Annotated in this window: 60 protein-coding genes (1 of these 60 running past the window's edge); 27 read left to right on the top strand and 33 right to left on the bottom strand. The window is 58.7% G+C overall.

Going from position 1 to position 55481, the window contains the following annotated elements; genetic code table 11:
• The 3 genes from ACZRMH_RS12900 to ACZRMH_RS12910 all read left to right on the top strand — a co-directional run.
• Positions 1–595 (top strand): fimbrial biogenesis chaperone (locus tag ACZRMH_RS12900; protein ID WP_464013731.1); only part of this gene is annotated, 595 nt, incomplete at its 5' end.
• Positions 596–635: 40 nt separating this feature from the next.
• Positions 636–3188 (top strand): fimbria/pilus outer membrane usher protein, encoded by a 2553-nt coding sequence (locus ACZRMH_RS12905; RefSeq protein ID WP_464013732.1) that lies wholly within the window; start codon positions 636–638, stop codon positions 3186–3188.
• 20 nt (positions 3189–3208) lie between these two features.
• Entirely contained in the window at positions 3209–4246 is a 1038-nt protein-coding gene (locus ACZRMH_RS12910) for a fimbrial protein (protein WP_464013733.1), read from the top strand.
• A 28-nt stretch (positions 4247–4274) separates the two neighbouring features.
• Here the strand turns inward: ACZRMH_RS12910 and ACZRMH_RS12915 are convergent, their stop codons facing one another.
• The 4 genes from ACZRMH_RS12915 to ACZRMH_RS12930 all read right to left on the bottom strand — a co-directional run bounded on the left by ACZRMH_RS12915 (position 4275) and on the right by ACZRMH_RS12930 (position 8602).
• Complete coding sequence (locus ACZRMH_RS12915; RefSeq protein WP_464013734.1) at positions 4275–4562, bottom strand: YceK/YidQ family lipoprotein; 288 nt, start codon at positions 4560–4562, stop codon at positions 4275–4277.
• Positions 4555–5184 carry a flavin prenyltransferase UbiX gene (ubiX, locus tag ACZRMH_RS12920; protein WP_019824244.1) on the bottom strand — a complete coding sequence of 210 codons (630 nt, stop codon included), beginning with the start codon at positions 5182–5184 and terminating at the stop codon, positions 4555–4557. The genes ACZRMH_RS12915 and ubiX overlap by 8 nt, the downstream gene beginning before the upstream one ends.
• Positions 5181–6530: a UDP-N-acetylmuramate:L-alanyl-gamma-D-glutamyl-meso-diaminopimelate ligase gene (gene mpl / locus ACZRMH_RS12925; RefSeq protein ID WP_464013735.1), complete on the bottom strand. Its 1350-nt coding sequence runs from the start codon at positions 6528–6530 to the stop codon at positions 5181–5183. The genes ubiX and mpl overlap by 4 nt, the downstream gene beginning before the upstream one ends.
• 185 nt (positions 6531–6715) lie before the next feature.
• Positions 6716–8602 carry a sigma-54-dependent Fis family transcriptional regulator gene (locus tag ACZRMH_RS12930; protein WP_464013736.1) on the bottom strand — a complete coding sequence of 629 codons (1887 nt, stop codon included), beginning with the start codon at positions 8600–8602 and terminating at the stop codon, positions 6716–6718.
• A gap of 345 nt (positions 8603–8947) precedes the next feature.
• On the opposite strand from ACZRMH_RS12930, the gene exaC reads away from it, so the two are divergent.
• The 9 genes from exaC (at position 8948) to ACZRMH_RS12975 (ending at position 18693) form a co-directional block, all read left to right on the top strand.
• Positions 8948–10468, top strand: coding sequence for an acetaldehyde dehydrogenase ExaC (gene exaC, locus ACZRMH_RS12935; protein ID WP_464013737.1), 1521 nt, complete (start codon positions 8948–8950; stop codon positions 10466–10468).
• Positions 10469–10665: 197 nt separating this feature from the next.
• Positions 10666–12111 (top strand): ethanolamine permease, encoded by a 1446-nt coding sequence (gene eat / locus ACZRMH_RS12940; protein WP_464013738.1) that lies wholly within the window; start codon positions 10666–10668, stop codon positions 12109–12111.
• Positions 12112–12163: 52 nt separating this feature from the next.
• Entirely contained in the window at positions 12164–13564 is a 1401-nt protein-coding gene (locus tag ACZRMH_RS12945) for an ethanolamine ammonia-lyase subunit EutB (RefSeq protein WP_464013739.1), read from the top strand.
• A gap of 2 nt (positions 13565–13566) precedes the next feature.
• Positions 13567–14376, top strand: coding sequence for an ethanolamine ammonia-lyase subunit EutC (gene eutC, locus ACZRMH_RS12950; protein WP_464013740.1), 810 nt, complete (start codon positions 13567–13569; stop codon positions 14374–14376).
• Between the two features lie 295 nt (positions 14377–14671).
• On the top strand, positions 14672–15325 hold the full coding sequence (locus ACZRMH_RS12955; RefSeq protein ID WP_464013741.1) for a DedA family protein: 654 nt from the start codon (positions 14672–14674) through the stop codon (positions 15323–15325).
• A 15-nt stretch (positions 15326–15340) separates the two neighbouring features.
• Positions 15341–16153: a M90 family metallopeptidase gene (locus ACZRMH_RS12960; RefSeq protein WP_464013742.1), complete on the top strand. Its 813-nt coding sequence runs from the start codon at positions 15341–15343 to the stop codon at positions 16151–16153.
• Between the two features lie 101 nt (positions 16154–16254).
• Positions 16255–16782 carry an inorganic diphosphatase gene (gene ppa / locus ACZRMH_RS12965; RefSeq protein WP_016779241.1) on the top strand — a complete coding sequence of 176 codons (528 nt, stop codon included), beginning with the start codon at positions 16255–16257 and terminating at the stop codon, positions 16780–16782.
• A 206-nt stretch (positions 16783–16988) separates the two neighbouring features.
• A complete protein-coding gene (locus ACZRMH_RS12970) occupies positions 16989–17732 on the top strand; it encodes a LexA family transcriptional regulator (protein ID WP_464013743.1) in 744 nt (247 codons plus the stop codon).
• A 412-nt stretch (positions 17733–18144) separates the two neighbouring features.
• The gene (locus tag ACZRMH_RS12975; protein ID WP_133143837.1) at positions 18145–18693 is read left to right on the top strand and encodes a hypothetical protein; all 549 of its coding nucleotides are present in this window, start codon (positions 18145–18147) and stop codon (positions 18691–18693) included.
• 17 nt (positions 18694–18710) lie between these two features.
• Here the strand turns inward: ACZRMH_RS12975 and ACZRMH_RS12980 are convergent, their stop codons facing one another.
• A complete protein-coding gene (locus tag ACZRMH_RS12980) occupies positions 18711–19547 on the bottom strand; it encodes a hypothetical protein (protein WP_464013744.1) in 837 nt (278 codons plus the stop codon).
• A 239-nt stretch (positions 19548–19786) separates the two neighbouring features.
• Between ACZRMH_RS12980 and ACZRMH_RS12985 the strand changes: the two genes are divergently transcribed.
• The 7 genes from ACZRMH_RS12985 to ACZRMH_RS13015 all read left to right on the top strand — a co-directional run bounded on the left by ACZRMH_RS12985 (position 19787) and on the right by ACZRMH_RS13015 (position 25627).
• Positions 19787–20398, top strand: coding sequence for a hypothetical protein (locus tag ACZRMH_RS12985; RefSeq protein ID WP_464013745.1), 612 nt, complete (start codon positions 19787–19789; stop codon positions 20396–20398).
• Between the two features lie 65 nt (positions 20399–20463).
• Positions 20464–20664 carry a hypothetical protein gene (locus ACZRMH_RS12990; protein WP_464013746.1) on the top strand — a complete coding sequence of 67 codons (201 nt, stop codon included), beginning with the start codon at positions 20464–20466 and terminating at the stop codon, positions 20662–20664.
• Positions 20661–21245 carry a helix-turn-helix domain-containing protein gene (locus tag ACZRMH_RS12995; RefSeq protein ID WP_153438006.1) on the top strand — a complete coding sequence of 195 codons (585 nt, stop codon included), beginning with the start codon at positions 20661–20663 and terminating at the stop codon, positions 21243–21245. The genes ACZRMH_RS12990 and ACZRMH_RS12995 overlap by 4 nt, the downstream gene beginning before the upstream one ends.
• Complete coding sequence (locus tag ACZRMH_RS13000) at positions 21245–22267, top strand: hypothetical protein (protein WP_153438004.1); 1023 nt, start codon at positions 21245–21247, stop codon at positions 22265–22267. The genes ACZRMH_RS12995 and ACZRMH_RS13000 overlap by 1 nt, the downstream gene beginning before the upstream one ends.
• A 594-nt stretch (positions 22268–22861) precedes the next feature.
• Entirely contained in the window at positions 22862–23650 is a 789-nt protein-coding gene (locus tag ACZRMH_RS13005) for a lysozyme inhibitor LprI family protein (RefSeq protein ID WP_153438002.1), read from the top strand.
• A gap of 154 nt (positions 23651–23804) precedes the next feature.
• Positions 23805–24794, top strand: a complete 990-nt coding sequence (gene mobV, locus ACZRMH_RS13010; RefSeq protein ID WP_464013747.1) for a MobV family relaxase — start codon at positions 23805–23807, stop codon at positions 24792–24794.
• A 209-nt stretch (positions 24795–25003) separates the two neighbouring features.
• Positions 25004–25627, top strand: a complete 624-nt coding sequence (locus ACZRMH_RS13015; RefSeq protein WP_464013748.1) for a recombinase family protein — start codon at positions 25004–25006, stop codon at positions 25625–25627.
• A gap of 76 nt (positions 25628–25703) precedes the next feature.
• On the opposite strand, the gene ACZRMH_RS13020 is transcribed toward ACZRMH_RS13015, so the two are convergent.
• The 18 genes from ACZRMH_RS13020 to ACZRMH_RS13105 form a co-directional block, all read right to left on the bottom strand.
• Positions 25704–27938, bottom strand: coding sequence for a hypothetical protein (locus ACZRMH_RS13020; protein ID WP_464013749.1), 2235 nt, complete (start codon positions 27936–27938; stop codon positions 25704–25706).
• Between the two features lie 581 nt (positions 27939–28519).
• Positions 28520–28708, bottom strand: a complete 189-nt coding sequence (locus ACZRMH_RS13025) for a hypothetical protein (RefSeq protein WP_464013750.1) — start codon at positions 28706–28708, stop codon at positions 28520–28522.
• 610 nt (positions 28709–29318) lie between these two features.
• On the bottom strand, positions 29319–30053 hold the full coding sequence (locus ACZRMH_RS13030; RefSeq protein WP_464013751.1) for a hypothetical protein: 735 nt from the start codon (positions 30051–30053) through the stop codon (positions 29319–29321).
• The gene (locus tag ACZRMH_RS13035; RefSeq protein ID WP_464013752.1) at positions 30046–30738 is read right to left on the bottom strand and encodes a hypothetical protein; all 693 of its coding nucleotides are present in this window, start codon (positions 30736–30738) and stop codon (positions 30046–30048) included. Before ACZRMH_RS13035 ends, ACZRMH_RS13030 begins: the two co-directional genes overlap by 8 nt.
• 143 nt (positions 30739–30881) lie before the next feature.
• On the bottom strand, positions 30882–31505 hold the full coding sequence (locus ACZRMH_RS13040; RefSeq protein WP_464013753.1) for a helix-turn-helix domain-containing protein: 624 nt from the start codon (positions 31503–31505) through the stop codon (positions 30882–30884).
• A gap of 100 nt (positions 31506–31605) precedes the next feature.
• On the bottom strand, positions 31606–32568 hold the full coding sequence (locus ACZRMH_RS13045) for a hypothetical protein (protein WP_464013754.1): 963 nt from the start codon (positions 32566–32568) through the stop codon (positions 31606–31608).
• Between the two features lie 110 nt (positions 32569–32678).
• Positions 32679–33473: a replication protein P gene (locus ACZRMH_RS13050; RefSeq protein WP_169916929.1), complete on the bottom strand. Its 795-nt coding sequence runs from the start codon at positions 33471–33473 to the stop codon at positions 32679–32681.
• A complete protein-coding gene (locus ACZRMH_RS13055; protein ID WP_464013755.1) occupies positions 33470–34348 on the bottom strand; it encodes a Pyocin large subunit-like protein in 879 nt (292 codons plus the stop codon). Before ACZRMH_RS13055 ends, ACZRMH_RS13050 begins: the two co-directional genes overlap by 4 nt.
• Positions 34348–34617, bottom strand: coding sequence for a hypothetical protein (locus ACZRMH_RS13060; protein WP_169916927.1), 270 nt, complete (start codon positions 34615–34617; stop codon positions 34348–34350). Before ACZRMH_RS13060 ends, ACZRMH_RS13055 begins: the two co-directional genes overlap by 1 nt.
• Positions 34610–34897: a hypothetical protein gene (locus ACZRMH_RS13065; RefSeq protein WP_153438701.1), complete on the bottom strand. Its 288-nt coding sequence runs from the start codon at positions 34895–34897 to the stop codon at positions 34610–34612. Before ACZRMH_RS13065 ends, ACZRMH_RS13060 begins: the two co-directional genes overlap by 8 nt.
• A 6-nt stretch (positions 34898–34903) precedes the next feature.
• Entirely contained in the window at positions 34904–35125 is a 222-nt protein-coding gene (locus ACZRMH_RS13070; protein WP_153367455.1) for a hypothetical protein, read from the bottom strand.
• Positions 35125–35412, bottom strand: coding sequence for a hypothetical protein (locus ACZRMH_RS13075; RefSeq protein WP_169916926.1), 288 nt, complete (start codon positions 35410–35412; stop codon positions 35125–35127). Before ACZRMH_RS13075 ends, ACZRMH_RS13070 begins: the two co-directional genes overlap by 1 nt.
• On the bottom strand, positions 35409–35582 hold the full coding sequence (locus tag ACZRMH_RS13080; RefSeq protein ID WP_169916893.1) for a hypothetical protein: 174 nt from the start codon (positions 35580–35582) through the stop codon (positions 35409–35411). The genes ACZRMH_RS13075 and ACZRMH_RS13080 overlap by 4 nt, the downstream gene beginning before the upstream one ends.
• 269 nt (positions 35583–35851) lie before the next feature.
• On the bottom strand, positions 35852–36226 hold the full coding sequence (locus ACZRMH_RS13085; RefSeq protein ID WP_464013756.1) for a hypothetical protein: 375 nt from the start codon (positions 36224–36226) through the stop codon (positions 35852–35854).
• Position 36227: 1 nt separating this feature from the next.
• Positions 36228–36455, bottom strand: coding sequence for an AlpA family transcriptional regulator (locus ACZRMH_RS13090; protein ID WP_464013757.1), 228 nt, complete (start codon positions 36453–36455; stop codon positions 36228–36230).
• A 162-nt stretch (positions 36456–36617) separates the two neighbouring features.
• Positions 36618–37505, bottom strand: a complete 888-nt coding sequence (locus ACZRMH_RS13095) for a hypothetical protein (RefSeq protein ID WP_464013758.1) — start codon at positions 37503–37505, stop codon at positions 36618–36620.
• A 99-nt stretch (positions 37506–37604) separates the two neighbouring features.
• Positions 37605–38855 carry a tyrosine-type recombinase/integrase gene (locus ACZRMH_RS13100; RefSeq protein WP_464013759.1) on the bottom strand — a complete coding sequence of 417 codons (1251 nt, stop codon included), beginning with the start codon at positions 38853–38855 and terminating at the stop codon, positions 37605–37607.
• A gap of 210 nt (positions 38856–39065) precedes the next feature.
• Positions 39066–40130 carry a PDDEXK nuclease domain-containing protein gene (locus ACZRMH_RS13105; RefSeq protein WP_464013760.1) on the bottom strand — a complete coding sequence of 355 codons (1065 nt, stop codon included), beginning with the start codon at positions 40128–40130 and terminating at the stop codon, positions 39066–39068.
• Between the two features lie 410 nt (positions 40131–40540).
• Between ACZRMH_RS13105 and ACZRMH_RS13110 the strand changes: the two genes are divergently transcribed.
• The 5 genes from ACZRMH_RS13110 to ACZRMH_RS13130 all read left to right on the top strand — a co-directional run bounded on the left by ACZRMH_RS13110 (position 40541) and on the right by ACZRMH_RS13130 (position 46104).
• Positions 40541–40822: a DUF6124 family protein gene (locus ACZRMH_RS13110; protein WP_464013761.1), complete on the top strand. Its 282-nt coding sequence runs from the start codon at positions 40541–40543 to the stop codon at positions 40820–40822.
• 134 nt (positions 40823–40956) lie between these two features.
• On the top strand, positions 40957–41199 hold the full coding sequence (locus ACZRMH_RS13115; protein WP_019824297.1) for an exodeoxyribonuclease VII small subunit: 243 nt from the start codon (positions 40957–40959) through the stop codon (positions 41197–41199).
• Positions 41196–42083: a (2E,6E)-farnesyl diphosphate synthase gene (gene ispA, locus ACZRMH_RS13120; protein ID WP_464013762.1), complete on the top strand. Its 888-nt coding sequence runs from the start codon at positions 41196–41198 to the stop codon at positions 42081–42083. The genes ACZRMH_RS13115 and ispA overlap by 4 nt, the downstream gene beginning before the upstream one ends.
• Before the next feature lie 132 nt (positions 42084–42215).
• On the top strand, positions 42216–44114 hold the full coding sequence (gene dxs, locus ACZRMH_RS13125) for a 1-deoxy-D-xylulose-5-phosphate synthase (protein ID WP_464013763.1): 1899 nt from the start codon (positions 42216–42218) through the stop codon (positions 44112–44114).
• Between the two features lie 118 nt (positions 44115–44232).
• Positions 44233–46104 (top strand): TonB-dependent receptor domain-containing protein, encoded by a 1872-nt coding sequence (locus ACZRMH_RS13130; RefSeq protein ID WP_464013764.1) that lies wholly within the window; start codon positions 44233–44235, stop codon positions 46102–46104.
• A gap of 110 nt (positions 46105–46214) precedes the next feature.
• On the opposite strand, the gene ACZRMH_RS13135 is transcribed toward ACZRMH_RS13130, so the two are convergent.
• The 10 genes from ACZRMH_RS13135 to nrdR form a co-directional block, all read right to left on the bottom strand.
• The gene (locus ACZRMH_RS13135; protein WP_464013765.1) at positions 46215–47006 is read right to left on the bottom strand and encodes a cobalamin-binding protein; all 792 of its coding nucleotides are present in this window, start codon (positions 47004–47006) and stop codon (positions 46215–46217) included.
• Positions 47006–47425 carry an MFS transporter gene (locus tag ACZRMH_RS13140; RefSeq protein ID WP_464013766.1) on the bottom strand — a complete coding sequence of 140 codons (420 nt, stop codon included), beginning with the start codon at positions 47423–47425 and terminating at the stop codon, positions 47006–47008. Before ACZRMH_RS13140 ends, ACZRMH_RS13135 begins: the two co-directional genes overlap by 1 nt.
• Complete coding sequence (ribA, locus tag ACZRMH_RS13145) at positions 47422–48039, bottom strand: GTP cyclohydrolase II (RefSeq protein ID WP_464013767.1); 618 nt, start codon at positions 48037–48039, stop codon at positions 47422–47424. The genes ACZRMH_RS13140 and ribA overlap by 4 nt, the downstream gene beginning before the upstream one ends.
• Before the next feature lie 249 nt (positions 48040–48288).
• Positions 48289–49248 carry a thiamine-phosphate kinase gene (gene thiL, locus ACZRMH_RS13150; RefSeq protein ID WP_464013768.1) on the bottom strand — a complete coding sequence of 320 codons (960 nt, stop codon included), beginning with the start codon at positions 49246–49248 and terminating at the stop codon, positions 48289–48291.
• A gap of 15 nt (positions 49249–49263) precedes the next feature.
• Entirely contained in the window at positions 49264–49764 is a 501-nt protein-coding gene (nusB, locus tag ACZRMH_RS13155; RefSeq protein ID WP_016779229.1) for a transcription antitermination factor NusB, read from the bottom strand.
• Positions 49761–50237 carry a 6,7-dimethyl-8-ribityllumazine synthase gene (gene ribH / locus ACZRMH_RS13160; RefSeq protein WP_016779228.1) on the bottom strand — a complete coding sequence of 159 codons (477 nt, stop codon included), beginning with the start codon at positions 50235–50237 and terminating at the stop codon, positions 49761–49763. Before ribH ends, nusB begins: the two co-directional genes overlap by 4 nt.
• Positions 50238–50328: 91 nt before the next feature.
• On the bottom strand, positions 50329–51420 hold the full coding sequence (gene ribBA, locus ACZRMH_RS13165) for a bifunctional 3,4-dihydroxy-2-butanone-4-phosphate synthase/GTP cyclohydrolase II (protein WP_464013769.1): 1092 nt from the start codon (positions 51418–51420) through the stop codon (positions 50329–50331).
• A 16-nt stretch (positions 51421–51436) separates the two neighbouring features.
• Positions 51437–52099 (bottom strand): riboflavin synthase, encoded by a 663-nt coding sequence (locus tag ACZRMH_RS13170; RefSeq protein ID WP_464013770.1) that lies wholly within the window; start codon positions 52097–52099, stop codon positions 51437–51439.
• A gap of 46 nt (positions 52100–52145) precedes the next feature.
• Positions 52146–53279: a bifunctional diaminohydroxyphosphoribosylaminopyrimidine deaminase/5-amino-6-(5-phosphoribosylamino)uracil reductase RibD gene (gene ribD / locus ACZRMH_RS13175; RefSeq protein WP_464013771.1), complete on the bottom strand. Its 1134-nt coding sequence runs from the start codon at positions 53277–53279 to the stop codon at positions 52146–52148.
• Complete coding sequence (nrdR, locus tag ACZRMH_RS13180) at positions 53276–53740, bottom strand: transcriptional regulator NrdR (protein ID WP_464013772.1); 465 nt, start codon at positions 53738–53740, stop codon at positions 53276–53278. Before nrdR ends, ribD begins: the two co-directional genes overlap by 4 nt.
• 139 nt (positions 53741–53879) lie before the next feature.
• On the opposite strand from nrdR, the gene ACZRMH_RS13185 reads away from it, so the two are divergent.
• The 3 genes in view from ACZRMH_RS13185 to trxA are tightly spaced (at most 31 nt apart) and all read left to right on the top strand, a layout consistent with a single transcriptional unit that may run on beyond the window.
• A complete protein-coding gene (locus ACZRMH_RS13185) occupies positions 53880–54329 on the top strand; it encodes a YbaY family lipoprotein (protein ID WP_464013773.1) in 450 nt (149 codons plus the stop codon).
• Entirely contained in the window at positions 54326–55015 is a 690-nt protein-coding gene (locus tag ACZRMH_RS13190; protein ID WP_464013774.1) for a class I SAM-dependent methyltransferase, read from the top strand. The genes ACZRMH_RS13185 and ACZRMH_RS13190 overlap by 4 nt, the downstream gene beginning before the upstream one ends.
• Positions 55016–55046: 31 nt before the next feature.
• Positions 55047–55481: the beginning of a thioredoxin gene (gene trxA, locus ACZRMH_RS13195; RefSeq protein ID WP_464013775.1), read on the top strand. Its footprint extends 441 nt past the window's final position; only the first 435 of its 876 coding nucleotides appear in the window; the start codon lies at positions 55047–55049; its stop codon lies off the right edge, out of view.

Here is a 55481-nt window from a genome sequence, read left to right on the forward strand (position 1 = left end):
GAATGATCGCGCGCTCTTCAACGCTGAGTTCGGAATAGGACATAGGGGCAGCACCGTACCGGAAAGGTCAGGTGTTGCACTCAGTTTTCGCGGCCGCCCTGATACCCGCCAGGTATTAAGAGTCTTGTACCTTGGTACGGGCATGCCCCATGACAAGGAATCGGTACTGTGGCTCAACGCTCAGGAAATCCCACAGGTCACTCAGGAAGAAAACACCTTACAAATTGCGGTTCGCCAGCGGATCAAGGTTTTCTATCGACCAAAGGGCCTAAAAGGCAGTGCCAACGACGCCCCGTCCTTACTCACCTGGCAACTGGGAACACAGGATCAAAAGACATATATCACGCTTAAAAACCCGACTGCCTATCATGTTTCCATGCTTAGTCTTGAGGGCATCACGCTGAGTGAAGCGTTTACAGGAAAAATGTTCAACCCTGGCGAGTCAGTCGTATTGCCTGTAGAACACCTGACCAACAACCAAACGCCCACCGTCCTGTTTAAGACCATTAATGATTGGGGAGCACAAACGCCTTACAAAGTAAGACTCGACTTTAACCAGCCAAACACAGCCTCAGAAGTCACCGAGCAACCCTGAAGGGTTGATTTATACCGAGTACTTACCAAGCAGGTCGCCTGTGTATAACCATCGCAAATTGTCTACGCTGTGTATATCTACGCCTTGCAGGGCATATACACATCGCTTGACCAGACTGCACAACAAAGTACTGGCCTTGTCCACACTCTCGTTATTGACGCTCGGTGTCTCAGCCAGCGAAGTCAAGTTCAACACCCAGTTCCTTCAGGGTGGCGAATCGGTGCAAGACAGTTACAGCACCTTGCATGATTTTTTGAATGGCGACATCGTTCCTCCCGGTCAGTACTACGTCGATCTTTACATTAATAAAAATCTGGCCCCTCGCCAAACAGTCAATTTTGAGCGCAACCTGATCAGCGGTATTGTTGAACCCTGCATCAGCGTGCCTCAGATCAAGAGCTGGGGCATCGATATCGATCGATTGGAACGCCAGGGCCAAATTCTGGTGAATGCAGGGCAATGCCCTGACTGGAAGTTAATGATTGACAGCTACTCCGAGGACTACAACGCAAACCGGCAAGAACTGCATATCAGCTTCCCGCAAGCTTTCATGACAAAAGAGGCCCGCGGTTATATCGACCCCCAACTTTGGGATGAAGGTATAACCGCAGGCTTTGTTGATTACAACTTCACTGCCCGTAACGGGGCCAACAATGGCGCGAGTACACCGTTTGCCAACACCGGCCTGCGTAGCGGAATCAACCTGGGGGCATGGCGACTACGAAATGAATCGAACTACTCGTATATCAATCGCAAAGGCCGGTTCCAAAGTAATCGCAATTACGTCCAACGAGATATCACTTCTCTGAAAGCCCAGTTAACAATGGGGGCCAGCTACAGCAGTAGCCAGATATTCGACAGCTTCCGCTTCAAAGGGGTGCAACTGGCATCTGACGAAGCCATGCTCCCTGAAAGCCTGCGGGGCTATGCCCCCGTCGTCAGGGGTATAGCGCAAAGCAACGCCACGGTCGAAATCCGCCAAAACGGGTTTCTGGTTTACAGCCTGAACGTCCCTCCCGGTGCGTTTGAAATCTCGGATTTCTACCCAAGTGGCTCCAATGGTGACCTCGAAATCACGGTGATAGAAGCGGATGGTCGTAAAACGATTTCTACCCAGCCATTTGCGTCCTTGCCACAAATGGTCAGGCGCTCAACTGCCCATTACAGCCTGGCGGCCGGCGAGTACGACAACATCCGCAGCGGGCAAGCTAACCCCCTATTCGGCCTGGCCGGGCTTACCTACGGCGTGACCGATGACATAACCCTGTTTGGCGGATTGCTGGCAGCTGATGACTTTCAGGCCGGCAACCTCGGGGGAACTAAAAACACGTCACTGGGCGCCCTCTCAACCAATATCACACACTCAAAGAGCAAGAGTGACTCAGGGATCAACAAGGGCCAGAGCCTGCAATTCAACTATTCCAAAACAATGGCCAGCATGGGGACCACATTCAGCCTGGCGGGCTATCGGTTTTCCAGCGATGGTTACAGGACCTTGTCCGAACACGTTGCCGATCAAAACGTCATTGATAGCGCCCGACCAGCTGGCCGCACACGTACACGCCTGGACGTAGTCATCAATCAGACGCTGGGGAACCAGAATTACGGCATGATCACCCTGAGCGCCAATGAGCGCAAATACTGGAATCTGCCCGGCACTTCACAGCAACTCAATATGGGCTATGCCAATTCCTGGGGCTCGGTCAGTTACAGCCTTAATGTCCTGTATTCCAAATATCAGCAGAACCTTGGCAATAACAACCCTGCACAAGTGCTGTTCACGGTGTCGATGCCTTTAGACCCTGAAGGCAAGGCCCGCAGCCATACCAGTGTGACTGCTCAATCGGGTGGCTACTACAATGCCTCATCCGGAGTCAGCGGGTTAATACCCGGCCTCAACGACACCTACTACGACACCCAAATTTCCCATGACCAGAAAAACATGACATCGGGATCATTGGGCATCCGTTCGTACACACCCATCGCACGCTTGGATGCCAGTTACAGCCAGGGGCAAAACACCCGCTCGACAACTGCAGGCGCAAGCGGTTCGCTGGTGGTTCACAGCGACGGGATCAACCTGGGGCAATCGCTGAGTGATTCGTTTGCTCTGGCCCATGTACCCGGAGCACAAGCCGGCAGCCGAATAGGTAACTTCTCGGGCGTGACCGTGGGTAAAAACGGGTATGCCGTGATCCCCTCAACTCGGCCCTATCAGTACAACAGGATCAATCTGAATACCCAGGACCTGGGTTCCGGCATCGACATTGAGAACACCATGCTTCAGGTGATTCCTCGACGAGGCTCCATTACAAAGGCCTCGTTTGCTACAACCACCGGACGCAGAGTTCAATTGGAGCTGGTAGATAGCAATGGCAAGCCATTGCCTTTCGGGTCGACTGTTACAAATGAATCCGACGTGCAGCTGGCAGTTGTCGATGCTGGCGGTTATGCATTGATCATGGCTGAGAACCCTACCGGCACCATTCTGGTAAAACGAGCCAATCAAACCTGCCAGGGCCGCTATGAACTCCCCCCTAAAAATCCTGAACTTCAGTACGAGCGAATCCGCATCAGCATCCTGTGTCAGTGATGATATTAAAAGGACCTGTCATGACAAATAAACCAACCAATAGACAATGGTTCAATCCATGGTTAAAGCGGGGCATTTTAAGCGTATGCCTGCTACTGCAAGCTTTTATCTTTAATGTATCTTACGCCGATAATGTCTGCGCAAATTCGTGGGACACTGCCACCGGCAACAACAAGGCAATTTTACAACTTACCAGCATAAACCCTTATTACAGTGTCCCTGTTGGAGGCGTACTTGGAGCAGCTAGCCTCACCACTTCGCTCCTCTGCCATCAGAGCACTCAACACCCGTTTGTACTGCAGTCGACTCCCGCGAGTCCCGCCATCAGCGGCAATGCTATCTGCCTCACCCCCCTGGACGGTGTCGGCATTCGTTTCCTGAGCGACACGGGCACTCCAATCCCGTGCAGCTCCTTGGAGCAAATTTCCCGTACCGCCATGGCAGATGAAGGACAAACCATTAGTATCAATAGCCCCCTGGCTGTAGAGTTCATCAGAACCAAAGCGGTTACATCATTGATCAATGGCTCCCATACGTTGAAGATGCCTCCCGCCTCTTTAATACAATCTTATCGGGACGGTTATAACAGCAGCGAAAAATGGGGCAGTTATGTGTTAAGCGACCCCATGCCTCTGGATGTTTCATCCTGCATGCTCACGAGCACTACAACCATTGTGAATTTCGGCAACGTCGTCGCTACAGACCCCACCAACAGCAAAAGTTTTGATATACAACTCAACCAATGCGCAAACAGCTCAGAAGCCGTAACGTTCAATAACGCTACAAAGTTTGAATTTATATCATCGCAGCTTTTGCCTAATGGAACACTCGCCAACAAAACATGCAGTGGCTGCGCTCAAAACCTGGCCATCGCGATTACCACTGCGAACGGCACCCCCATAAACTTGAATCAAGGTTATCTCCTGAAAAACGGAACCTTCTCGATAGCGGATGGCTCCATAACCCATCAATTTCTGGCTAAACTGACCAATACCGGCACTCGTGTAACCAGCGGAAAAATAGACACCATGGTTACATTTATACTATCGCCCATTTAAGTGAATAACTTGCGAGCACATGGCGGGCTTACAAACCACCGTTGGCCTGAAACCCGACACCCAGCACCGTCAGCACTGACAGCGGCAACAGCACCGTATCCAGCAACGCGCTGGCGGGCAGATCCAGGCCGGGGTGGCTCGGCGCCTCGGCGCCAAACCGGTCTTTGGCACAACACCCGCCCTGCATCGCATACAAGTCCAGCCGGGTGCCCGCATAGACAATCGGCGCACCTGGTTTTGCGGCATCCAGCGTACGCACACTGGCACAACCACACACCAGCGCCGCCACCAACAAAGCCAGCAGCGCCTTATTCATCGCCGCCTACATGGTGTTCACCCCAGCGCGGGAGCATGTCCTGCGGGATATTGAGCAGGTTGAGAATCCGCGCCACCACAAAATCCACCAGATCATCGATGGTCTGCGGCTGGTGATAGAAACCCGGAGAGGCCGGCATGATCACCGCGCCCATATTGGACAACTTGAGCATGTTCTCCAGATGAATGCTGGAGTACGGCGCCTCACGCGGGACCAGAATCAGCTGGCGGCGCTCCTTGAGCGTTACGTCGGCAGCCCGCTCCACCAGATTGTTGCAGGCGCCGGTGGCGATGGCGGAAAGCGTGCCGGTGGAACATGGCACTACCACCATTGCGGCCGGAGCACCCGACCCCGAAGCCACCGGAGACATCCAGTCTTCCTTGCCGTACACGCGAATCTGCCCGGCAGCAGCGCCGGTGTATTCAGTCAGAAAAGTCTGCATGGCCTGCGGCTTGGCAGGCAGGCTGACGTCAGTTTCGGTCGCCATCACCAATTGCGCGGCCTTGGAAATCAGGAAGTGTACTTCGCGATCTTCGCGCACCAGGCAATCGAGCAAACGCAGTGCGTACTGCATGCCCGAAGCACCGGTAACGGCCAGGGTTATGCGTTCCGGGCCGCTCATTGCAGTGCGTCCGCCAGCTTGCCATGCAAGCCGCCGAAACCGCCGTTGCTCATGATCACCACATGAGCGCCCGGTTTAACCTGAGCTTTAACCTCGGCAATGATGGCTTCCAGCGAATCGCAGACCTTGGTCGGCACCGGGCTCGGAGCCACTGTTGCGGCCAGATCCCAGCCCAGATTGGCCGGCGCATACCAGACCACGTGATCGGCCTGGACCACGCTTTGCGGCAGGCCATCGCGGTGGGCACCGAGCTTCATGGAGTTAGAGCGCGGCTCGATCACCGCAATCAGCGGCGCATCACCGATGCGCTTGCGCAGGCCATCGAGGGTAGTCGCAATCGCGGTCGGGTGGTGGGCAAAGTCGTCGTAGATAGTGATGCCGTGAACTTCAGCGACTTTTTCCATACGCCGCTTCACGCTTTTGAATGCGCTCAGGCCGTCAATCGCCATGCCCGGCACCACGCCCACATGGCGGGCAGCGGCCAGGGTCGCCAAGGCATTGGCCACGTTGTGCTGGCCGGTCATATCCCAATCGACCGTGCCTTGCAGTACACCTTCAAACAGCACTTCAAAGCGTGAACCGTCTTCGCTGAGCAAGCGCGCTTGCCATTGACCGCCCTCGCCTGTGGTTTGCACCGGGGTCCAGCAGCCCATTTCGATCACGCGCTGCAACGCAGGTTCGGTGGTCGGATGGATCACCAGCCCTTCACTCGGGATAGTGCGCACCAGATGGTGGAATTGCCGCTCGATCGCCGGCAAGTCCGGGAAGATGTCGGCATGATCGAACTCAAGATTATTGAGGATCGCCGTACGTGGGCGGTAGTGGACAAATTTCGAGCGCTTGTCGAAAAAGGCACTGTCATATTCATCGGCTTCAACCACAAAGAACGGCGTATCACCCAGACGGGCCGACACGGCAAAGTTCTGCGGCACACCACCGATCAGGAACCCAGGGGCCATGCCCGCGTGCTCCAGCACCCAGGCCAGCATGCTGCTGGTGGTGGTTTTGCCGTGGGTACCGGCCACGGCCAGCACCCAGCGGCCCTGCAACACATGGTCGGCCAGCCATTGCGGGCCGGACACATAAGGCAGGCCCTTGTTGAGGACGTATTCCACTGCCGGATTGCCCCGCGACAGCGCGTTGCCGATCACCACCAGATCCGGGGCCGGATCGAGCTGGGCCGGGTCATAGCCCTGAGTCAATTCAATGCCTTGAGCTTGCAGCTGGGTGCTCATTGGCGGATAGACGTTAGCGTCGGAGCCCGTAACGTGATGGCCCAGTTCTTTGGCCAGAACCGCCAGCGAACCCATGAAAGTGCCGCAAATACCAAGAATATGAATGTGCATAGTCGACCTCGTAAATCATCGGCGAAGGGTAGCGCAGGGGGGTGTTTTTCGCACCTGATGATTCATGTTGCTATGCAGGAGCGGGCTGGCTCGCGATGGGATCGCCGCGGTGTACCTGATAGACCGCGGCGTCTGCATCGCGAGCAAGCCCGCTCCCACAGGAACCTGGTCAGCATCCAGACAGTTCAACGCTCAATCCCATGCTTGCGCAGCTTTCTATACAGGGTATTGCGGCTCACCCCCAGTTGCAGCGCCGTATGGGTCATATGCCAACGGTGCAGCTCCAGCGCCAGCAGCAGGGCCTGCTTTTCGGCGTCTTCCAAAGGATGATCACAAGGTTCAGGGGCTTTTGACGGAGCCATGCGAATTGCGGCCGGTAGATCGTCAAACTGAATCATGTCGTCTTCACACAACGCAGCCAGGGTGCGCAACACGTTGCGCAGTTGGCGCACGTTGCCCGGCCACGGAAAACTCAGCAGCGCCTCACGCGCGCCATGGCTGATCCGCAGTTGTTGTTCACCCGCCTCTTCAGCCAGCAGAAAGTCCAGCAACTGCGATTTGTCCGTGCGCTCACGCAGCGCCGGCAAAGCGACTTCCAGGCCGTTAAGACGGTAATACAGATCCTCGCGGAAACTGCCTTCGGCTACCCGCTCCTGCAAGTTGCGGTGGGTAGCACTGATAATACGTACGTTAACCGCCATTGGCTCACCACCAATGGGCACCACCAGGCGGTCTTCCAGCACCCTTAGCAGCCGGGTTTGCAGCGCCAGCGGCATATCACCGATTTCATCCAGAAACAGGGTGCCACCATCGGCCTGCTGCAACTTGCCCTGCATGCCTTCCTTGCGCGCCCCGGTAAAACTACCGCCGCGATAACCGAACAGCTCACTCTCGATCAGGCTTTCCGGGATCGATGCACAATTAAGCGCCACAAAGGGTTTGCTGCTGCGCAAGCTGGCCTGGTGCACAGCCTTGGCAAACGCCTCTTTGCCGGAGCCGGTTTCGCCATTGATCAGCAACGGTACATCACGCTCAAACACCCGCAGCGCCCGGCGAAAATCAACCTGCAGGGCTTCATCGCCCAGGCAAATCCCGCTCAGGCGCGGGCGCTCGGGCTCGGTCTGCACAGCAACCGGGGCTGGCGCATGCCGAGGCTGACCGCGCAGCGCTGCAAACAACTGGCGACCGTCGCGGGTAAACAACGGCCAACTGGTGGTTGCCTGGGTAGTGGCCCGGGAGAACAACTCGTCACGCGGACAATCGAAAACACTCTCGACCCATTGCCCCAGCAAACGGCTGCGCACATGGCCCAACAGGTTCAAGGCACTCTGGTTGACCGCGCAGATAACCCCGTCGCCATCAAAGACCAGCATGCCTTCACTGAACAGCCCCACCGACTGGGCCTGCAAATGAAAACGCAGCAGCCACTGGTTTTCGAAATGCCCCAGAAAGTAGCTGTTCTCAATGATTTTCGCCGACAGATTGACCAGCGCCATGGTGTGAAACTGGCTCTGGCGCGAAACCTCGTGACGGGCCGATGACACGTCCAGCACCGCCAGCAACTCGCCCTGGGGGTCGAATACCGGGCTGGCCGAACAGGTCAGCCCGGTATGACGACCTCGGAAGTGCTCGTCCTGGTGGATGGTCAGGGCCTGGCGCTCGACCAGGCAAGTACCAATGCCGTTGGTGCCCTCCCGCGCCTCGCTCCAGTCAGCCCCCAGCCACAGCCCGGCCTGCTCGAACACCTTGCGCTCGGAGGGGGCGGTGACGCAGTTGAGGATGACGCCGCGGGCATCGGTCAGCAGCACCGCGTGCCCGGCACCGGAGAGTTGCTGATGCAGGCTGTTCATTTCATGACCGGCAATTTTCAGCACCTGCTGCAACCGCTCGCGGCCTTCAAGAATACGCCCCTGCTCCAGCACGGTCGGGCCAATGGTTTGTGCAGGATCGAGGTGGTAGTCCTCCAGGCAGCGTTGCCAGGAGCGAACGATAGACGGATCGCACCCTTGAGGATGGCCCTGGGTGACATCAATGACTTGCCGTGCGTGACGGCGCAAATCGGTGCTGTGCATTTCTTATTGTTCTCCGCTCTGTCTCGGTGGTCTCACGCTCGACAGGGGCAACTCGCCCGCAGCGGCAACAGAGATCCAGTCCAAACCGAATACCCAGCATCCTCCAGCGCACCCACCATTGCAATCGCCAACTGACCCGCCGGTCATCGTCTGTACCGTGAATGGCACAAATTGTCACAACGACTGTGCCACAGCTGTTACATGCCCCCTCCCCCGCACCCGATAAAAAACCTGAAAGCCCCGTTTTACAAGGCTTTCACAAAGATGGCCCAGCCCTTGCTCCTGTTTCAGGCAGCGCCACAGCGCGTCCTCCCATAAGCACAATAAAGCCAGGAGACACCCACCATGCGTTACGCACAACCCGGTACTGAAGGCTCGATCGTCTCATTCAAGAGCCGCTACGGTAACTACATCGGCGGCGAATTCGTGGCGCCCGTCAAAGGCCAGTACTTCACCAATACCTCGCCTGTGAACGGCAAAGCCATCGCCGAATTCCCGCGTTCAACCGCAGAAGACATCGACAAAGCCCTCGACGCCGCCCACGCCGCTGCCGATGCCTGGGGCGCCACCTCAGTGCAGGCGCGCTCGCTGGTCCTGCTGAAAATCGCTGATCGCATCGAGCAAAACCTCGAACTGCTGGCCGTAACCGAGACCTGGGACAACGGCAAGGCAGTGCGCGAAACCCTGAACGCCGACGTGCCGCTGGCCGCCGACCACTTCCGTTACTACGCCGGTTGCATCCGCGCTCAGGAAGGCAGCGCCGCCGAAATCGACGGCAACACCGTGGCCTATCACATCCACGAACCGCTGGGCGTGGTCGGGCAGATCATCCCGTGGAACTTCCCGCTGCTGATGGCCGCCTGGAAACTCGCGCCAGCCCTGGCTGCCGGTAACTGCATCGTGCTCAAACCTGCCGAGCAAACGCCACTGAGCATCACCGTGCTGATGGAACTGATCGGCGACCTGCTGCCACCAGGCGTGCTCAACGTGGTGCAAGGGTTCGGCAAGGAAGCGGGCGAAGCGCTGGCCACCAGCAAGCGCATCGCCAAGATTGCCTTCACTGGCTCCACCCCAGTGGGCTCGCACATCATGAAATGTGCGGCCGAAAACATCATTCCGTCCACCGTTGAACTGGGCGGCAAGTCGCCGAATATCTTCTTCGAAGACATCATGCAGGCCGAGCCGACCTTTATTGAAAAGGCCGCTGAAGGCCTGGTACTGGCGTTCTTCAACCAGGGCGAAGTCTGCACCTGCCCGTCGCGCGCCCTGATTCAGGAATCGATCTACGACGAATTCATGAAAGTGGTGATGAAAAAGGTCGAGTCGATCAAGCGCGGCGACCCGCTGGACACCGACACCATGGTCGGCGCCCAAGCCTCCGAGCAGCAATTCGACAAAATCCTGTCCTACCTTGAAATCGCCAAGAAAGAAGGCGCGCAACTGCTCACCGGCGGTGCTGTGGCCAAGCTCGAAGGCGATCTGGCAACCGGCTATTACATCCAGCCGACCCTGCTCAAGGGCACCAACAAAATGCGCGTGTTCCAGGAAGAAATCTTTGGCCCAGTGGTCAGCATCACCACCTTCAAGGACGAAGCCGAAGCCCTGGCGATTGCCAACGACACCGAGTTTGGCCTGGGTGCCGGCCTGTGGACCCGCGACATCAACCGCGCCTACCGCATGGGCCGGGCGATCAAGGCCGGTCGCGTGTGGACCAACTGCTATCACCTGTACCCGGCCCACGCCGCGTTCGGGGGTTACAAAAAATCCGGTGTTGGCCGTGAAACCCACAAAATGATGCTCGACCACTACCAGCAGACCAAAAACCTGCTGGTGAGCTACGACATCAACCCGCTGGGCTTCTTCTAACCCCACCCATCCCTTTGTGGGAGCGGGCTTGCTCGCGATTGGATCGCTGCGGTGTTACTGAACCACGGCAGCGCCCGCATCGCGAGCAAGCCCGCCCCACAGAGGGGCTCCTGGCGCTCTACCCCGGGCCTTTGGCCCAGCTCTTGCTTTACTCCCTGTCATATTTTCTCAAACTATAAAAGAACAGGTGAATTCCCATGCCTAGCGAACCTACTGCCGTCCCGGCGGCGTCCTCTGTCGACTTTGAAAAGGTCGGCAGCGAATATTTCCAACAACGCGAACTGAAAAAAGGCGCCGCCGGCTGGGTCCTGCTGGTGGGCCTGGGCGTGGCCTATGTGATTTCCGGCGACTACGCCGGCTGGAACTTCGGCCTGGCCCAGGGCGGATGGGGCGGGATGTTTATCGCCACATTGCTGATGGCCACCATGTACCTGTGCATGTGCTTCTCCCTGGCCGAACTGTCGTCGATGATCCCCACCGCTGGCGGCGGCTACGGCTTTGCCCGCAGCGCTTTCGGCCCCTGGGGCGGGTTTCTGACCGGCACCGCGATCCTTATCGAATACGCCATCGCACCTGCCGCCATTGCTGTCTTTATTGGCGCCTATTGTGAATCGTTGTTCGGTATTGGCGGCTGGATGATTTATCTGGCGTTCTACATCATCTTTATCGGCATCCATATCTTCGGCGTCGGTGAAGCGCTCAAACTGATGTTTATCATCACCGCCGTGGCCGCCATTGCCCTGGGCGTGTTTCTGGTGGCGATGGTGCCGCACTTCAGCGTCGCCAACCTGCTGGATATCCCGGTCACAGAAGCCAAGGGCGCCAGCGCCTTCCTGCCGTTCGGTTATGTCGGTGTATGGGCAGCCATCCCTTATGCGATCTGGTTTTTCCTCGCAGTAGAAGGCGTGCCACTGGCCGCCGAAGAAACCAAAAACCCCAAGCGCGACCTGCCGCGCGGCCTGATCGGCGCCATGCTGGTGCTGGTCACCTTCGCCTTGCTGATTCTGGTCATCGGCCCGGGCGGCGCCGGTGCGCACCACTTGATGGCATCGGGCAACCCGCTGGTTGAAGCATTGAGCAAAGCCTACGGCGGCTCGACCTGGATGGGCGGCTTTGTAAATCTGGTGGGCCTGGCCGGTTTGATCGCCAGCTTCTTCTCGATTATTTACGCCTACTCGCGTCAGATCTTCGCCTTGTCCCGTGCAGGCTACTTGCCGCGCAAACTGTCCGAAACCAACAAGAGCAAGGCGCCGGTACTGGCCTTGATCATCCCCGGCATTATCGGTTTTGGCCTGTCGTTGACCGGCCAGGGCGACTTGCTGATTCTGGTAGCAGTGTTTGGCGCGACAATCTCCTACGTACTGATGATGGCCGCGCATATCACCCTGCGTATCCGTCGCCCCAAAATGGAGCGCCCGTATCGGACACCGGGCGGTATTTTCACTTCAGGCATCGCTTTGGTGCTCGCTTGCGTCGCAGTAGTGGCCGGCTTCCTGGTGGACCCGCGCGTGGTAATTGGCGCTGCGGTGATCTATGGAGTATTAATTGCTTACTTCGCTTTCTACAGTCGGCACCACTTGGTGGCCGGTACGCCGGAAGAGGAATTCGCGGCTATTCAACAGGCCGAAAAGGCCTTGCACTAACCGCTGAGAATCCCGCCAGGCGCTCTGCGCCTGGCGTTATGGAGCACCCTGAATGGCAACTTTCTCTCATGCGGTTGGCACCCAGACCTACCGTTTCGACAGCCTTAAAGACGTCATGGCCAAGGCCAGCCCGGCACGTTCCGGGGACTTTCTGGCTGGCGTGGCAGCACTCAACGACGGTGAACGAGTGGCCGCGCAAATGGCGCTGGCTGACATCCCGCTCTCGTATTTCCTGCAAGAAGTGCTGATCCCTTACGAGTCCGATGAAGTCACCCGGCTGATTATCGACACCCACGACCCTCAGGCTTTCGCCACCGTCAGCCACCTCACGGTGGGCGGCTTTCGTGACTGGCTGCTCAGCGACGCCGCCGATGAGCACAGCCTGCGCACCCTCGCGCCGGGCCTGACGCCCGAAATGGCAGCGGCCGTGTCCAAGATCATGCGCGTGCAAGACCTGATTCTGGTGGCGCAAAAGATCCGCGTCATCACCCAGTTTCGCGGCACCATGGGCCTGCGCGGCCGGCTTTCGACGCGTCTGCAACCCAACCACCCCACTGACGACCCCGCGGGTATCGCCGCGAGCATTCTCGACGGTCTGCTGTACGGTAACGGCGACGCCATGATCGGCATCAACCCGGCCACCGATAGCATCGCTTCGATATGCGATTTGCTGAACATGCTGGACGCTATCATCCAGCGCTATGAAATCCCCACCCAGTCCTGCGTGCTGACCCACGTCACCACCTCGATCGAAGCGATCAATCGCGGCGTACCGCTGGACCTGGTGTTTCAGTCCATTGCCGGTACCGAAGCGGCCAACGCCAGTTTCGGCATCAACCTGAATGTATTGCAGGAAGGCTATGACGCGGGCTTGAGCCTCAATCGCGGCACGCTGGGCAATAACCTGATGTATTTCGAAACTGGCCAGGGCAGCGCGCTATCGGCCAACGCCCATTTCGGCGTGGACCAGCAAACCTGCGAAACCCGGGCCTACGCCGTGGCGCGGCACTTCAAGCCGTTTCTGGTCAACACCGTGGTCGGTTTTATCGGCCCCGAGTACCTGTACAACGGCAAGCAAATCATCCGCGCCGGCCTTGAAGACCACTTCTGCGGCAAGCTACTGGGCGTGCCCATGGGTTGCGACATCTGCTACACCAACCACGCCGAAGCGGACCAGGACGATATGGACAACCTGCTGACGCTGCTGGGCGTGGCGGGTATCAACTTCATCATGGGCATTCCGGGCTCGGACGACATCATGCTCAACTACCAGACCACCTCATTCCATGACGCGCTGTATGCGCGCAAAACCCTGGGCCTCAAACCCGCGCCAGAGTTTGAACAATGGCTGAGCAAGGTCGGCATCTTTACCCAGGCCGATGGCCGGATCGAGTTCGGCCATCAACTGCCGCCCGCGTTTCGCCAGGCGCTGGCTCATTTGGGAGGGCGCTGAACATGGCCAACACCCCGACAGACAACCTCAACCCATGGCTGGAGCTACGCCGCCTGACCCCGGCACGCATCGCCCTGGGCCGCACCGGCACCAGCATGCCGACCCAGGCCCAGCTCGACTTTCAGTTTGCCCATGCCCAGGCCCGGGATGCAGTGCATTTGCCGTTTGATCACCCGGGCTTGAGCGCGCAGCTAACCGAGCGCGGCCGCGAAAGCCTGTTGCTGCACAGCGCCGCGGCTGACCGCCACAGCTACCTGCAACGCCCGGACCTGGGGCGCAAGCTTAATGAAGGCTCTGCGCAGCAACTGCGCGACTATGCCCTGGCCAACCCCGGTGGCATCGATGTTGCCGTGGTGGTCGCTGACGGTTTGTCGGCCCTGGCCGTTCATCGCCACACCCTGCCCTTTTTAGCACGTATGGAAGAGCACACAGCGACTGAAGGCTGGTCGTTGTCGCCGGTCATTCTGGTGGAACAGGGCCGTGTCGCGGTGGCCGACGAAATCGGCGAACTGCTGGGCGCGCGCATGGTAGTAATGCTGATTGGCGAGCGCCCGGGCCTCAGTTCACCTGACAGCCTGGGGCTGTATTTTACCTACGCGCCCAAGGTCGGCCTGACCGATGCGTATCGCAACTGCATCTCCAATGTGCGGCTCGAAGGCCTGAGTTACGGCATGGCCGCTCATCGGCTGGCATACCTGATGCGCGAAGCCTGCCGCCGGCAATTGTCGGGGGTTAACCTCAAGGACGAAGCCCAGGTACAAACCCTGGACGTGGGCGCCCCCAGCGAGAATTTCCTGCTCAAGGGCGATTAGCTACTGTGGGAGTCGGGCTAGCCCGCGATGGTATCACTGAGATTGCCAGCGAGACCGAGTCGCCTGCATCGCTGGCAAGCCAGGCTCCCACATGTTCACGCCGTTATTAACGGTAAATTGAGTGCTCTGTCGCCATCAATACACGCTTCGCTACAAACTCAATCAGCAGAATTCGTCTCAATCCGTATAATCCGATTCTTTAAAAAAGTACGAAAAAACTACATCCTCTGTAGTTAACTACTCTTTCCTCCCCGCACAGACCTGCAGAGCCGGGTCATCAACACAGGTGCTTTACATGGATTTCAACCCGATCGACATTATCCTGCACCTCGATGTGTACCTCGACATGCTGGTGAACAATTACGGGCCATGGATCTACGCCATCCTGTTTCTGGTGATTTTTTGTGAAACCGGCCTGGTGGTCATGCCATTTTTGCCGGGTGACTCGCTGCTCTTTATCGCGGGCGCGGTAGCCGCTGGTGGCGGTATGGACCCTGTCCTGCTCGCAGGTTTGCTGATGCTGGCTGCAATCCTGGGTGACAGTACCAACTATGTCATCGGACGAACGGCAGGCGAACGCTTGTTCAGTAACCCCGACTCGAAAATCTTCCGCCGCGATTACCTGGAAAAAACCCACGACTTCTACGAACGTCATGGCGGTAAAACCGTGACCATGGCGCGCTTCCTGCCGATCTTCCGCACCTTCGCTCCATTTGTTGCCGGTGTGGCCCGCATGTTCTACCCGCGCTTCTTTATGTTCAGCGTGTTCGGCACCATCCTGTGGGTCGGCGGCCTGGTAACCCTGGGTTACTTCTTCGGTAACGTGCCGTTTATCAAGTCCAATCTGTCGTTGCTGGTGGTAGGCATCATCCTGCTGTCGCTGGTGCCGATGATTATTGGCGTTATCCGCAGCCGCATGGGCCGCACTCCAGCCAAAGCCAAAGCCTGAAAGGGACCGACCAGCATGTGGTCTCTGAGTGAATGGCGGCGCCAGCGGATTCTGGCGCAGCACCCGGTAGCCGCTGACGTGTGGCACAACGTGCGCCAGCACCTGAGCATTCTCGACGGGCTGACTGACGAGCAGGACAAATGGCTGCGTGACAGCAGCGTTTTGTTCCTGCAAGACAAGCACCTGACTCCCATGCCCGGGGTTGAACTGAGCGAAGAGGGCCGGCTGTTGCTGGCCGCTCAGGCGCAACTGCCGCTGCTCAATCTGGGTGATCTGGACTGGTACCAGGGCTTTCACGAAATCGTGCTCTACCCCGACGATTTCATCAGCCCTCAGCGCCATCGCGACTCCAGCGGAGTCGAGCACGAATGGGAAGGCCATCACAGCGGTGAAGCCTGGCAACATGGCCCCGTAGTACTGGCCTGGCCAGGTGTGCTGAGCAGCGGCGGCTGGGAAGGTTACAACCTGGTGATCCACGAACTGGCGCACAAGCTGGACATGCTCAATGGCGCCGCCAATGGCATGCCGCCCTTGCACAGCGGCATGCATGTCACAGACTGGACCCAGGCCATGCAACAGGCCTACGACCATCTCAATCACTACCTTGACCACCACAACCCCGACCACGCGCCCATCGACCCCTATGCGGCGGAAAATCCGGCGGAGTTCTTTGCGGTCACCAGCGAGTACTTTTTCAGCGCGCCAGACCTGTTAAATCATGCCTACCCGCTGGTTTATCAACAACTCAGCCTGTTTTACCGCCAGGACACGCTTGCCCGCCTCAAACAACTGCAAAGTGAACACCCCGAATACCGTGCACAGCACTGATCGGCCAAGGGTGACGCGGTTACAGGAATACGCCTATAATCGCCGCCACTTTTTGGCCAAATCGGCCAAGTAAACTGGCCTATACACGGGGGCACCGCCCAATGAGCTACAGCAAGATTCCGGCTGGCAAAGACCTGCCGAATGACATCTACGTCGCTATCGAGATTCCGGCTAACCACGCGCCGATCAAATATGAAATCGACAAAGACAGCGATTGCCTGTTCGTTGACCGCTTCATGGCCACCCCGATGTTCTACCCGGCCAACTACGGTTTTATCCCTAACACCCTGGCTGACGACGGCGACCCGCTGGACGTGCTGGTGGTTACCCCTTACCCGGTAGCTCCAGGTTCGGTTATCCGTGCCCGCCCGGTTGGCATCCTGCACATGACTGACGACGGCGGCGGCGATGCCAAAGTAGTTGCAGTGCCTCACGACAAGCTGTCCCAGCTGTACGTTGACGTGAAAGAGTACACCGACCTGCCACCTCTGCTGATCCAGCAGATCCAGCACTTCTTCGAGAACTACAAAGATCTCGAAAAAGGCAAATGGGTGAAAATCGAAGGTTGGGGCGACGCAGAAGCCGCCCGTGCCGAGATCACCAAATCGGTTGCTGCCTACAAAGGCTAAGTAACCTGTTAAAAAAACCCCGGTTCGCCGGGGTTTTTTTATGCCTGCATAAACGTAAAAACACAGCCTGTTTACGGCATTTAAAATGTCCATCTTATATGCGTAGGAAAATTCTCTGTAAGCATAAGATTTATCTGATTTTATCGCTTTTTTTTGAACGCTTAGTTTATTTAAACGGGCCAGCCTTGCCCGTAGACTCTGTATTCATGAATACATCCGGTGATCGCCTGAAAGCCCTCCTGCGGGAGTGCCACTTAACCGCTTCGGACTTCGCAGCCAATCGCCGCGTTACGCCGCAGCACGTCAACAACTGGTTCAAACGGGGCATCCCTATGGCTCGCCTGGACGAAATTGCCGAGCTGTTGTGCGTCAACAGCCGCTGGTTGCGAACGGGTGAAGGAATCAAACACCCGGGCCTGGCCACTAGCAACGACGATACACCGCCTGCACAAACGCCGGGGCAGCATAAACCGGCTACCTCCCACGATGTTGATCTGCCCTTCTACAACGAAGCCTTGCACCCCGATGGTTCCGGAAAAACCCAGGTAGTCAAAATCCCTGACTGCACGGTGCGTCTGAGCGGCGCGGTGCTGCAGACCCTGGACGTGAGCCCCGACCAGGCCATTTGTGCACCCATGATCGGCAACAGCATGGCCCACAGAATCCAGGACGGCTCCACTGTCGCCATCGACCGCAGCCTGACCCAGATCGTCGATGGTGAAATCTACGCCCTCGAACAGGACGGCATGCTGCGTATCAAATACCTCTATCGCCTGCCCAACAACGGCCTGCGCCTGCGCAGCCAAAATCCGCTGGAATATCCCGACGAACTGCTCAACGCTGCCGAAGTGCATGCACAGCAAATACGCATCCTGGGCTGGGTATTCTGGTGGTCCACGCTCAACCACCGACGCCCGCCAGTGCCATACAAACTGGAAGAGTCGTGTTGAGAGCAGGTCTGGCTATGGGAAAAATGCTTAAACCCCAGTATCATGCGCCGCACTTGTGCATCGCCCTCGCTTAGACGCGAGCTGCAATGCAGGGTCTGGCAGCAAAGAGCCGCCACGCCCCACACTCAGCCCTGATGTGCTGAATGTCCCGATTGAAGGCGAGTACGGTTTACCAAAAATAAGCCAAACCCGCCCCCGAGAAGCCGGCCACAAGCCGGCTTTTTAATGCCTGAAATCCACGTATAGCAAGGCCTTAAGATGATCGCCGCATCTGACCCCCACTCTGACCCCCACTACCGCGCGGTGCTGGCCTCATCTGGTTCCATCTGAACAAAGCCGGGGAAATTCTGATCATGTGCATATCTTTCAATGGGCTTTACTCGCTGCTTATTGAAACGGACTAGGTTCCAGAATGAAGCTGAGCAGAATGAAGGTGGTTAGCGAACTGTGTCGCCTGGCCAACAAGCCCGAAGCAACGCCAAGGGCACGCCTGATTTGCATTAGGCGCATATGCCGGATCTACGCGGGCGATTTGGCATGGATCGAGGAGAGCCGGACAAATTATCGACGGGCCAGCACGATCGCCAAGCAAGGCCTCCCGTTTACAGCTCGTAAAGTGGAGATGCTCGACCTGGCCGCCGACCTGAATCTGAAGGTCGAAGAGCAGGCGATGCTAGAAGCCTTGGCCAACTATGCCTGGGACACTATGGTCGGTGAGCATGGCACCATCGAAGCATTTGGCTTTGATGCGCTATGCGATGTGCTCAACGTAAACCCGACCCGCCGTGCCGAGTATCAAAGTGCTGCCAGCCTGGCGGAGCTGGTGCTTGCTGGCGCCGAGGATTGCGCTGATAGTTACAGGGCCCTCCCGACTCCCGCCGGGCTGGGCCCCTTGCACCTGGCTTGCATGTGCTTGAATCAACAGTGCCTCACAATGCGGCCAAACCTAACCGTGTGCTGACCGCTCCGAAGCAATCTTTAAATGCGCCGGGTGGCCTGCCAATCGTTCTTGTCCCAAGATTGGTGAGTGCTCATGGTGACCTGCAGGCTCATCTGAACGAAGCGGCCGAGCGCGTCGATGGGAGCGCTCAAGGGCATCCCGACCGATTCGATCACCAACGGCGCATACCGCCGGCCTTTGTAGACCATCGCAATCATGCACGGGCTAAACGAGGGCAGCATGGCATCCAGCAACCCTTTTTCGCCGGACAGGAAGCTGAGGGCGCCCGTTAGCATCGTGCCCTCTGGCGCCAGTTTCTGAGGGTGAGCCCAATTCATGAACTGTTCCATTGGTCTTTCAACCTCGGCAGTAGGATCGCGCCAGGCACGGAAAAGCAGTGTGACGCTGATCTTGTGTGGCGCTGACCCGCTAAAAATCTGGGTCGAATTCAGCTTTGTCATCCCGGTGCGGCCTCGAGCTTCGTCGATGTTGGCGCCGGCCGACTTGATCTTGTCGCCAATATCACTGCCAACTGCGCGACCCGCTGCATTCCCAATGGACTCGATAAGCGGTTTCAACGCGCCAGACTGGAGCATGCCCATCAACGCCGGGGCTCTGCTCTCGGGGCCAGAGCCTTCAAACGGTGACTGCCAGTTAAACGACATCTGTATATCGGCTTCGTCGGTCAATGCTGCCTTGACCACGATGTCATCGACCATACGTCCGAGATGATCCACCTCATAAAACTTGGCGACCAGGTGCGGATTCAGCCCGTCCCAAATGGAAGTCATCTCGTTCATCAAATTTATCGATGCCGAGGCGGCACCCGTTCCTGTAACTACTGACATTTTCGTATCCCTGTAAAAATCGGTCATATGCAGGGCCGCTAGTTTCGCGGAGCCTGGCTTGCAGCCCTATGCGGTGGTTGAGTCGCATTGTCGAGGGCGCTAGGCGAGCCGTCTGGGCTGGTTTTCCAGCAAAACCAATCTCGCTCAATTTGGCTAGATTTGGCCCGATTTGGCTAAATCAGTACGAATTAACCGAAATAAGAAAATTCAGCTCAGGGCCTTCGACACCGGTTGCCACCATGTCTAAAACCAACCAAGGAATAGACATGAACAACACGAACATCACCCCGGAACAACGTGAAGAACTGCTGGCTCACGCAAAATTGGCTGATTTGGTTACGACAACTGATATCGAAGAGTTTTCAAAGCTGGCTACCGAAGCCGACGGTCTTTTTGCAGAGTTCAGGCGTGCCCGCATGAATGCCCGTTGGCTGGCAGCTATCAGAACGCATGGCAGCCACGAAAATGCATTGCAGGTAGAAAAACAGCGTCGTGATTACGCACTGAGCCAGGTTAATCAAATGTCCGCAGCTACAAGCGACATTCGGAAAGCGCGTGACGCCATGACTTACGGTGTGGGCGGAAACAAACTGAACGATGTGTTCAAACAGATCAAAGACGCTGACTCAGAGGCTAGCGACCTTCGAGTGATCGCCAACAATATGCGCAGTACGCGCAATGCAAAAGTTGCCGCCCTCATTGAGGACGACATTCCAGAGGAGACGGCCCTGTCAGTGGCTAAGCCCTCTTTGGCTGACATTGCGGCGAAACTCGATGAAGCCAAAGCAATACCTGAAAAGGTTTCTGCGCTGAGAGCGGTCGTCAGCTCTTACGAGGCCAAGGTGAACTACCTCTATCCGCTCCCCGCCATTGAGTAACGCACTCGTTGCTGACGCAGCCCCATAGCGGGCTGCTGTTTTACTCAACAGGAAGGGAGAGCACCTTGAACACTGCAAAAATATCGACTCCGAAACGAGTGCCGGGAAAGAAGAATATTCGCCCAAGCGTGGCAACCTTGAGGGGGTATTGGCTTGATCTGCGGGCGGCGGCTGAAAGTGGCGACTATTTGGCCAAGGCCCTGCTCATTGCTCTATCAGAAGGCCGACTGCTGATGCCAGAGCATTACAGCCAGGTGAAACCATGACCGCAGCAAATGTTATCCCGTCTAAAGACGAGCAAATCGCCTTAGTCCAGGCCATCGGTCTACGTTTGCGTGAGGCTCGCCTAGCTGCAGGTTTCAGCCAGCTCAACGCCGCCAAGCACCTCGGTTATGCCAATTCCAGCAAGCTCGCCAAGATCGAACGCGGCCTGCACTCCAGCCAGATACCGGTATGGATGCTCAAGAGAGCCGCCGGCGTCTACGGCGTCTCCGTCGATTACTTACTGTGCACTAGCGATCGTATGCAGGGCGACGGGATGCCGAGCGCTGTGATGGAGGAAATGATTGAGGCCATGAAAGCTGAGTGGGCCCGCATGACTAACCGTGACGTTATTGCTGTGCAAGCGATTCTGGGGCGCACTGCACTTCTTGAGGGGGCTTTGACAGACGTTGAAATGGCGACCCAGGAGGCGTTAGAGGCTCTTGCTCGGATTGAGATCCTTAACCCTTATGGGTGGCGCAAGTTGCGTGGAGGCACGCGCCTGCTGAGCGCCGTAGAGCGGGCTGTTGCTGCTGCGAAGCATGGCCAGCGGCGCACCAAAGAGCCACGGCGAGCATTTGCGTAATGGCCCAGGCACCCAAGCTAACCCCAAACCAGTGGGAAGAGGTTCGCGACGCATGGGAACAAGACCCGCGCGACGGTTACACTTGGTTGGTCAAAGAACTGGGGCTATCTGTATCAGCCCCTGGCGTTCGCAAGACAGCCGCAAAGCAGGGGTGGGAGAAACGAAAAGCATCCGGCAAGAACCCAGCCGGCGTTGAATACGTAGGCGCTCCGAAGGCAAAGCAAGGTACTGGGCCGAAGCTCGTTAGCGAAACCATAGAAACCATGGGAGAAACCATCAGCGAAACCATGGCTAGTGGCTCGAAAAACAAGGCAAAGGCCAATGCTGGCGGGGGTAACGGCAAGTTTGATGGAGATGTAGAGCGGGCGGGGAAAGGATCGCTAGCGCCGGAATCGGAGGCCAACGCGCGCGCACGCGAGGGAGAAACCATCGAGGGGGTGATTTATGACGCTGCCGGGGGCTATATTTTTGACGATACGGCCCTGCACGGATTGTTCCCTTCCGACGGGCCAGGCAAGTACAGGCCCAAGTATGCCGAGCTGGCCTACAAGCTGGCGCAACTCGGCATTCCGCATCAGCAGATAGCTGGGATTCTCGAAATATCGGAGAGCACGTTCTATGAATGGCAGGGGTGCCACGCCGGCTTCAAAACTGCCCTCAAGGCCGGTATGGCTCTAGCGGATGCTAACGTGGCCAACTCCGTTTACCGTGGCGCCGTCGGCTATTCGCACAATCACGAGGAAATCAAAGTGATTGGTGAGGAGGTCGTCCGGGTGCCCACAATGAAGCATTACCCACCCAACCCACACTTGGCCACCTTTTGGCTCAAAAACCGCCAGCCTGAGTTGTGGAAAGAGAAGGTCGAGATCATCGAGAAGCCGACCATTGCTCTGGTGGACAAGGAGGCCATGCGGGATATGTACCAGGCCGTGCTTGAGGAGGCTGCGACGATTCAGGCGCGCATGAGCGGGCGCGCCGAGCGCTTGGGCCTTGTGATGGATGCCGAGCTGGACGACGACTGATGGCCCCGTTTTGAGCCACGCAGTGCAAGGCCCGCTGGCCGACGGGAGTGAATCCGATTCACACCCTTGATCCGCAGACAGCGACCACTCCAAGCGCATTTACACCTGGCGAAGCACTTCGTTTGCGGCCAAGGCCTTTGTTGATCATTGCAAAGCGCCCAAAACCTGCCCCGTTGAGATGACGGGTCAGGTCGGCAGATGAAAGTCATATCGTTCGGTTGGGTGGGCATTTCGCCTACCCTGGATCAGCAGGCCGCTACCACCCCAATACATCATCACCTGGCGACGCGCTTCGATTGTAGCCAAGGCCGTTACCGATCAATGCAAAGCGTCGCGTCCTGCAGGGTGTAACGATTCGTTGCCCCCCCTCGACCCCCAAACAACGCTGATCCCGAGCGCTTCCGCCCCGACACCCAGGCAAACCACTACCCCGAAACAGGGGAGTGGAGTCCATGCGCGGGACGACAATGTCTATGCGGTGGCCCACGACTCCAACAGCACTCGGTTCTGGCTATTGGCGAACTGATCTCTGATATAAGGAGGCCGGGGCAAAGTGCCACCAACATCCAGTTAACACCATCAAGGATTGAGATCATGTTCAAAGCTATAAGCGGAACTCTCATTGCAGGCGTATTTTTAGCGCTATCGGCCTCGCTTTCTTTCGCAGCCGAGCCGGAGGACTACATCCGCAAGGACGTGTCTGGCGTCTATTCCGTCATCATGTTCGGGGCTGGACAGGGGCGTCAGGCACCAATGCGGATCGATTACGCTGACGGCGACAACTTGGTGATGGAGCAGGGCGGAAAGAGCAACATGATGCCAATCCACTCGACGGATCCAGCTAATGGCACTGTCAATCTGCTGGATGACTCCGGTAGTTTGACCACGCTATCCGTTCGCTTTGGGCAAGGCACCATGACCACGGCGAGCGGGGTGAAAATACACCTAAGCTTTATTCGCAAGCTTACCGACATGGACTACGCGGCGATCGGCAAGACGGTCGCGCCCGTCGCAGCACGGCAGCAGGTAGCTCCCGCATCGGAGCCGCAGCCAGAGGTCGTCACCGCTCAGCCAGCGTCAACCAAGAAGGCGAGCCCTCCGATAGCGGCAAGCTTCAACTGTGCCAAGGCTTCCACCGCCGTTGAGGGGATGATTTGCGGCAATGAAGAGCTGGCGGCGCTGGATGTCCGGGTGGCTGCAGCCTACAAGGCGCTGCGCTCCAGTGCGGAAGACAAGGAAGGGGTCAAGAAGGATCAACAGGCCTGGCTAAAAGAGCGAAATGCTTGTCGCTCGACAGAGTGTCTCGTGGCCTCCTATAGCGACCGCGCTCAGGACATGGAAAACACCCTGGCTTACCTGTCTAAGCCGGCCGAGTACCGGTAGGCGGTATAGCGGTTGCCTTGCCGCCGAAGGCCGAACAACCTTGGAACAAGGTGTAGTGAGTACACAAGCCCTAAAGGCTTGGGGTGGGGCTTGCGCACTCATTTGCTCCACCCGCACGCTGAAGATAGACACATTCAGCGCGGGGGAGGCTTTCATGCCATTCGCGATACTAAGAACAAAAAAGCTGAAGAGCATGGCCGGGGTTTTCGGATCTGGCCGCCACACATTCCGGGAGATCCCCACCTTAAACTCTAATGGCTCACCGAATCAGCATCTGATCGGTGCCAAGAGCGCTGGGGAATTGGCGGATGCTGTACGCGCCAAGCTACCAGAGAAGCGCCGAAGGGATGCTGTTCTGTGCATCGAATACCTGATGACGGCCAGCCCTGAAGCATTTGCCAGACATGGCGGCCACCTCGACGACAGTGGCAGGCTTCCCAGTACCAGAGCAGGCTACTTTGACCGAGCCATGGCTTGGCTGAAGGCACGGCACGGTGGACAGAACATCGTCTGCGCCACCATTCACCTCGATGAGCGAACGCCGCACCTGGTGGCCTACATCGTGCCTGTCACCCGGGATGGACGACTCTCTGCCCGAGAGTATCTCGGCGGCGCGGCCAAGCTCCGAAAGATGCAAACCGACTTCCACCAGCAATGTGGCAAGCCCCTCGGCCTGAAGCGGGGCATTGAGGGCTCGAAAGCCACCCACCAGAGCGTCAGTCGCTACTACCAAGGTCTGGAGGCGGCTGCGACCGTGCCAACACTGACCCGATCCGACTGCGCCGCAGCTGCAACGGGGATCTGGACGGCTAACTTCCGTGCGGTGAAGGCCGCTGCCGAGACGGCCACGGTGATGCGTGCCCAAGAGCGAGTAACCACCAAAGCCCTGGCGGATCGGCGGGCCGCACTTGATCAACAGGACTCCGAGCTAAAGCATAAGCGCCGCGCCTTGGATAACCTCGAGGCCAGGCTAGAAGCCCAAGTTGATCAGTTGGGCGAGTTCGACCGAGAGCTGGCAAAGGCCCAGGCAACAGCAGAGAAAGCCAATCGGGAGGCCGAGACAGCGCGGAAGCGGGCCGACGGGCTTGCTCAAAAACTCAAGGCGCTGAGTCGGCATCTTGGGCTGGAAGAGTTCATGCCATGACGGTTTCACGCCTGGCTGCCAAGGGCGTTATTTCCCAACCTGCATTGCAGGATGGCGCAAATCGGGGGCCATCTCTCCGTCACAATAGGGTGTAGATAAAGTGGCACGCTCTATTCACCTCCCGTAAGGCGTAGCCTCATTGTTTAGTGACACTCAAAGTGATACGTTATTAAGGTAACGCCTAAACTGATACAGGGAGAGTAACCGCCATGTTCATTCGCGCATACCTTCGCGCCTCCACCGCCGGCCAGGACGCGACACGCGCCAGTGGCGCCCTAGAACGGTTTGCGGCCGAGCATAGCCAGCGGATCGCTTGCGAATACGTAGAGAACGAGAGCGGCGCCAAAGCAGATCGGCCAGAGCTGCTGCGCCTGCTGGCCGACGCACGAGCAGGTGACGTGCTGCTGGTGGAGAGTATTGACCGGTTGTCACGGCTGCCAGAAAGCGACTGGAAGCGTCTCAAGGCGGCGATTGATTCCAGGGGCTTGCGCATTGTCGCGCTCGATCTGCCGACCAGCCATCAAGGCATCAAAGACAGCGGTGGCGACGAATTCACCAACCGCATGCTGGGCGCCATCAACTCAATGCTGGTGGAAATGATGGCCGCAATCGCACGCAAGGATTACGAGCAGCGCCGGGAGCGACAAGCGCAGGGCATTTCAAAGGCTAAAGCCGATGGCGCCTATAAGGGCCGCCCAGCGGACGATGACCTGCATAAGCGCGTGCGCGAACTGCTCGCCGCAGGCTTGGGGGTTCGAGCGGCAGCAAGGCATGCTCAATGCTCAACTACCACGGTGATGAGAATTCGCGATCAGTTGACCGAGCACATGTGAAACCGTGCAGTTGTCTTCGTATACTTCATTTTAGCGCCACGCCCGGCAGCATTGCGCTACCGGGCGTCTTTTCCGGTCAGACGGCGCCGCTGTAGGCGCCAGTGACGATATGAGCAATCCGGCGATCCTCAATGTCGCGCGGAATGTTTGCAGGGGCTGCGGGGGTCGCGGACTGGCGCCGGCCAGGGCTTCCCATAGGCGTCGGCTCAACTTCTGGCGCTTCGGCGATCGCTGCGACAGCAGGTGCTGTCGGTATCGAGACGGCAGGAGCAGAGGGAACAGCCGTCATGGCTGACGGGGCCCTGCCAGAGGCGAACGAGACCGGGGCGCTGGCCGTTGGTGCCTGGGCAACCTTGGCGCCGGCGAATAGAGTGGCCACCATGCCACCGCTGGACTGAGGCCCACTCTCCAGCTTGGCCCCGCCATCGAGCGCTCCAAACGGGTTGCCGGGCGAGGCCGGAACAGACGGGACAGAATCAGTGCCTCTCTCGAGGGCGGCGAAAGGATTGTTCGCCGAACTTGCTGCCGGGATTTCCTTAGCCCCCAATGCTGCAAAAGGATTGCCCGGTGAAGAGGTGATCGCCTGGCCGCTACCAACCTCCGATGGCGAGAGAGAGTTGCCAGCCGGGAGACCATGGCTAGCAGGAGATGGCGCGCTCGCAACAACTACCGGCACGCTCTTCCTGGCCGTATCGACACCTGCATAGGTGTTGGCCGGCGGCCCGATAAGCGTAGCCGCCATCGGCTGATCAGGTGCGGAGGCGGGAGACTGGGCCGCCGAAGCGGTCATCTCTGCCGGGGCTGCAGCGGCCTGATTCCTGGCCAGCAAATGAGATCTAGCGTCCTCGGCATATGAATCCCCTGCACGCATACGCTCGCCCATTACCTTGTAGGCGTCCTTAGCTGATCTGCTGCCGTCGCCGTATAGATCCTTGTTTCCGGCAATGACTTGCTCGACCCGGGCCCGCCCCTTTTCGCTGTTAACGCCCTGCATGAGTGACTGGCGAACATCCATGTCGGCACTCATGCCGCTCAGCATCTTCTTCGCGTCGCCGCCACCCAGATTGTGAAATGCATACACGTTCGCATCGTCGTCGCGCCCACCATACTTGCGACCTTGATCGATGTTTTCCTTCGTGAACTCGGCCAGCATCGCGGCTTGTATCTTGGGATCGTTTCGATACTTGGCCGCTTGCTCTGTATTCAGCTTGCCCGCTCCCTCAACCCCATATTTGGCCCCGTGCTTGTTTATTGAGTCAGTCCAAGTACCGTCGAGAAACTGTCCATAGCCGTGGGCGCTTGAAATTTTTGTGCCGTCTCGCCGGGTAGGTGTAGCGCCTGCATCGAAGTTGCTTTCATATTTTGCAATCTTCGCCAGAACTCCCGGATCAACGCCGGCCGCTTCCGAAGCGCCAACAAGGTCGTCCTTCGCGCCAGCCCAGTTGTTATCCGCGCGGAGGCTACTCACCTTATTGTCTGCCGCGTTCCTTGCAGTTCTGAAAGCACCGGCGACGGCAGTAACTCCAGTGGCATCTGCAATCCTGCCTGCTCCAGATTTAACTGCGTCCCTGGCACTGACCGCGACATCGGTAACTTTGCTCCAAGCACTGGTTACTGCCTCACCAGCCCCGCCAACAATCTCGCTTGCTCTGGTGCCGACCGTCTCGTAGACCTTATCCAAATCTACGCCGGTCTTTTCCTTGAGCCAGTCCTTGGCTGACCCAGCCAGGCCGGAAAGCGCTTCCCATCCTTTCGAGGCGAGGTCTACCGCGCTAGACCAACCCGCTTGCATTTTGTCGACGGCTGTAGCCCAGGCGCTAGTCAGAGACGAAGAGACTCCGTCCCACAATGCCGTTGCTCCCGCCGAAACAGCCCCCCACGCCGCGTTGGCCGAATCAGACACCGTTGTCCACATGCTGGACACAGTGTCACTAACGGCCGCCCATCGATCGGAAATTCCAGCGGTAGACTGGCTCCACAGGCTGCCCATGAATTCAGTCGTGTAGGCCCACTTTTCGGTGATAGCTCCGCCAATATTGGAGTTTCTCAGGTCGCTAACCCAGCCGCCCACCGTGTCACCGATGATATCGCCAGCCTTGTCGCCCATGAAGCCGCCGACAACCCCGCCAATGATGCCGCCAATGGCAGTGCCGAGCCCTGGCACAATGGAGCCCAGCGCGGCACCAGCAGCGGCACCAGCAGCCATGCCGCCGAGACTGCCAACGCCACGACCAACAGCCGATCCAGTAGACCTGTCTTTCTCTTCCCTGGTGCCTTCTCCACCCTCGCTGGCCATGACGTCGCTGGCCATAAAGCCGAGACTGAGCAGCGATCCTATTAGGGGAAGGCGCTTAAGGAGACCGCGACCAGCTCCGCCAGCGCCTCCGCCTGGTGGGATCGGCGAAGGGGCAGGGCCTCGACTTCCGCGCCGCCCTCGCTCGCCTGGGCCGCTAGCGTCCGGCGGGTTCCTTGAACCTGGGCCGCCCCGTCCGCCTCCGGGATTTCTAGATCCACCACGACCCGGGTCGCCAGCGCCACCTCTCGACCTGCCGGGAATCAGATTTGAAAGCGCCTTGACTCCAGGCAGAGCCCCCAGCAGCTTGAAAATTTTGCTGAAGCCCGCGAAGAACTTGGCGAACATCGCCAGCAGAGGGCCGAACAGCATGGCCAGAATGCCCATGATGCCGCCACCAGACTCGCCGCCACGACCAGCCAGCAGAAGGTCGCGCAGGCTGCGTCGTGTGGCGCGGTTATTGACCTCGTCATCTCGCCGCTTCTGGGTCATCTCCCGCCAAAACTTGCGGTACCAGCGGTCTTGCTTCTTGTCCTCGCCGCCCCCGAAGATCTTGCCGAACCCACGGGAGAGGGGCTCTGCTATTTCGTTGAACGCTTTTACTGACGGATCAGCTTCCCCGCTTTCCTGGCCAACTTCACGAACCGCTCCGACCAGCCGTTCGCCAATACCTCCGAGAGCTCGAGCGGATCGACTGTCAGAATCCCCACCAGAGATACTGCCCCCACCGCCACCATCTTCGCCAGGCCCATCACCCCCAGTCCGCCGGAACCGGCCTCGCTCGTCACGACCGCTCGGCACAGCCGCAGGGCTGGCAGGTGGTGCGGGCGGGCCAGCCCTTGAGCGATCAGGGCGCGGCCCCGGAATCACTACAACCGGTGGCAGCCCTTGGCTGGCGCTCGGCGCCGCCCCGGGGCTTGCCGCAGGGCTGGCGGTCGGACTGGCGGCAGGCGAAGGGGTAGGCGTCAGAGTTGGTGCCGGAGCGCCGCCCGGCGGCGGAGCCGAGGCAGGAGACTGCGGCGGCGCGCTAGTTTCGGCCGGAGGCTGGACGATAACAGTGATCTGGGGCTGAGACTCGCTCGAGCCATCGCCCAAAGCTGGCGTGGTAACAGTGGCCTCGGTGTCAGCTAATGGCTGAACATCGCCCGCAGTCGGCGCCGGCGAAGAGTCGCCCAGGGCGTTTTTGATCGCCTTTAGCTCTTTGTGGATATCGCCAAGTTGGTCGGTTATCGACTCAATCTTGGCGCCAAGTAGAAACCCCTCGGAATCGTGCTTAATGTCCATCAGGGCCTCGTAAGAGCGTGTCAATTTGGGTTGGCGACATTTGCAGCTGTTTGAGCGTATTGACACATCGCGTATACGTGCCCTGGCAGCCGCTGATATTGGCCTGATTCTTAATCATGGGGTCACCCTCGCCAGGCCGACAGAGTTGGCCGAGAACTCCTGCACCAGCGGATAGCCGGCCGGGTCGTCGGTACCGGGAACGCCCTTGCCGTCATTGGCCTCGCCGACCTTAGGCGCCATGAACATCGGCACCGTCGCCTTCAAGGTCATGTCCACGGCCAGGCAGGTCATGTTCTTCGAGCCAATATCAATGCTCGAAGCGGGGTTGTCCGGGGCCTCGATCTGCACCGGATAGGCGTGCTGGATCCCTGCAAATGGGTACAGACCGTGGAATGCTCGGCGGCTTGGCGAGTCCAGGTAGAGCGAGAACTGGGCGGCAATGCTCTTGGCGGTCGGCTCGTCGCCGGCAATGATCACTACCTGCGCTCGAATGTCACCTGCAATCATCTTCATCCGGAAGTAGCGCCCCTTAGGATCCTCGGGGAACTGGACATCTATCGGATCAGATATCTGCGTGCCGAAGTCGTGCATTACCGGGGTGTAGTCCTTCGAGGTCGCCACGATGATGACTGGCAGCCTGTGGGGCTTCGTCGTGCCCTGATCCGTATCGTTCTTCTGCCACGCCTCAAGCATCTCGTTCACCTGGTCAATCATGCGCGTCGGCGCCCAGGCGAAGCAGTACGGGAAACCACGAGCCACAAACTCGTTCATGTCCTTGGTGGTGGGCACCAGCTCGGCATAGAAACCTTGCAAGAACTCACCCAGGCCTACCTTCACTGGCTCAAACATGATTAAAGAACCTCCCTGCCAGCTGTTCGTATCCTTCCGCAGAAGTCGAAAGTTTACGTGTTGGTCTTTTCTCTGGCTGGCGTATGGCGGCGATATTCAGCAGCTCTTCGTTTTCGGCAAGCAGCTTGCAGATCTTGCCTTCCGCCGTGTCTAGCAGAGAACGCATCAAGGACATTTGCTCTGCATGGCCGGCTGCCACACTTACCTGGCTACCTGTGGCGCTATCCATGGACAACCCGTAGCCGCGATTGGTGGTGAAGTTTGGATCGCTCACCCAGTCGAAGCCGTAGAACTCGGGAATGTCGTTGTCGATGACGCTGGAGAAGCCGCCAATCTTGCCCGCGAAGGCGCGCGCGGCGATCTTGCCCATCTCGTTGTTCAGCAGGAACTCGGTCTTGTGTTCGATCGTGCCGTCTGGGTAGGCGCGCAGCATCACTGTGACCAGTGCAGGTTCTAATGGGAAAGAATTGCCAGCTGCAATCACACCCAGAGCTGGAATCGCGCCAAAGTGGTTTCGAGGCCAATGGCCGAGGTACCCAAGCATTTCGCGATTGCGCACGCGCTCCTGACACTTGGGCGAGTTGATCGCTGCGACGACGCGCGGAATGTCGAAGTTACGCTTGACGCCGGTGTGCTCTCGCCCCCGGTCTTTGAGGTTGAATGTGATAACTGGTGGCTGATCCATACACTGCTCCGAGTATTTATTTCGGAGCAATCATCGGGCGTAATCGCCTGCATTTTTCCCATATTGTCTGGGTTCCCTGCAGGTTGGCCTAAGTACGGTGTGCGGCACAGCAGGTGAGGTTATTCAGGATTTGCCTCGAGCGATCAGCCCCGGGCAACCCCTTTGAGTCGGTGGTTGATTTGGCGAGCCTTTAAGCAGCACTCCTCAACAGCGGATGCGAGGCGTAGACCGCCGCGCATATTGGCCCACTCATTTGCAGCCTCCACCCTTTCCATTGCGTCTTCGAGCTCTTGGACAGCGCTCACGTACTTATCGGAGAGAGCCTTGATGGAGGCTAATGCGTGCTGGATGCGAACATTCTCTACTACGTCTTTCGCTCGAACTTCTTCTAAATCATTATCCGTCTGAATCAACAGCTCTCTGACAACGTCGCACAGTTCGCCAACTTCTGACTCTTCGGAGTGCCCCAAAAGAAAGTCAGTGGTGACCTTACAAGCGGTAGCAATGCGGCGGAGGTGCCAAGACTCAAAGGAGCCTTGGCCTCTCTCGATCGCGGCGAGATCACCGGCCGTAAATCCCAGCCTTTCAGCCATTGCAACCTGACTGAGCCCTGCCAGACGTCTGGCCTCCCTCACGCGTTCCCCGACCAATCTGTTGACTTGCGCAAGCTGGCGGATACATGGAGCTGCCGAACCAATAGGGCTGATTGGTTTGGGCTGACACAGATCGGCATGCTGTGTTTCTTGCGTGGTTTGATCCGTGTTCATTGGTGCAATCCTGCTTGAGGGTCAAGGACGTGGTCACTTCTAACCTAGCAAGGCTTCGCTCTGATCAACAAGGTGAATTCAGATGGTTCAAAAATCAGCATCAGCCAATCAGGTTGTCCAGAATGGCTTCAGCCTCTTTGCTATCGATGTCGTCGCCACGCATCAAGTGACGGAATACAGCTTTGGCTTCATCCTTGTTGCGGGGCCGTATCTTCGCGAGCAGGCCGAAGACAAAGTAATCCCGCGCGCTGGCCTCGGGCGGGCCATCGCTGCAATCCCGGTCTACCGCATTGCGTAGCCGGTAAAGCTGACGCCAGTAGTCCAGCTCCCACAGGCAGTCAGCCAGGGTTTGCGGCAGCCGATCGGGCAGGGCCTTGAAACGGGCGGCCGCGTCCTCACTATCGAGGCTCCCCAGCTGCTCCAGCTTCAAGCCCTCCAGGGCCTCAATGCAAAACACCTCGGCAGGCGTGTCGGCAAACAGGTGATCACCAAAGCGGGCGCGCCCCTCAATGCGTAGCCGGTGCTTCTCGATGGATTTGGCAGCAAGCCCCTCCAGGTCAGCGAAGCCAAACGATGACATCGCGGCGAACGGGTTGCCGGGATTGGTAGCAGTCAGGTAATCCCGGTACCGCTTCTCCAGCACATCATGCGACGTCTTGATCCGCTTGGCCGCTTCCATGGCCAGTTCGATCAGCGCGGCCAGGCCGGTGTTGATGATCGAGCGCAGCCACAGCACGGCGTCCACTTCCTTGTCGCCGGTAACGACCTCTTGCGGCGGCAGCTCAGGCACGCTGGGCAGGGTTTCTTGGCTGACCTTGATCGGCGGCAAGGTGAACAGGGCGCGGTGCTGGTCGTTGTCGCGGAACGCCCCGGAGCGTGAAACTAGGGTCTTCACTGTCCCCAAGGGCAGGCCGGTAGCCTCGGCCACTTCGCGCAGAGAGTGACGGCGGCGTAGGTCTAGCACCTGGCGGCGTTGCTCATCTGAAACAGGCTGTTTCACCGCTACCTTGGCGGGGTTCACCATGGTTTTTCTCGGCGCATCGTCTTGCATGACAGCGTTCATTGGTACTCCGAGCAATAATCAAAAATGGGGGAATGTTTCAACCATGCAATCTAACCACGCATGTCTTGCAGACCGACTCAGATACGCCTCATAGGTTTCACAGCCCAAAGCTAGGTGGTGTTCATGACAGAGCGCCCCATTCTCGCTCTCAGGATGTCGCGCGCGGCGTGGCCACTCTCCGGAATACCTTGGCGCTCCATGCGCTGACGCAGCAGCTGCTCAGCTAATTCATCAGCCAATACCGGCGGGGCTTTCTGGCTGTCGTGCCCGATCGCCAAAGCCAGCCCACCATCGAGCGCCTTCCCGTCCATGGCTCGGCGAGTTATCACCGTGTAGGCATGAGTGAACAGCTTTAGGCTTGCCTCTCGGGATAGGCTGGCCAGACAATCCATTCCCACCTCGATCGCTGCCTGGTAAACGGCTCGATGGCTCCACCTGGCTCCACTCCGGGCCGACGGGTGCGACTTCGTGCAGGCCTCGGTGTAGGCGATATCCACCGCCGGCAAACCAAGATCTTCTGGCTTTGGGCGGCACCAGCCGAGAAACGCCCCGGGCGACGGCACAAAGTCCTTGCCATAGGCTCTGAGGCCACGAAGCCCGTACTCGACCTGCTGCCAGTCCCGGATGTCGTTTTCGATGAAGGCTTTCACCCACTGGATTTTTGCAGCCTCCAGCTGATCAGTCTTTCCCCAGGCTTGCTCCCACGCTGAGCAGCAGGCGCGGATTTCCTTGAACAGCGAGTTGACCAGCACGGTTACCGCGCGCTTGGCCTCCGGGGTCATGGTGGCAAGGACTTCGGCGGGCGCCGGACGAGATGGGGCAGCCCTTGGCAGATGGCCGTCGCGAACCTTGTAGGGCGCGATTATCTGCTGGACTGGCTTGGCGACGTTATTGGCTGGCTTCATTGGTTCATCTCGTCTGTCGCCCTTTCGAGCCAGTCGGTCGAATCAAAGTCGATAGGCTCTATTGCCCCCCGGCGCGCGGGTAGGTGATGAACATTATCGACAGGACGAAGTTCGTCCTCCCAGCGCTTACCGTTCAACCAAGTGGCAGGGTGTGGGATGTACTGGCCATCATCCTTGAGCCAGTCCGCGCACAGACAGTGATAGGCAACTGACTGCATGATCTTGTAGATCAACTCGGCATTTGGTTTCAGCTTCGCCCAAGCCTTCAACGCGTTCGTCTTGGCTGTCTTGCGTGGGTATGTTTTCCAGAACGTTTCAAAGCCTTCAGGCAGATCATTTTCGTGGCTCATCTGCCCCGATTGGCCAGATCCATGCCCGTCCTGTTCAACCTCTTTCGGCGCGCCGTTGCCATCCTCCCCCCGCGGGGGAGGGGGGGTATTGCTTCTATTCTTCTCTTCTCTATTCTTCTCTTCTCTGGTCACGTCTTTGTCACGCTCAATGCGTGACAATTGTCCCGCTTGCTCCGTGACAGTAGATCGCTGTTTCTGCTTGCGAGTGGCCGCCAAGCCCCGCGCCTTGGCACTTTGACCGTTGTGACGGTCGAAATCAGGGAAGACGATTCCAGTATCGGTGATCTGCAACCAACCCACCTTCACCATGGAGTCAGCGAAGCCGTCACACTGGATGAAGCGGTTAATCCACTTCCCTGTCACGCCGTCAGCGTGACCATCACGTGAATGAGCGTCTGCCCAGCACCAAAGATGGTGGAGCATGCCAACCACTTCGAACTCCGAGCGATCGAGACTTGTGGCCATGCCAATTACTGCAGGGTCAGTTGCCAGGGAAACGCGCATCTTGATCCAGTCGCCGGCCATTAATCACCCCCTTGGGCGTCGCCAGCCTCAGCAGCGCGTTTATCAGCCTCGCGGATCAGCAGCAACATATCGGTAGCCTTGTGGCAGGCTTGCATGGCCCAATCTCCTGCTTGAGCCAGGTCAATCTCGCCGATGAGCAGGAGTGCGTCGAAGCGATCCATGGCCTTATTCCCAGCCCGATCAACTTCGGCAGGGCTAGTCGACCGGGCGATATTGCGCATCGATTCCTCGAAGAGCTGCTGAGGTGTGAGATAGGTTGTCTTACTCATGGTTCACCCCTTGGCGATCAGCGCCAGCAAAGGCTCGGCAGACCTGGCCGTTGTTCACGCCGTGCCAGTAGGTGAGTTCATCGATTGAGTCGACCAGGCAGGCTGTCACCACGGCATCGGCGCTGCGCATCACGACGCGGCCACACTCGGCATCGGCCTCAGTCAGGAAGGGGCCGAGAAGTGCCTTGGGGGCTTTCGGATGGGTGACGTACCAGAGTTCGGTGGCTTTCTTCGAGCAAGCCGGGAGCGCACCCACTGTGTTGCAGGTTTGGTTATTCATGTTCAGTTAGTTCCCCAACAGTTCGGTGCGACGACGTTCCGTGCGAGAGCAAAGATCGTTGGTTTCTCGGATCCACTGGCCGTTATCGATCAACTCAAGCTGGCGCAACGTGTTCAGGCAGCCATCGCCCGCGTTCATCGCGCTATCGAGTTCGAATACGGTTGAGGCACTGTTAATGCCGTCGTGAGTGCTCTTGATGATTTGCACTGCCGTGAGTGGTGCGCTCATTACACACCCCCAGCGGCGATAATTTCGCCAAGATCTTCACCACGCTCTGCCAGTTGATCTGCAAGGAGCTGGACGGCTTCCAGAAGGCCGCTCAAGGCGGAGGGGGTCAGGAAGTCGCTGTCGTCTTCGATATCAAGACGGCTTAGGTTCTCGCCTATCAACCCCGCGATCGCCCCCATGGCGCGGCCAGATCGGCGCATAAGGATGGCATCGCTTTCGGCATGCGCTTGGAAGTCCACGGCCGGTTTAGCAGGTGCTGCTTTCTTCAGTTGGGCAACGGCGCTCATTGGGCCACCTCCTGTGCTTCAAAGCTACGGGCTTTGGCCATGGCGGCGTTGTAGCGTTTCAGGCGAACGGACAGGGAGGAGTCGGCATGCAGGGCTGCCATAGCAATAGCGCGGTGATAAGCAGCACGAGCTTTGGAGGGGGTGAGGCTGAGGATGTGACGAGTAGTCATGGCTTGAGTCCTAATCTGATTTTTAGACTCCGCCCTCCTGACGCCAATCAGGGTGGGAGGAACCGTGCAGGTTGGCGTACCGGGATTAGGTTCCGGCGCCTCCGAAGAGGCCCCACACGGCCCGCCCATAAAGGCCTGCCATGCTGCGGACACAAAAAAACCGCTCTTGTGGCGGTGTGTCCGCCTAATCTTCGGGACGCCAATCCCGATCGCTGAATTTGCAGCGACAGAGAAACGATACATGCAGGTAGGAGTGTTAGCAAGAGCGATCATGCCGCCACCTTCAGATTTTTACCGTCCAACATCCGCACCAGGGCGCTGCGGGCATTGTCACGCTGGCTTTCCGGCAGGCTGTGACGTACCACGCGAGTAAGGCCACCAAAGCGATTTGGCACCTGCTCTGGCTCATGCTGGAACAGCAGGCCGAAGCGACTTGTCAGGCTGCTGATAGTGGTCGGCAGGCAATGATCACCCAAACGCTCAGCATCAAAGCGGTTAAGCGACTCGCCAGCCAGCAGGTGAGCCAGGATGCGAGATTGCTTACTGAATGCGCTGGCCGCTTTGATGAGCGACTCTTCACTGGTATGATCAACGTGAGTTTTTTTAGGGCTGGCCGTTTGGTCGGCCTTTTTTGTGTCAGTCACTTTATTCGGCCCCGTTCAGGCGATCAAAAATCCACTGATCGACCTCGCGACCATCCCAGCCTACCGCCCGGACGCCTATCCGCCGTGACCGGGGGAACTTGCCAGCGTTCATCAAGTTGTAGATGTGAGTAGTGCCAAACCCGACTGCTGCCTTGACGGCCTTCAGACGCATGATCCGGTTGGCAGTGCGTGGAGTGGTGGCCTGAGCGGCGTGATTAGTTACAGCCATTGTCGATTCCTCCGACTAGCAGCGGCCCCGGATGGGCCTCTGTGAATGGCTGTGGAAGTTATGCATTTAGTGGGAGGGAGTCATTGCAACTGCAAAAGCAATTTTTGCAGCTGCAAAATATTCAGTCTTTATGCCTGTGCAGCACGGCGTTTTGGCAGCGCTCTACAACGATTCGGTCTTACCTTTAACTTCCCCGTCTGCCTTCTTGGCTGCAGCCTTTGCCAAGGGAAATATCTTGGTCAGCTGGCTGGCGCTGGCGCCGTACCAGTGATGACGATCCTCAATAGCTTGCGCTGCTCTGCCCTGGTCATAGCGGGGACGCTCCTTGTCCAACAGCAGCTCCAACAGTCCGGCAATGGCCAGCATGTGGGAGGGCTGCTCTTTGGCTTTTTCACGCTCAGCTTCTAATCGAGTTATCTCATATCGGGCCTTAGCTAAATCGCTGTTCAGCGGAGGAAGGAGTTCCGATTCAATAGCTTCACGTAACTCCCTCAACGTGACGTCATGAACGAGCTCGGCATTTTCATATCCTGATCGTGCCTCTGCCTCCCCTTGTTGCGCAGCATCAAGAGCGCATTCCGTATTTTCAAGCCTACGGGACAGCTCTCGGTTTTTCGCTTGCTCTCGCTCAAGCGCTTGGCGCAACCCTTCCAGCTCTGCCTTCTGCTGCTTTCCAGGGTTGCGGTCGAAGGCCAAGAGTACCCGTTCGATACGCTCTTTCTCCTTGGTAAGTCCAGGCGGAGAATCGGAATGCTCAAAGGCCCAGCGCAGCCATTCTGGCGCTGACATGTTTTCGACTTGGCAGGTTTCAACCAGCATCCTGGCGTCGGCGAGCAGGCTTCGTTTTTTATGACTAAGAGAATCCTCCTTGGCTTTAGGGGAGATATTGGCAATCAGAAAGGCTGCATGCCCCGCATCAATTGACGGCCGAGACAGCTGATACCAATACTCCTCCGGAACCATGTCAAAGTCCGTATTGGCGAACTTCCTTGCATCTGCTTCATCCTCTAACTTGATCCGTTGAAGAGTTTCCCTTAATAAATCGCTCATTCCGCCTCCCTAGGCGCATCCCAATGCCTCAATAGAATGGCCAGCCTCGCAGGTGGGAGCCTGCTTTTCGGGAGCTACCCTAGACTGGCCAAAAATCGTTTAAGCTCTTTTGCTGAACTCGACCTGAACAACCTTCTCTACAGGTGTCGAAGTCGTGTATTTCGCCCAAGCATCCATCAGTTTGCGGCGCTTATCGAACAGGTCAGAGCGGGAGTAAGCCCCCTCTGTCTGGTCTCGTTCGTCATGCGCCAGCGCCAGTTCACAGACCTCACGGGGGAAGTTGGTGCGCTCCCCTGCCCAGTCTCGAAATGTGGAGCGGAATCCATGGCGCGTAATATCGGCATGCTTCAGACCGTGTAACAGGTTGCGGATAGCATTCGCATGTATGACTCCTGTCTTACCCTGCCCTGGAAAAATATACGGGCTACCCTCAATGCGCGACAAAGCTTCAAGCAGCTGGACAACTTGCGGGGCCAGAGGGATATCAAACGCCTCGCGCATCTTCATGCGATCGGCAGGTAGCGACCAGATGCCTGCATTGAGGTCGAACTCACTCCAGGACGCAAATCGCACCATATGTGAGCGGGCTCCCGTCAGGATCATCAAGCGTGTGGCCGTTGCGTCGCGGACGTTGCCGAGCGCTTTGAGCTTCACCATGAGGGCCGGGACATCCTGCCATTTCATCGCAGAGAAGTGCTGGCGCTTTCTTGCTTTCTTCTTTTCAGCCTTGCTCAAAAAATTATCAAGATGCCCTCTCCAGCGAGCTGGATTGTCACCAGAGCGCAGACCTCGCGCTTTTGCAGCATCAAGTACCTGCTCAATCTGCCCACGGACTTCATCGGCGGTACGGGTCTTACTGGCCCAGATGGACTGGAGAACCTTGAGCATTTGCTCCGTCTCAATCCCGCTGGCCGAAAGCTTGCCGATGTGAGGGAAGGCGTAAAGCTCAAGCTTCCGCAGCCAGCCCTTACGCCACTTTTCTGACCATCCCGCACCGTGTGCGTCAAGGTACTCAGTCGCCAAAGTCTCGAATGTGATTCGCTTTGCTTCCAGCTCTCGTCGAGCATCACGCTGAGCTTCGCGTTCGGTATCACGAGTTTCAAGCGGATCCTTTTCTATTGCTAGCAGCTTGCGAGCGTCGCTGGCGAATTCACGGGCCTTGGCCAGGGTGATCTCGGGAAACTTCCCAAGCCCCATATAGCGCTCCTTGCCCACAAACTTGTAGCGATAGATCCAGCTTGTTCCGCCAGTCTTGCTGATCTGGAAATAAAGGCCCTTGCCGTCCCCGGCCATTCCAGGGACACCACCCTTCACAAGACTCTCAACACCCTTGACTGTTAGCTTTGACATTCACCCTCACCTCGCCCGACCCCCACTCTGACCCACACCATTGCATGTGGTTTTCGGTGTGCCCTTCTGAATTTCAGTGAAAGAGTACCATGCGCAAAGCCACGCAGAGCATAGGGCGCAGTGAAAGTAAGTGAAGATCAGTGAAAGAATGAAATGCCGGCCACAAGCCGGCTTTTTAATGCCTGCAAGAAACTACCTGCCCCCTCTGAATCACGCAGGGCTGTCATCCTCCATCGCTACACCATCGCCTGCCAGCTCACGCTCAATCTGCTCAATACTCGGCAAACTGGTTTGCAACTCTGCCGGCAGGGACTCTACCAACTGGTACTCGGCCACTCCAATGGGCCGGCTGTTATCACGCAAGGCGTATTCGGCCACCACCTTGTTCTTGCTGGCGCACAGCAGCAGGCCGATGGTGGGGCTGTCTTGAGGGTGCTTGACCTGCCCATCCACGGCGGACAGGTAAAAACCCAGCTGCCCAAGGTGCTCCGGTTTGAACTTGCCGCCCTTGAGTTCGACCACTACATAGCAGCGCAGCTTGAGGTGATAGAACAGCAGATCGATGAAAAACTCATCACCCCCCACATTCAGCAGCACTTGTTTGCCGACAAAGGCAAAGCCTGCGCCCAGCTCCAGCAGAAACTCGGTGACATGGTTGACCAGGGCTCTTTCGATTTCGCGCTCATGCGCATCAGCGCTCAGGCCCAGGAAGTCGAAACGGTAGGGATCTTTCAGCGACTCGCGGGCCAGGTCGGACTGTGGCTTGGCCAAGAAGTTTTCAAAGTTGCTCACGGCCTTGCCGCTGCGTTCCAGTAAACGGCTCTGGATTTGCAAGGTCAGAACATTACGCGACCAGTTGTGCTCGATGGCCTTGGACGCATACCAACGGCGGGTTTCAGGGCCTGGGAGCTTGTCCAGCAGCACCAGATTGTGCCCCCAGGGCAATTGTGCAACAGCCTGCTGCACTATTGCCGGATCCGGCCAGGCCTCGGCAAAGGCACGCATGTATTTGAGGTTGCGTGGCGAGAAGCCTTTCATATCCGGGAAAGCTGCGCGCAAGTCTTGCGCCAGCCGCTCAATGACTTTTGTGCCCCAGCCCTGCCGGGACTGGCGGGTCAAGATATCGTGGCCGATCTGCCAATACAGCAACACCAGTTCACGGTTAACGGCCAGGGTGGCGCGCTGCTGGGCACCGTGGATACGGCCTTTAAGGTCAGTCAACCAGTCGCCGTAGCCCTCGGGCGGGGTGCTCAAGCTGGCGGGTGTCTCGCTCATGTGGGGTTCTCTCGTGGCCATTTGCAGTGAGGGATTTACCTGCTCGACAGCAGGCAAGCCACACAACATAAGCCTTTAAATTCGGCCTTTTCGTACGACGATTCGCTTTCATTCCCGTGAAACTTCCGAGAAAATCCCGTTCGCTTGCGCCGTTCAAAATCGCGGAATAGTCTCGGCCCATCGCTGCAAAATCAGCGGTCGGGTTTAGTAGCCCGATCTGTAATCCGGCGCAAGGCGCCACCTCCGCAAGGCGCTTTTTTACGGCCTGCGTTTTATGGTGGCCGTGCGCAGGGCGCCCTTGTGGCGCGCCGGATTCCGGATGCTCCGGTCTACTAACCTGCGTACGGCTGCCACCTAATTCGTTTAGTAGCGGCAAGTGGTAGCTCCTTGAATGCATCTGGAGTTACGCCATGAAAAAGATCACCCCTGACCCACCCTCTTTTATCCTGCAAGAAGCTGCTCAGTGCGATTCACAGTCGCTGGATCGTGCCGCCGCTCGTGCGCTTGATTACTACCTGCAAGACCATAAGCCAGCTCGCCCCATGGGCACGGCCATGTTTGCCATACCCGCCAGTGTCAATTCAGAAGCGGCTTTGGCCCAAGCGTCAGACTTGTTGCGCTGCGCGGGCGCCTCGGCGAGTGAGGCGGGGAATGGTTTGAGCGGGATGCAGCGCGATCTGGTGATGCACTAAGCTGCACGCGCCTGAGGCAAGCAGGCGCGTCATTTGTGTGGGTCGCTCCACCTGCCCAACACCACCCTCGATTTGCCCCAAAACCCGCTGTCTGCTAGTGTCAGCCGGTTTTAACGCCTACCGAGAATGCCGCCATGGCCCGCAAAAAAGCTTCCCCGGATTTCGAACAGTCACTCGCTGACCTGCAAACACTGGTCGAGCGTCTGGAAAATGGCGAGCTGTCGCTGGAAGACTCGCTGACTGCCTTCGAACAAGGCATCCGCCTGACCCGCGATTGCCAGGGCGCACTGGCCCAGGCCGAGCAGAAAGTGCAGATCCTGCTTGAGCGCGATGGCGAACTGGCACAAGAGCCTTTTGATGCGGAACAGTCCGAATGATTGATGCTTACCAGATCAGCAGCCAGGCCCGCGTCAATGCGGCGCTTGAACTTCTGTTTGTCGCGCCGGCCCCCGAGTTGGCCCGTCTTTATGAAGCCATGCGCTACAGCGTCATGAATGGCGGCAAACGGGTTCGCCCGTTGCTCGCCTATGCCGCCTGCGAAGCCCTCGGCAGCGCACCGGAACAAGCCAATGGCGCAGCCTGCGCAGTGGAACTGATCCACGCCTATTCGCTGGTGCATGATGACCTGCCCGCCATGGACGATGACGATCTGCGCCGCGGCCAGCCGACCACCCATAAGGCTTTCGACGAAGCCTGCGCCATTCTGGCCGGTGACGGCCTGCAGAGCCTGGCGTTCAGCGCCCTGCTCGACCCGCGCCTGACCACCCTGGACGCTGACACGCGCTTGCGCATGGTCACCGCCCTTGCCTTTGCCGCAGGCCCGGCAGGTATGGTCGGCGGGCAAGCGATCGACCTCGGCTCGGTGGGGCTCAAGCTCGACCAGACCGCGCTGGAATATATGCATCGGCACAAGACCGGTGCACTGATCGAAGCCAGCGTGCAACTGGGCGCCCTGGCCAGCGGCAACGCCAACGAAGACAACCTGCACGCATTGAACCTTTATGCACGGGCCATTGGCCTGGCGTTTCAAGTGCAGGACGACATTCTGGATGTTGAAAGTGATACTGCGACCCTGGGCAAACGCCAGGGCGCTGATATTGCCCGGGACAAACCGACCTACCCGGCGCTGATGGGTCTGGTGCAGGCCAAGGGCTATGCGCTGGAGCTGCGCGACCAGGCGCTCAACGCCCTGCGACATTTTGATGCAGCCGCCGAACCGCTACGTGAACTGGCACGATATATCGTGGAACGTCGCCACTAAAAGCGGCATTCCCGTAATGTTTTCTGACAGCTCTAGTGCCAAGGTCTTACTAACGAATGGCAGACTGCGTGGGCAGCTTACGTTCCATCAGGTAAACTGCCGCCTCTTCTTATACCTATAACGATTCGCCTGATGCCAACGACGTTTCAAGAGATTCCCCGCAACCGTCCGACTACGCCCCTGCTCGACCGGGCAGGCACGCCTGCGGGCCTGCGCCGCCTGGCCGAAGCCGAGCTGGAAACCCTGGCCGATGAGTTGCGCCTGGAATTGCTCTATACCGTCGGCCAGACGGGTGGGCATTTCGGTGCCGGCCTGGGCGTCATTGAGCTGACCATTGCGCTGCACTACGTATTCGACACCCCGGATGACCGGCTGGTGTGGGATGTGGGCCATCAGGCGTATCCGCACAAAATCCTCACCGGCCGTCGCGAGCAGATGGCGACCTTGCGCCAGAAGGACGGCGTTGCCGCTTTCCCGCGTCGCGCCGAGAGCGAGTACGACACCTTTGGCGTCGGCCACTCCAGCACCTCGATCAGCGCAGCGCTGGGCATGGCCATTGCCGCCCGCCTGCAAAACAGCGAGCGCAAGGCCATCGCCGTTATCGGTGACGGCGCACTGACAGCCGGTATGGCCTTTGAAGCCCTGAACCACGCGCCGGAAGTGGATGCCAACATGTTGGTGATCCTCAACGACAACGACATGTCGATTTCGCGCAATGTCGGTGGCTTGTCCAATTACCTGGCCAAGATCCTCTCCAGCCGCACCTACGCCAGCATGCGCGAAGGCAGCAAAAAAGTGCTGTCGCGTTTGCCCGGCGCCTGGGAAATCGCCCGCCGTACCGAAGAGTACGCCAAGGGCATGCTGGTACCCGGCACCCTGTTCGAAGAGCTGGGCTGGAATTATATCGGCCCAATCGATGGCCACGACCTGCCGACCCTGATCGCGACGTTGCGCAATATGCGCGACCTCAAGGGCCCGCAGTTCCTGCATATCGTCACCAAAAAAGGCAAGGGCTTCGCCCCGGCCGAAGCCGATCCGATCGGCTACCACGCGATCACCAAGCTTGAGCCACTGGATGCCCCGAAAGCGGCGCCGAAAAAGGCCAGCGGGCCGAAGTACTCGGCGGTGTTTGGCGAATGGCTGTGCGATATGGCAGCTGCCGACGAGCGCCTGGTGGGCATCACCCCGGCGATGAAAGAAGGCTCGGACCTGATCGCCTTCAGCGAACGCTTCCCCAAGCGCTACTTCGATGTCGCGATTGCCGAGCAACATGCGGTGACCTTTGCTGCCGGTATGGCCTGCGAAGGCTCCAAACCGGTGGTGGCGATTTACTCGACGTTCCTGCAACGCGGTTACGACCAGCTGGTGCATGACGTCGCGGTGCAGAACCTGGACGTGCTGTTCGCCATCGACCGTGCCGGTCTGGTGGGCGAAGACGGTCCGACCCACGCTGGCAGCTTCGACCTGTCGTTCCTGCGCTGCATTCCGGGCATGCTGATCATGACCCCGAGCGACGAGAACGAACTGCGCAAAATGCTCACCACCGGCCATCTGTACAACGGCCCGGCGGCAGTGCGCTACCCCCGTGGTACAGGTCCGAATGCAGCGATCGAAAAAACCCTCGAACCGCTGGAAATCGGCAAGGGCGTGATTCGGCGCCAGGGCTCGAAAGTCGCCATGCTGGTATTCGGCGTGCAACTGGCAGAAGCCCTGCAAGTGGCAGAAACAATCGACGCCACCGTGGTCGACATGCGCTTCGTCAAGCCGATGGACGAAGAACTGGTTCGCGAAATGGCTGCCAGCCATGAGCTGCTGGTGACCATCGAAGAGAACGCCATCATGGGCGGCGCAGGTGCAGGCATCAGCGAGTTCCTGGCCCGTGAAAACGTGCTCAAGTCGGTGCTGCACCTGGGCCTGCCGGATGTATACGTCGAACATGCCAAACCAAGCCAGATGCTGGCCGAGTGCGGCCTGGATGCCGCCGGCATCGAAGCCTCGGTGCGCCAGCGCATGGCGTTGCTAGGGCTGTAACGCATTGGCTTTATTGACTGTGGGAGCGGGCTTGCCCGCGATGCAGGCGGCGCGGAATGCCTGCCAGACGCCGCTGATACAATCGCGAGCAAGCCCGCTCCCACAGAATTGAGAAACCATGAAACACCTTCGTCTGGCTTTAATCCTCGCCAGCCCGGTGCTGGCCAATGCCGCTGAGCGCGAAGACGCACTCAAACTCCCGCAAACCCTGATCACCGGCAACCGCCAGGTTGAAGCGCGCTCTGACAGCAGCAGCGCCAACAGCGTGTTCACCCGCGAAGATATCGACCGCCTGCAACCCACCAGCCTGACCGACCTGCTCGGCCGGGTACCCGGGGTACAAGTGGCCCGCAGCGGCGGACGCGGCGGTTTGCCGGGGATTTATATTCGCGGCACCAAATCGGCGCAAAGCCTGGTTTTAGTCGACGGCCAGCGCATGGCCAATGCCACCTCGGCCGACAGCAATCTGCAGTACCTCACGATCGATCAGATCGAACGGGTTGAAGTACTGCGCGGTTCGCGCTCGGTGATCTACGGCAGCGATGCGATTGGTGGCGTGATCCAGATATTCACCCGCCGTGGCGCCGACAGCGCCCCGCAGCTGCGGCTGCACAGCGCGACAGGCAGCTATGGCAGCTGGCAGAACAGCCTCGGCATATCCGGTGGCGATGAGCTGACCCGCTACAACCTCAGTGGCAGCCTGGAAGAAACGGCAGGAATCAACCGTACCCACGAGTCATTCCCCAGCGACAATGACCACGATGCTTATCGCAACAAGTCGCTGAGCCTGAACCTGAGCCACTACCTGAGCGAAGAACTTGAAGTCGGCCTGACAGCGATGAAAAACCTCGGCAAGACCGAACTCGACAACTCATTTGGTCGCTGGGACCCGACCACCATGACCGTCAGTGGCCAGCAGCTATACAGCGACTTTGATATCAGCAGCGTAGGCAGCTTTATCGATGCTCAACTGACCGAGCGCTGGAATTCGCGCCTGGAACTGGGCCACAGCGAGAACCGCGAAAAAACCCGGGACAAGCTCAGCACTGAGATCTACAGCTTCAATACTTATCGCGACTCGCTGAACTGGCAAAACAACCTGGCGCTGGACGACAGGAACAGCCTGATCCTCGGCGCCGACGCCTATGAGGATCGCGTGCGCAGCAACACGGTATTTGAAGAAGACAGCCGCTGGAACCGCGCTGTATTTATTCAGCAGCGCTTTCACGGTGATTACTTTTCGACCGAACTGGGCCTGCGTCACGACCAGAACCAGCAATTCGGTAGCCACAACACCTGGAGCGCCAGCCTGAGCGTGCCGCTGAACGCCGATAATGATCTGCTGCTGTCTTACAGCGAAGGTTTCCGGGCTCCCACGTTCAATGATCTGTACTACCCACAGTATGGCAATCCGAACCTCAAGCCCGAGCACTCCAAAAGTTACGAACTGCAATGGCGCAGCCAGTTGAGCGAAACCAGCCGCCTGGAAACTTCGCTGTACCGCACCGATATTCGCGACGCGATCGTGGCCGATGCCGACTTTATCCAGCAGAACATTGGTGCAGCCCAAATCACCGGTTTTGAAAGTGCCTTGCAGCAAGAGTGGTTCGGCTGGGAGAGCAGCCTGGGCATCGCAATTATCGACCCGCGCGATCGCGACTCCGGCCACACCCTGAGCCGACGCGCACGCAGGACGTTGAGCCTGGATCTGGATCGGCAGTTCGACAAGCTGGGTGTCGGCGCCAGTTGGCAAGCGGTGAGCAGCAGTTTCAACGATGACGACAACAAGCAGCCCATTGGCGGTTATGGCTTGCTGGGCTTGCGCGGCAACTGGCAGGCCAGCTCAGAAGTGCGGCTCGATCTGAAGGTCGATAACCTGCTGGACAAGAGCTTCACCCGCGCACTGTACAGCTATAACGGCAACTACTATGGCTACCGCGAAGAACGCCGCAGCTTGCAGCTGGCCATCACCTGGACCCCAAGTCTCTAAAAACACTCTGGGCCTGTGGGAGCGGGCTTGCTCGCGATGGCATCAGCTCGGTCTACCTGATGCACTTCATTGCCTGAATCGCGAGCAAGCCCGCTCCCACAGGTAATCAGTCAGTCGCGTAATTGCTCACACAGCCTGGCCGTCGCTTCCAGCATCTGCCCGCTCGGGCGCTCCAGCCCCTTGTCGGCCAATAGCAGCAAACGCCCATGCTTGACCGCATCGATCTGCGGCCAGGCTTTCCAGGCATCCAGCTGCGCCTGGGTGCCAGCGATAATCACTTCAGGATTACGCTGCAACACAGACTCGATACCAATCTGCGGCGCAGGCAGCTTGAGGTCGTCAAACACATTGCTCGCCCCGCACACCGCCAGCGCATCGCTGATGATTTGCCCGCCACCGATGGTGTACAGCGGCTGATCCCACACCTGATAAAACACCCGCAGCGGCTTGTCCCGCCGATACCGGTCACGCAGCCCGGCCAGACGCTGACGCAACTGGCCCGCCAGTTTATGCCCACGCTGCGGGCGATCCAGGGCAACGGCCAGCCCTTCAACCTGATCGGCCAACTGATCAAGGCTGTGCGGTTCGCCAATATAGGTAGGGATATTCAGACGCCGCAGCTGTTCGCGCTGTGCAACGCCCACACTGCCTGGCCAGAGCAACAACAGGTCGGGTTGCAGGCTGAGCAAGCGCTCCATGTCCAATTGCCCGTAGCGGCCCACTGAGGGCACCCCAGCCAGCTCCGGTAACGGTTCGCCCGCGTCCAGACGCCCCACCAGCAAATCGGCGGCGCCCAGTTCAACCACCATTTCGGATAAGGCCGGAGACAGACTGACTACGCGAGAGGCAGCCAGTGAAGGAGTGCTGACGGTCAGCAGTAATGCCGCCAACCAGACGCGCATCAGCCGACCTGGCGAGGAATGCGGTAGAGGTAAAACAGCACCAGCGTCGACAGCACCAGCAACAATAACGGCACCCCTTCCAGCCCGACAAACACCGCCAGGGTGGCGATCCAGGTGGGCAATCCCGCCGCCAGCAAGGCACGGCTGCGCGCACGCGCCAGCTCATCCCAGGCTGCAGGTTCCTGCGGGGTGTCGAGGGCTTTTTGCAAGTTGATCAGGCCATGCTTATAGGGCCCGAACGTGCGCAGGGTGACGAACATCGAAGCCACACCCGCGATAAACAACGGCATGCCCAGCTCAGGCAGCAGCGGCTCGGCTTTGCCAAAAAACCAGCAGACCAGCACCAGCGGCAGCAGGGTCAGCAGCAGTTGTTGCCACCAGCTGAAACTCAGGCGCCGACGACGCTGGCCACGGGTCATGCCGGGTCAGCCTCGTTTTGATGCTGGTTACCCATCATATGCCCAAGTTTGTTGGCTTTGGTCGCCAGGTACAGTTTGTTGTGCGGGTTGTGCCCGGTGTGCAGCGGCACACGCTCGGCGACGGTGATGCCCATATCGGTCAAGGCTTTGACCTTGCGCGGATTGTTGGTCATCAGGCGCAACGAATGCACGCCCACATGCTCGAGCATCGGCAGGCAGATGGCGTAATCACGCTGATCGGCAGCAAAACCCAGACGCTCGTTGGCTTCAACGGTGTCAGCGCCGCCATCTTGCAGTTCGTAGGCGCGGATTTTGTTCAGCAAACCGATACCACGACCTTCCTGACGCAGGTACAGCAATACGCCACGACCTTCGCGGGCGATGGCCTGCAAGGCGGCTTCAAGCTGCGAGCCGCAGTCGCAACGCTGGCTGAACAGGGCATCGCCAGTCAGGCATTCGGAATGCACCCGCCCCAGAACCGGAGCACCATCAGTCACGTCGCCCAAACTGAGCACAACGTGTTCACGACCCGTGGCTGTCTCAAGAAAGCCATGCATGGTGAATTCGGCAAAGGGGGTGGGCAACTTGCAAGCGGCAACGAAAACGACGGGCACCGTGTGCTCCTGATCAGTGTGAGTACTGGATATTCGCAGAGGCGACATTGTAACAGGAGGTTCCTACAGACGCTTAGGCTGAATTACCGTGGATAAAGATCTAAAAGTTTGATACTTCGTCGGCGAACACAGATGACTAATGATGTGGGAGCGGGCTTGCTCGCGATGGCATCACCGCAGTCTGCGAGAACCACCGGGTCGCCTGCATCGCGAGCAAGCCCGCTCCCAGCAAAAGCCCATTTGCCCACATTACGCGCCAAAATGCTGATAACCACGCACCGATGGCGTGATGTCCTGGCCATGTTCATCGAGCAAACCAACGCCCTGCCCTTCCACCGCGCGGCCAATCACATGAATCGGCCAACCATCCGCCAACAGCGTCGCCAGTTCAAGCGCAGGCAAGGTAAACGCCAGCACATAATCGTCACCGCCACTCAACGCAGCCTGCTGTGCATCGCCAGCGCCCAAAAACTCTTCCAGTGCCAGTGAGATGGGCACTCGATCAAGCTCAATCTCCAGCCCCACCTTCGAGGCCAGGGCAATATGACCACAGTCGGCAAGCAGGCCATCAGAGATATCCAGCGCCGAGGTGGCCTTGCCACGCAGTGCCTGACCCAACGCCAGCTGCGGTTGCGGCGACCAGTAATGCGCCAGCAACGGTTCGCTGATCATGGGCTGTGCGCTGCGCTGCCCCAACACCAGGGGTAACGCCCCCGCCGCATTGCCCAGTTCCCCGCCCACACAGAGCAGGTCACCCGGGCGGGCACCGCTGCGGGTCAGGGCCTGGCCCGTGGGCACACGGCCAAACACGGTCAGGGTCAGGCATAAAGGCCCGCGCGTAGTGTCGCCGCCAATCAGGCGCAGGCCACAGGCTTGAGCCATCAGGTTCAAACCGCGGGCATAGGCTTGCAGCCAGTCGGCAGTTACCGATGGCAAGGTCAGGGCAAGGGTGAATGCGAGGGGGGTTGCGCCCATGGCCGCCAGATCACTGGCCGCCACCGCCAGCGAACGCTGACCGAGCAGAAAAGGGTCGCAAGAATCTGCGAAGTGCACCCCGGCTACCAGGGTGTCGGTGGAGATCGCCAGCTGTTCCCCGAAGGGAACATCCAGCAGGGCGCAGTCGTCGCCAATACCCAAAGCAACACCCTCGCCGCCCTGCGCACAAGGCGCGGCAGCGAAGTAGTTGCGGATCAGCTCGAACTCGCCCATGGCCGACAGCGCGGTTTAGCGCTTGTAAGCCTTGACTTCAGCTTCACGCAGGCGTGGCGCCAGTTTGTCGAGCACACCGTTGACGAACTTGTGGCCGTCGGTGGAACCGAATACTTTGGCCAGCTCGATACCTTCGTTGATCACAACGCGGTAAGGCACGTCGACACGCTTGATCAGTTCCCAGGTGGACAGGCGCAGAACAGACAGCTCAACCGGGTCGAGTTCTTCGATGGTGATGTCCAGGCACGGAACCAGGGCAGCATCGATCTCGCCTTTGTGCGCAGGCACGCCGTGCAGGATTTCACGGAAGTAGGCCGCATCAACGTCGGTGAAGTCGTTATCGACGCGGAACTGCGCTTCGATTTCGTTCAACGATTGCTTGGCCATGTGCCATTGGTACAGGGCCTGAGTCGCGAGTTGACGCGCTTCACGGCGCTTGGCGCTCTTGGATGGCTTGCCAGCGTCCGCAGGTTTTGGATCGCGCGGGTTGAAACGATCGCTTTCGTCGGAAATCACTTGGCCTCCAACTGTGCCAACAGGCTGACCATTTCAAGGGCGGACAAGGCAGCTTCAGCGCCTTTGTTACCGGCTTTGGTGCCGGAACGCTCGATGGCTTGCTCGATCGAATCAACAGTCAGCACGCCGAATGCAACCGGAACGCCAAACTGCATGGACACCTGGGACAGGCCCTTGGTGCATTCGCCGGCAACGTATTCGAAGTGCGGAGTACCGCCACGAATCACGGCGCCCAGGGCGATGATGGCGGCGAATTCGTTGCGCTGGGCAACTTTTTGCGCAACCAGCGGGATTTCGAACGCACCCGGCGCACGAACAATGGTGATGTCGCTTTCGTTCACACCGTGGCGAACCAGGGCATCAACGGCACCACTCACCAGGCTTTCGACAACAAAGCTGTTGAACCGGCCAACTACCAGAGCGTAGCGCCCTTTGGGGGCGATGAAGGTACCTTCGATGGTCTTCAGGGTCATTCGGTATGTCTCGTATTAAAGAGCCAGAACGCACTCACGTGCGTTCTTTAAGGATATAGGGCCACGAATTCGGACTGGACACGACCGGTCTTTATTCGGAGGGCACGTATTCTACAACTTCCAGATCGAAACCGGATATGGCATTGAACTTCATTGGTGAACTCATCAAGCGCATTTTGCGCACGCCGAGGTCACGCAGGATCTGCGAACCGGCACCGACGATGCTGTAGGTGGTCGGTTTTTTCGCCGGAACCTGGTCCGCGGTTTCGCGGATATGCGCCAGCAACACATCACCATCGAGCGGGTGGCCCAACAGCAACACCACGCCGCTGCCCGCCTCGGCCACCGCAGACATGGCGGCGCGCAGGCTCCAGCGGCCCGGCTGCTTGACCATCAGCAGGTCACGCAACGGGTCCATGTTATGCACACGCACCAGGGTCGGTTCTTCGGCGCAAATCTTGCCCAGGGTCAGTGCCATATGCACGTCGCCTTCGACTGAATCACGATAGGTCACCAAATTGAATTGGCCCAGTTCGCTGTCCAGTGGCTGCTCGGCAATCCGCTGAACGGTACGTTCGTGAATCATCCGGTAGTGAATCAGGTCGGCGATGGTGCCGATCTTGATGCCGTGTTCGGCGGCAAAGGTTTCCAGCTCCGGGCGACGGGCCATGGTGCCGTCGTCGTTCATCACTTCGCAGATCACCCCGCTTGGCTCGAAACCGGCCATGCGCGCCAGGTCGCAGGCCGCTTCGGTGTGACCGGCGCGGGCCAGGGTACCGCCCGCCTGGGCCATCAGCGGGAAAATATGCCCCGGGCTGACGATGTCTTCGGCCTTGGCGTCTTTGGCGGCCGCTGCTTGCACGGTACGGGCACGGTCAGCGGCAGAGATGCCGGTGGTCACGCCGGTCGCAGCTTCGATCGACACAGTGAACTTGGTGCCAAAACCGGAGCCGTTGCGCGGCGCCATCAATGGCAACTTGAGCAGCTCGCAGCGCTCGCGGCTCATCGGCATACAGATCAGGCCACGGGCAAAGCGCGCCATAAAGTTGATGTGCTCGGCCTGGCAGCACTCGGCGGCCATGATCAAGTCGCCTTCGTTCTCGCGGTCTTCGTCATCCATAAGGATGACCATCTTGCCTTGGCGGATGTCTTCAACCAGTTCTTCGATGCTGTTGAGCGCCACGCGGCACCCCCTTAAGTCAGGATTTGAGGTAGCCGTTGGCGGCCAGAAAACTTTCGCTGATGCCACCCGAGGTCGGCTCGGCGGCTTTATCGCCCAGCAGCAGACGCTCAAGGTAGCGCGCCAGCAAATCGACTTCGAGGTTGACCCGACGACCTGGACGGTAGTCGCCCATGATGGTTTCGCTCAGGGTGTGCGGAATGATGGTCAGCGAGAATTCGGCGCCATTGACCGAGTTTACGGTCAGGCTGGTGCCGTCGACGGTGATCGAGCCTTTGTGGGCAATGTACTTGGCCAGTTCTTTCGGGGCACGGATCACGAACTCGATGGCGCGGGCGTTCTCTTCACGGGAGATCACTTCGCCCACGCCATCGACGTGACCACTCACCAGATGCCCGCCCAGACGCGTAGTCGGGGTCAGGGCCTTTTCCAGATTGACCCGGCTGCCGCTTTTCAGGTCGTTGAAGGCAGTGCAATCGAGGGTTTCGCGGCTGACGTCAGCGGCAAAGCCGTTGCCCGGCAGTTCAACGGCGGTCAGGCATACGCCATTGATCGCGATGCTGTCGCCGAGTTTGACGTCGCTCAGGTCGAGCTTGCCGGTGTCGATGGAAACCCGTATATCGCCGCCTTTGGGGGTCAATGCACGGATGCTGCCGATGGATTCAATGATGCCGGTAAACATGGCGTTCCCCTTGAGAACAAAGCCTGGGTAAAACTAAGGCTGAGAATTATACGCTCGCTGGCGGCACGGGAATGGCAGTGACTCGCCAGTCATCGCCCACTGCGCGCATTTCTGTGATCTTGAGCAAAGGCGCTTCGCTCATATGGGTCAACGGCAGCTCAAGCAGAGGCCGGGCGGTTGAACCGAGGAACTTGGCGGCGATAAAAATCTGGTACTCATCGACCAGGCCTTGCTCGGCAAACGCCCCGGCCAGACGCGGCCCGGCCTCGACCATCACTTCGTTGACACCACGGGCGGCCAGGGCCTGCAACAACTTGCGCAGGTCGACCTGACCGTTGGCGCCGTGGATCACCAGGCACTCCGGCCCGGTGCGGTATTGCTCGGCAGGCGGTACGCAGGTGGCGACCAGCGCGGGGCCTGCCTTGAAGAAAGGCGCATCCAGCGGCACCCGCAGGCGCCCGTCGATCAACACCCGAAGCGGTGGCCGACTGAGCGCCAGCGCGGTCATCTCGGGGCTCAGGCCCAATTCGGGGCCGCGCACGGTAAGGCGTGCGCCATCGGCCAAAACCGTGTCTGCACCCGTCAGCACGACACTGGCCTGAGCCCGCAGACGCTGCACCGCAGAGCGCGCTTCAGGGCCGGTGATCCACTGGCTCTCACCGTTGGCCATCGCGGTACGACCATCCAGGCTCATTGCCAGCTTGACCCGCACAAACGGCAGGCCGTGTTCCATACGCTTGAGGAAACCCGGGTTCAGCGCCCGGGCCTCGGCCTCAAGCACACCACTGACCACCTCAACCCCGGCATCGGCCAGACGCTTGAGGCCGCGCCCGGCGACTTCCGGGTTGGGGTCCTGCATGGCCGCAACCACCCGCGCCACGCCTGCGGTGACCAGACCTTCGGCACACGGCGGGGTATGGCCATGATGGCTGCAGGGTTCAAGGGTGACATAGGCGGTCGCGCCACGGGCCAGCTCACCCGCCGCCCGCAAGGCGTGGACTTCGGCATGGGGCTCACCGGTGCGGACATGCCAGCCTTCTCCGACAATCTGCCCGTCACGCACGATCACGCAACCGACACGGGGATTGGGGTGAGTGGTATACAGGCCATTACGCGCCAGCTCGATAGCCCGGGCCATGTAATGGGTGTCTAAAACCGTTTGTTCAGTGGACTGGGTCATTCTTGTGAGGGCTCACGGGCAAGTCGGTCGATCTCTTCGCGGAACTCGTTCAAGTCCTGGAAGCGTCGATAGACCGAGGCAAAGCGGATATAGGCCACTTCGTCGAGCTTTTGCAGCTCGCCCATGACCAGTTCACCCACCACCAGCGATTTGACTTCACGTTCGCCGGTGGCGCGCAGCTTGTGCTTGATTCGGGCCAGCGCGGCTTCAAGGCGCTCGACACTGACCGGGCGCTTTTCCAGCGCACGCTGCATACCGGCGCGCAGTTTTTCTTCGTCAAAGGGCTGACGACTGCCGTCTTGCTTGATCAGGCGGGGTAGTACCAACTCGGCTGTTTCAAAGGTGGTGAAACGTTCACCACAGGCCAGGCATTCGCGCCGGCGACGCACCTGATCGCCCTCGGCGACCAGACGCGAGTCGATGACTTTAGTGTCGTTGGCACCGCAGAAGGGACAGTGCATGGTGGCAGCCAACAAAAATGGGGAGCGCCATGTTAGCGCATCCCACTGGCAAGACAAGCCATAGGCTTTACGGTATACAGACGGGCTACTATGTTTTACACCATCTGATACATCGACTGACCTGCTGCTGGAGCCGTATATGTCGCTACGAACGCTTGTTTTGCTGTGCCTTGCCAGTTTGCTGGTCGCTTGTAGCAGTGAGCCGCCAAAATCGGCACAGCCCCAAGTGCTGGCGCAGCCAAAAACCGACGCCCCGGCCGACCTTGGCCCGCTGCCGTCTTATCAGCGCGAGTTGAGCGGCGTATTGACCGGAGTCCCGGCAGGCGCCGAGGTTGAGCTGGCCATGCTGATCGTCGACGATCGCGGGCGCCCCCAAGGGCTGATGGCCAGTAGCAAGATCATCGGCAACAACCAACCGCTGCCCTTCAAGCTGCGCTTCAACCCGCAAGCCTTCCCGACCGGCATGCGCGTCGAACTGCGCGGCCGCGCCAGCCAGTCCGGGCAATTGATCCTGCATCTGCCGTCACGCATCATCAACCAGCCCACCACCCAGGCGCTGGGGACTCTGGCATTCGTTAAAGCCCCATGAAAACACCGCTTGAGCTGCAGCAGTCGTTAAGCGAGCTGCTGGGTGATGCGCGACTGGTCAGCACTGACCTGCCCGGCACTGAGCTAAAGCTCTGGCTGATCGATGCGCACAATATGGACCGCGCCTTCACCCCCGACGAAACCCGGCGCATTCTTTACGAGCCGCCCTACTGGGCGTTTTGCTGGGCCAGCGGGCTGGCGTTGGCGCGGTTTCTGGCCGAGCAGGCGCAGTGGGTCAAGGGCAAGCGCGTGCTGGATTTTGGTGCAGGTTCCGGTGTAGCGGCAATTGCCGCCGCCAGGGCCGGGGCGCTGGAAGTGGTGGCCTGCGACCTTGACCCACTGGCACTGGCGGCGTGCCGGGCAAATGCGCAGCTCAATAACGTACAGCTCGGCTACTCCAGCGACTTCTTTGCCGAGGCCGACCGATTCGACCTGATTCTGGTGGCCGACGTACTCTACGACCGTGAAAACCTGCCATTACTGGATCAGTTCCCCACCCGCGGCCAGCACACACTGGTGGCCGACTCCCGCGTGCGCGACTTTAAGCACCCTCTGTATCAGCAGCTATCCATGCTCAAGGCACTGACCTTGCCCGACCTGGCCGAACCCCACGAGTTCCGCAACGTCAGCCTGTATCACGCGCAGCGCGAGCCAACTGCTTTCAGCAGCCCGGCCCAGCCTTTATAGTTGCCCCCATTTACCTGCTTCGAGACACAACATGAATCAGCCTACGCCCTCTTTCAGCTTCGACGTAACCTCTGCTGACTTCGACAAACTGGTGGTCCAGGCCTCTTTCGACCAGCCCGTACTGGTGGATTTCTGGGCCGAGTGGTGTGCACCGTGCAAGGTGATGCTGCCGATCCTGGAGCAAATCGCCGAGGACTATCAGGGCGAGCTGCTGCTGGCCAAGGTCAATTGCGATGTCGAGCAGGACATTGTCGGTCGCATCGGCATTCAAACCTTGCCAACCGTCGTGCTGTTCAAAGACGGCAAGGTGGTCGATGGGTTCCAGGAAGCACAGCCTGAATCAGCCATTCGCGCCATGCTCGCGCCTCATGTAGTTATGCCCGAAGCGGCGGTTGAAGACCCGCTGGTGCAAGCCCAGGCAATGTTTGCCGAAAGCCGTTTTGCCGATGCCGAAGCGCTGCTTAAA

It is taken from the genome of Pseudomonas sp. B414 (assembly GCF_055408445.1).

Excerpts from the sequence above, each read along its gene's own strand:
- ACZRMH_RS12910 (WP_464013733.1), top strand. The coding sequence starts at position 3,209 with ATGACAAATAAACCAACCAATAGACAATGGTTCAATCCATGGTTAAAG.
- ACZRMH_RS12915 (WP_464013734.1), bottom strand. The coding sequence starts at position 4,562 with ATGAATAAGGCGCTGCTGGCTTTGTTGGTGGCGGCGCTGGTGTGTGGT.
- ubiX (WP_019824244.1), bottom strand. The coding sequence starts at position 5,184 with ATGAGCGGCCCGGAACGCATAACCCTGGCCGTTACCGGTGCTTCGGGC.
- mpl (WP_464013735.1), bottom strand. The coding sequence starts at position 6,530 with ATGCACATTCATATTCTTGGTATTTGCGGCACTTTCATGGGTTCGCTG.
- ACZRMH_RS12930 (WP_464013736.1), bottom strand. The coding sequence starts at position 8,602 with ATGCACAGCACCGATTTGCGCCGTCACGCACGGCAAGTCATTGATGTC.
- exaC (WP_464013737.1), top strand. The coding sequence starts at position 8,948 with ATGCGTTACGCACAACCCGGTACTGAAGGCTCGATCGTCTCATTCAAG.
- eat (WP_464013738.1), top strand. The coding sequence starts at position 10,666 with ATGCCTAGCGAACCTACTGCCGTCCCGGCGGCGTCCTCTGTCGACTTT.
- ACZRMH_RS12945 (WP_464013739.1), top strand. The coding sequence starts at position 12,164 with ATGGCAACTTTCTCTCATGCGGTTGGCACCCAGACCTACCGTTTCGAC.
- eutC (WP_464013740.1), top strand. The coding sequence starts at position 13,567 with ATGGCCAACACCCCGACAGACAACCTCAACCCATGGCTGGAGCTACGC.
- ACZRMH_RS12955 (WP_464013741.1), top strand. The coding sequence starts at position 14,672 with ATGGATTTCAACCCGATCGACATTATCCTGCACCTCGATGTGTACCTC.
- ACZRMH_RS12960 (WP_464013742.1), top strand. The coding sequence starts at position 15,341 with ATGTGGTCTCTGAGTGAATGGCGGCGCCAGCGGATTCTGGCGCAGCAC.
- ppa (WP_016779241.1), top strand. The coding sequence starts at position 16,255 with ATGAGCTACAGCAAGATTCCGGCTGGCAAAGACCTGCCGAATGACATC.
- ACZRMH_RS12970 (WP_464013743.1), top strand. The coding sequence starts at position 16,989 with ATGAATACATCCGGTGATCGCCTGAAAGCCCTCCTGCGGGAGTGCCAC.
- ACZRMH_RS12975 (WP_133143837.1), top strand. The coding sequence starts at position 18,145 with ATGAAGCTGAGCAGAATGAAGGTGGTTAGCGAACTGTGTCGCCTGGCC.
- ACZRMH_RS12980 (WP_464013744.1), bottom strand. The coding sequence starts at position 19,547 with ATGACCGATTTTTACAGGGATACGAAAATGTCAGTAGTTACAGGAACG.
- ACZRMH_RS12985 (WP_464013745.1), top strand. The coding sequence starts at position 19,787 with ATGAACAACACGAACATCACCCCGGAACAACGTGAAGAACTGCTGGCT.
- ACZRMH_RS12995 (WP_153438006.1), top strand. The coding sequence starts at position 20,661 with ATGACCGCAGCAAATGTTATCCCGTCTAAAGACGAGCAAATCGCCTTA.
- ACZRMH_RS13000 (WP_153438004.1), top strand. The coding sequence starts at position 21,245 with ATGGCCCAGGCACCCAAGCTAACCCCAAACCAGTGGGAAGAGGTTCGC.
- ACZRMH_RS13005 (WP_153438002.1), top strand. The coding sequence starts at position 22,862 with ATGTTCAAAGCTATAAGCGGAACTCTCATTGCAGGCGTATTTTTAGCG.
- mobV (WP_464013747.1), top strand. The coding sequence starts at position 23,805 with ATGCCATTCGCGATACTAAGAACAAAAAAGCTGAAGAGCATGGCCGGG.
- ACZRMH_RS13015 (WP_464013748.1), top strand. The coding sequence starts at position 25,004 with ATGTTCATTCGCGCATACCTTCGCGCCTCCACCGCCGGCCAGGACGCG.
- ACZRMH_RS13020 (WP_464013749.1), bottom strand. The coding sequence starts at position 27,938 with ATGGCCAGCGACGTCATGGCCAGCGAGGGTGGAGAAGGCACCAGGGAA.
- ACZRMH_RS13030 (WP_464013751.1), bottom strand. The coding sequence starts at position 30,053 with ATGTTTGAGCCAGTGAAGGTAGGCCTGGGTGAGTTCTTGCAAGGTTTC.
- ACZRMH_RS13035 (WP_464013752.1), bottom strand. The coding sequence starts at position 30,738 with ATGGATCAGCCACCAGTTATCACATTCAACCTCAAAGACCGGGGGCGA.
- ACZRMH_RS13040 (WP_464013753.1), bottom strand. The coding sequence starts at position 31,505 with ATGAACACGGATCAAACCACGCAAGAAACACAGCATGCCGATCTGTGT.
- ACZRMH_RS13045 (WP_464013754.1), bottom strand. The coding sequence starts at position 32,568 with ATGAACGCTGTCATGCAAGACGATGCGCCGAGAAAAACCATGGTGAAC.
- ACZRMH_RS13050 (WP_169916929.1), bottom strand. The coding sequence starts at position 33,473 with ATGAAGCCAGCCAATAACGTCGCCAAGCCAGTCCAGCAGATAATCGCG.
- ACZRMH_RS13055 (WP_464013755.1), bottom strand. The coding sequence starts at position 34,348 with ATGGCCGGCGACTGGATCAAGATGCGCGTTTCCCTGGCAACTGACCCT.
- ACZRMH_RS13060 (WP_169916927.1), bottom strand. The coding sequence starts at position 34,617 with ATGAGTAAGACAACCTATCTCACACCTCAGCAGCTCTTCGAGGAATCG.
- ACZRMH_RS13065 (WP_153438701.1), bottom strand. The coding sequence starts at position 34,897 with ATGAATAACCAAACCTGCAACACAGTGGGTGCGCTCCCGGCTTGCTCG.
- ACZRMH_RS13070 (WP_153367455.1), bottom strand. The coding sequence starts at position 35,125 with ATGAGCGCACCACTCACGGCAGTGCAAATCATCAAGAGCACTCACGAC.
- ACZRMH_RS13075 (WP_169916926.1), bottom strand. The coding sequence starts at position 35,412 with ATGAGCGCCGTTGCCCAACTGAAGAAAGCAGCACCTGCTAAACCGGCC.
- ACZRMH_RS13080 (WP_169916893.1), bottom strand. The coding sequence starts at position 35,582 with ATGACTACTCGTCACATCCTCAGCCTCACCCCCTCCAAAGCTCGTGCT.
- ACZRMH_RS13090 (WP_464013757.1), bottom strand. The coding sequence starts at position 36,455 with ATGGCTGTAACTAATCACGCCGCTCAGGCCACCACTCCACGCACTGCC.
- ACZRMH_RS13095 (WP_464013758.1), bottom strand. The coding sequence starts at position 37,505 with ATGAGCGATTTATTAAGGGAAACTCTTCAACGGATCAAGTTAGAGGAT.
- ACZRMH_RS13100 (WP_464013759.1), bottom strand. The coding sequence starts at position 38,855 with ATGTCAAAGCTAACAGTCAAGGGTGTTGAGAGTCTTGTGAAGGGTGGT.
- ACZRMH_RS13105 (WP_464013760.1), bottom strand. The coding sequence starts at position 40,130 with ATGAGCGAGACACCCGCCAGCTTGAGCACCCCGCCCGAGGGCTACGGC.
- ACZRMH_RS13110 (WP_464013761.1), top strand. The coding sequence starts at position 40,541 with ATGAAAAAGATCACCCCTGACCCACCCTCTTTTATCCTGCAAGAAGCT.
- ACZRMH_RS13115 (WP_019824297.1), top strand. The coding sequence starts at position 40,957 with ATGGCCCGCAAAAAAGCTTCCCCGGATTTCGAACAGTCACTCGCTGAC.
- ispA (WP_464013762.1), top strand. The coding sequence starts at position 41,196 with ATGATTGATGCTTACCAGATCAGCAGCCAGGCCCGCGTCAATGCGGCG.
- dxs (WP_464013763.1), top strand. The coding sequence starts at position 42,216 with ATGCCAACGACGTTTCAAGAGATTCCCCGCAACCGTCCGACTACGCCC.
- ACZRMH_RS13130 (WP_464013764.1), top strand. The coding sequence starts at position 44,233 with ATGAAACACCTTCGTCTGGCTTTAATCCTCGCCAGCCCGGTGCTGGCC.
- ACZRMH_RS13135 (WP_464013765.1), bottom strand. The coding sequence starts at position 47,006 with ATGCGCGTCTGGTTGGCGGCATTACTGCTGACCGTCAGCACTCCTTCA.
- ACZRMH_RS13140 (WP_464013766.1), bottom strand. The coding sequence starts at position 47,425 with ATGACCCGTGGCCAGCGTCGTCGGCGCCTGAGTTTCAGCTGGTGGCAA.
- thiL (WP_464013768.1), bottom strand. The coding sequence starts at position 49,248 with ATGGGCGAGTTCGAGCTGATCCGCAACTACTTCGCTGCCGCGCCTTGT.
- ribH (WP_016779228.1), bottom strand. The coding sequence starts at position 50,237 with ATGACCCTGAAGACCATCGAAGGTACCTTCATCGCCCCCAAAGGGCGC.
- ACZRMH_RS13170 (WP_464013770.1), bottom strand. The coding sequence starts at position 52,099 with ATGTTTACCGGCATCATTGAATCCATCGGCAGCATCCGTGCATTGACC.
- ribD (WP_464013771.1), bottom strand. The coding sequence starts at position 53,279 with ATGACCCAGTCCACTGAACAAACGGTTTTAGACACCCATTACATGGCC.
- nrdR (WP_464013772.1), bottom strand. The coding sequence starts at position 53,740 with ATGCACTGTCCCTTCTGCGGTGCCAACGACACTAAAGTCATCGACTCG.
- ACZRMH_RS13185 (WP_464013773.1), top strand. The coding sequence starts at position 53,880 with ATGTCGCTACGAACGCTTGTTTTGCTGTGCCTTGCCAGTTTGCTGGTC.
- ACZRMH_RS13190 (WP_464013774.1), top strand. The coding sequence starts at position 54,326 with ATGAAAACACCGCTTGAGCTGCAGCAGTCGTTAAGCGAGCTGCTGGGT.